44 protein-coding genes and 1 pseudogene (2 of these 45 running past the window's edge) are annotated in these 57,671 nt (G+C 65.5%); 14 read left to right on the top strand and 31 right to left on the bottom strand.

What is annotated here, in order from left to right:
• From ABZ293_RS20495 to ABZ293_RS20525, 7 genes are all read right to left on the bottom strand, one after another.
• Positions 1-14,667, bottom strand: the 5' end (the start) of a protein-coding gene (locus tag ABZ293_RS20495) for an MFS transporter (RefSeq protein ID WP_355182775.1). Its footprint begins 27,849 nt before the window's first position; only the first 14,667 of its 42,516 coding nucleotides appear in the window; the start codon lies at positions 14,665-14,667; its stop codon lies beyond the left edge, outside the window.
• Complete coding sequence (locus tag ABZ293_RS20500) at positions 14,664-16,298, bottom strand: hypothetical protein (RefSeq protein WP_355182777.1); 1,635 nt, start codon at positions 16,296-16,298, stop codon at positions 14,664-14,666. Before ABZ293_RS20500 ends, ABZ293_RS20495 begins: the two co-directional genes overlap by 4 nt.
• Positions 16,299-16,405: 107 nt before the next feature.
• Positions 16,406-16,825 (bottom strand): YbaB/EbfC family nucleoid-associated protein, encoded by a 420-nt coding sequence (locus ABZ293_RS20505; protein ID WP_355182779.1) that lies wholly within the window; start codon positions 16,823-16,825, stop codon positions 16,406-16,408.
• Positions 16,826-16,847: 22 nt separating this feature from the next.
• On the bottom strand, positions 16,848-18,227 hold the full coding sequence (locus ABZ293_RS20510; RefSeq protein WP_355182781.1) for a hypothetical protein: 1,380 nt from the start codon (positions 18,225-18,227) through the stop codon (positions 16,848-16,850).
• A 302-nt stretch (positions 18,228-18,529) separates the two neighbouring features.
• Positions 18,530-18,715, bottom strand: a complete 186-nt coding sequence (locus tag ABZ293_RS20515; RefSeq protein ID WP_355182783.1) for a hypothetical protein — start codon at positions 18,713-18,715, stop codon at positions 18,530-18,532.
• A 462-nt stretch (positions 18,716-19,177) separates the two neighbouring features.
• Positions 19,178-20,623, bottom strand: coding sequence for an NADP-dependent phosphogluconate dehydrogenase (gene gndA, locus ABZ293_RS20520; protein ID WP_355182785.1), 1,446 nt, complete (start codon positions 20,621-20,623; stop codon positions 19,178-19,180).
• 72 nt (positions 20,624-20,695) lie between these two features.
• Complete coding sequence (locus tag ABZ293_RS20525) at positions 20,696-21,193, bottom strand: MarR family transcriptional regulator (protein ID WP_355182787.1); 498 nt, start codon at positions 21,191-21,193, stop codon at positions 20,696-20,698.
• A gap of 68 nt (positions 21,194-21,261) precedes the next feature.
• On the opposite strand from ABZ293_RS20525, the gene ABZ293_RS20530 reads away from it, so the two are divergent.
• The gene (locus ABZ293_RS20530; RefSeq protein WP_355182789.1) at positions 21,262-22,848 is read left to right on the top strand and encodes a DHA2 family efflux MFS transporter permease subunit; all 1,587 of its coding nucleotides are present in this window, start codon (positions 21,262-21,264) and stop codon (positions 22,846-22,848) included.
• Between the two features lie 469 nt (positions 22,849-23,317).
• Here ABZ293_RS20530 and ABZ293_RS20535 read toward each other — a convergent pair whose 3' ends face one another.
• Genes ABZ293_RS20535 through ABZ293_RS20550 form a run of 4 tightly spaced genes read right to left on the bottom strand, consistent with a single transcriptional unit; the run spans position 23,318 to position 26,001 of the window.
• Entirely contained in the window at positions 23,318-24,208 is an 891-nt protein-coding gene (locus ABZ293_RS20535; RefSeq protein ID WP_355182791.1) for a PaaX family transcriptional regulator C-terminal domain-containing protein, read from the bottom strand.
• 23 nt (positions 24,209-24,231) lie between these two features.
• Positions 24,232-25,080 (bottom strand): tryptophan 2,3-dioxygenase family protein, encoded by an 849-nt coding sequence (locus ABZ293_RS20540; RefSeq protein ID WP_355182793.1) that lies wholly within the window; start codon positions 25,078-25,080, stop codon positions 24,232-24,234.
• Positions 25,081-25,136: 56 nt separating this feature from the next.
• The gene (locus ABZ293_RS20545; protein ID WP_355182795.1) at positions 25,137-25,805 is read right to left on the bottom strand and encodes an XRE family transcriptional regulator; all 669 of its coding nucleotides are present in this window, start codon (positions 25,803-25,805) and stop codon (positions 25,137-25,139) included.
• Positions 25,798-26,001 carry a helix-turn-helix transcriptional regulator gene (locus ABZ293_RS20550; RefSeq protein ID WP_355182797.1) on the bottom strand — a complete coding sequence of 68 codons (204 nt, stop codon included), beginning with the start codon at positions 25,999-26,001 and terminating at the stop codon, positions 25,798-25,800. The genes ABZ293_RS20545 and ABZ293_RS20550 overlap by 8 nt, the downstream gene beginning before the upstream one ends.
• Positions 26,002-26,181: 180 nt before the next feature.
• Between ABZ293_RS20550 and ABZ293_RS20555 the strand changes: the two genes are divergently transcribed.
• Positions 26,182-26,814 carry a hypothetical protein gene (locus ABZ293_RS20555; RefSeq protein WP_355182799.1) on the top strand — a complete coding sequence of 211 codons (633 nt, stop codon included), beginning with the start codon at positions 26,182-26,184 and terminating at the stop codon, positions 26,812-26,814.
• Between the two features lie 187 nt (positions 26,815-27,001).
• On the opposite strand, the gene ABZ293_RS20560 is transcribed toward ABZ293_RS20555, so the two are convergent.
• The gene (locus ABZ293_RS20560) at positions 27,002-27,448 is read right to left on the bottom strand and encodes a hypothetical protein (RefSeq protein WP_355182801.1); all 447 of its coding nucleotides are present in this window, start codon (positions 27,446-27,448) and stop codon (positions 27,002-27,004) included.
• Positions 27,449-27,543: 95 nt separating this feature from the next.
• Here ABZ293_RS20560 and ABZ293_RS20565 point away from each other — a divergent pair, with 95 nt between their 5' ends.
• From ABZ293_RS20565 to ABZ293_RS20580, 4 genes are all read left to right on the top strand, one after another.
• On the top strand, positions 27,544-27,702 hold the full coding sequence (locus ABZ293_RS20565; protein ID WP_355182803.1) for a hypothetical protein: 159 nt from the start codon (positions 27,544-27,546) through the stop codon (positions 27,700-27,702).
• Positions 27,703-27,943: 241 nt separating this feature from the next.
• Positions 27,944-28,333: a hypothetical protein gene (locus tag ABZ293_RS20570; protein ID WP_355182805.1), complete on the top strand. Its 390-nt coding sequence runs from the start codon at positions 27,944-27,946 to the stop codon at positions 28,331-28,333.
• Between the two features lie 538 nt (positions 28,334-28,871).
• Positions 28,872-29,087: a hypothetical protein gene (locus ABZ293_RS20575; protein ID WP_355182807.1), complete on the top strand. Its 216-nt coding sequence runs from the start codon at positions 28,872-28,874 to the stop codon at positions 29,085-29,087.
• A 145-nt stretch (positions 29,088-29,232) separates the two neighbouring features.
• Complete coding sequence (locus ABZ293_RS20580; RefSeq protein ID WP_355182809.1) at positions 29,233-29,718, top strand: hypothetical protein; 486 nt, start codon at positions 29,233-29,235, stop codon at positions 29,716-29,718.
• A 351-nt stretch (positions 29,719-30,069) separates the two neighbouring features.
• Here the strand turns inward: ABZ293_RS20580 and ABZ293_RS20585 are convergent, their stop codons facing one another.
• The 4 genes from ABZ293_RS20585 to ABZ293_RS20600 all read right to left on the bottom strand — a co-directional run bounded on the left by ABZ293_RS20585 (position 30,070) and on the right by ABZ293_RS20600 (position 34,968).
• On the bottom strand, positions 30,070-30,555 hold the full coding sequence (locus ABZ293_RS20585; RefSeq protein WP_355182811.1) for a YbhB/YbcL family Raf kinase inhibitor-like protein: 486 nt from the start codon (positions 30,553-30,555) through the stop codon (positions 30,070-30,072).
• Positions 30,556-31,005: 450 nt separating this feature from the next.
• Positions 31,006-32,409 carry an aspartate ammonia-lyase gene (locus ABZ293_RS20590; RefSeq protein ID WP_355182813.1) on the bottom strand — a complete coding sequence of 468 codons (1,404 nt, stop codon included), beginning with the start codon at positions 32,407-32,409 and terminating at the stop codon, positions 31,006-31,008.
• A gap of 13 nt (positions 32,410-32,422) precedes the next feature.
• Entirely contained in the window at positions 32,423-33,490 is a 1,068-nt protein-coding gene (locus ABZ293_RS20595; protein WP_355182815.1) for an asparaginase domain-containing protein, read from the bottom strand.
• On the bottom strand, positions 33,487-34,968 hold the full coding sequence (locus ABZ293_RS20600; RefSeq protein ID WP_355182817.1) for an amino acid permease: 1,482 nt from the start codon (positions 34,966-34,968) through the stop codon (positions 33,487-33,489). Before ABZ293_RS20600 ends, ABZ293_RS20595 begins: the two co-directional genes overlap by 4 nt.
• Positions 34,969-35,174: 206 nt before the next feature.
• Between ABZ293_RS20600 and ABZ293_RS20605 the strand changes: the two genes are divergently transcribed.
• Positions 35,175-35,852, top strand: coding sequence for a FadR/GntR family transcriptional regulator (locus ABZ293_RS20605; protein ID WP_355182819.1), 678 nt, complete (start codon positions 35,175-35,177; stop codon positions 35,850-35,852).
• Positions 35,853-36,025: 173 nt separating this feature from the next.
• Here the strand turns inward: ABZ293_RS20605 and ABZ293_RS20610 are convergent, their stop codons facing one another.
• The 6 genes from ABZ293_RS20610 to ABZ293_RS20635 form a co-directional block, all read right to left on the bottom strand.
• Complete coding sequence (locus tag ABZ293_RS20610; RefSeq protein ID WP_355182821.1) at positions 36,026-36,775, bottom strand: Mut7-C RNAse domain-containing protein; 750 nt, start codon at positions 36,773-36,775, stop codon at positions 36,026-36,028.
• Complete coding sequence (locus ABZ293_RS20615; protein WP_355182823.1) at positions 36,772-37,929, bottom strand: FIST N-terminal domain-containing protein; 1,158 nt, start codon at positions 37,927-37,929, stop codon at positions 36,772-36,774. Before ABZ293_RS20615 ends, ABZ293_RS20610 begins: the two co-directional genes overlap by 4 nt.
• Before the next feature lie 249 nt (positions 37,930-38,178).
• A complete protein-coding gene (locus tag ABZ293_RS20620; protein ID WP_355182824.1) occupies positions 38,179-38,508 on the bottom strand; it encodes a ScnB in 330 nt (109 codons plus the stop codon).
• Positions 38,505-39,215 carry a thiocyanate hydrolase subunit gamma gene (scnC, locus tag ABZ293_RS20625; RefSeq protein ID WP_355182826.1) on the bottom strand — a complete coding sequence of 237 codons (711 nt, stop codon included), beginning with the start codon at positions 39,213-39,215 and terminating at the stop codon, positions 38,505-38,507. Before scnC ends, ABZ293_RS20620 begins: the two co-directional genes overlap by 4 nt.
• Positions 39,212-39,511 carry an SH3-like domain-containing protein gene (locus ABZ293_RS20630; RefSeq protein WP_355182828.1) on the bottom strand — a complete coding sequence of 100 codons (300 nt, stop codon included), beginning with the start codon at positions 39,509-39,511 and terminating at the stop codon, positions 39,212-39,214. The genes scnC and ABZ293_RS20630 overlap by 4 nt, the downstream gene beginning before the upstream one ends.
• Positions 39,508-39,933, bottom strand: a complete 426-nt coding sequence (locus tag ABZ293_RS20635; protein WP_355182830.1) for a hypothetical protein — start codon at positions 39,931-39,933, stop codon at positions 39,508-39,510. The genes ABZ293_RS20630 and ABZ293_RS20635 overlap by 4 nt, the downstream gene beginning before the upstream one ends.
• 216 nt (positions 39,934-40,149) lie before the next feature.
• On the opposite strand from ABZ293_RS20635, the gene ABZ293_RS20640 reads away from it, so the two are divergent.
• Positions 40,150-40,302: a hypothetical protein gene (locus ABZ293_RS20640; protein ID WP_355182832.1), complete on the top strand. Its 153-nt coding sequence runs from the start codon at positions 40,150-40,152 to the stop codon at positions 40,300-40,302.
• Between the two features lie 316 nt (positions 40,303-40,618).
• A pseudogene (locus ABZ293_RS20645) lies at positions 40,619-41,188 on the top strand (phosphoribosyltransferase); the annotation flags it as partial.
• A gap of 66 nt (positions 41,189-41,254) precedes the next feature.
• Here ABZ293_RS20645 and ABZ293_RS20650 read toward each other — a convergent pair.
• Positions 41,255-41,812 carry a DUF2165 domain-containing protein gene (locus ABZ293_RS20650; RefSeq protein ID WP_355182834.1) on the bottom strand — a complete coding sequence of 186 codons (558 nt, stop codon included), beginning with the start codon at positions 41,810-41,812 and terminating at the stop codon, positions 41,255-41,257.
• 310 nt (positions 41,813-42,122) lie between these two features.
• Here ABZ293_RS20650 and ABZ293_RS20655 point away from each other — a divergent pair, with 310 nt between their 5' ends.
• Together ABZ293_RS20655 and ABZ293_RS20660 are read left to right on the top strand one after the other, a co-directional pair.
• Complete coding sequence (locus ABZ293_RS20655; protein WP_355182836.1) at positions 42,123-43,322, top strand: hypothetical protein; 1,200 nt, start codon at positions 42,123-42,125, stop codon at positions 43,320-43,322.
• Between the two features lie 499 nt (positions 43,323-43,821).
• Positions 43,822-45,258 (top strand): TIGR00366 family protein, encoded by a 1,437-nt coding sequence (locus ABZ293_RS20660; protein ID WP_355182838.1) that lies wholly within the window; start codon positions 43,822-43,824, stop codon positions 45,256-45,258.
• A 2-nt stretch (positions 45,259-45,260) separates the two neighbouring features.
• Here ABZ293_RS20660 and ABZ293_RS20665 read toward each other — a convergent pair whose 3' ends face one another.
• A complete protein-coding gene (locus ABZ293_RS20665; protein ID WP_355182840.1) occupies positions 45,261-45,521 on the bottom strand; it encodes a hypothetical protein in 261 nt (86 codons plus the stop codon).
• 18 nt (positions 45,522-45,539) lie between these two features.
• Between ABZ293_RS20665 and ABZ293_RS20670 the strand changes: the two genes are divergently transcribed.
• Complete coding sequence (locus tag ABZ293_RS20670; protein WP_355182842.1) at positions 45,540-46,196, top strand: hypothetical protein; 657 nt, start codon at positions 45,540-45,542, stop codon at positions 46,194-46,196.
• Between the two features lie 198 nt (positions 46,197-46,394).
• On the opposite strand, the gene ABZ293_RS20675 is transcribed toward ABZ293_RS20670, so the two are convergent.
• From ABZ293_RS20675 to ABZ293_RS20695, 5 genes are all read right to left on the bottom strand, one after another.
• Positions 46,395-47,135 (bottom strand): SDR family oxidoreductase, encoded by a 741-nt coding sequence (locus ABZ293_RS20675; protein WP_355182844.1) that lies wholly within the window; start codon positions 47,133-47,135, stop codon positions 46,395-46,397.
• A 428-nt stretch (positions 47,136-47,563) separates the two neighbouring features.
• On the bottom strand, positions 47,564-49,021 hold the full coding sequence (locus ABZ293_RS20680) for an NAD(P)/FAD-dependent oxidoreductase (protein ID WP_355182846.1): 1,458 nt from the start codon (positions 49,019-49,021) through the stop codon (positions 47,564-47,566).
• Between the two features lie 315 nt (positions 49,022-49,336).
• A complete protein-coding gene (locus tag ABZ293_RS20685; protein ID WP_355182848.1) occupies positions 49,337-50,836 on the bottom strand; it encodes a wax ester/triacylglycerol synthase family O-acyltransferase in 1,500 nt (499 codons plus the stop codon).
• An 822-nt stretch (positions 50,837-51,658) separates the two neighbouring features.
• Positions 51,659-52,363, bottom strand: coding sequence for a class I SAM-dependent methyltransferase (locus ABZ293_RS20690; protein WP_355182850.1), 705 nt, complete (start codon positions 52,361-52,363; stop codon positions 51,659-51,661).
• Between the two features lie 360 nt (positions 52,364-52,723).
• The gene (locus tag ABZ293_RS20695) at positions 52,724-53,635 is read right to left on the bottom strand and encodes a cutinase family protein (protein WP_355182851.1); all 912 of its coding nucleotides are present in this window, start codon (positions 53,633-53,635) and stop codon (positions 52,724-52,726) included.
• A gap of 483 nt (positions 53,636-54,118) precedes the next feature.
• On the opposite strand from ABZ293_RS20695, the gene ABZ293_RS20700 reads away from it, so the two are divergent.
• Complete coding sequence (locus tag ABZ293_RS20700; RefSeq protein WP_355182853.1) at positions 54,119-54,919, top strand: crotonase/enoyl-CoA hydratase family protein; 801 nt, start codon at positions 54,119-54,121, stop codon at positions 54,917-54,919.
• Between the two features lie 232 nt (positions 54,920-55,151).
• Here ABZ293_RS20700 and ABZ293_RS20705 read toward each other — a convergent pair whose 3' ends face one another.
• The gene (locus tag ABZ293_RS20705; RefSeq protein ID WP_355182855.1) at positions 55,152-55,970 is read right to left on the bottom strand and encodes a class I SAM-dependent methyltransferase; all 819 of its coding nucleotides are present in this window, start codon (positions 55,968-55,970) and stop codon (positions 55,152-55,154) included.
• Complete coding sequence (locus ABZ293_RS20710) at positions 55,967-56,209, bottom strand: hypothetical protein (protein WP_355182857.1); 243 nt, start codon at positions 56,207-56,209, stop codon at positions 55,967-55,969. Before ABZ293_RS20710 ends, ABZ293_RS20705 begins: the two co-directional genes overlap by 4 nt.
• Before the next feature lie 391 nt (positions 56,210-56,600).
• On the opposite strand from ABZ293_RS20710, the gene ABZ293_RS20715 reads away from it, so the two are divergent.
• Positions 56,601-57,671 carry the 5' portion of a selenium-binding protein SBP56-related protein gene (locus tag ABZ293_RS20715; RefSeq protein ID WP_355182859.1) on the top strand. The gene runs 336 nt beyond the window's last position, so only the first 1,071 of its 1,407 coding nucleotides appear in the window; its start codon is at positions 56,601-56,603; its stop codon lies beyond the right edge, outside the window.

The raw sequence follows: 57,671 nt of genomic DNA on the forward strand, positions 1-57,671 counted from the left end.
GAAGACGCCGCCGCGCTGGAAGGAGACGGGGCCGGGTTCGCTATCGGGTGCGGGTTGGTTGCCGTCAACCGCCTCGAGTTGCGCCATGGCAGTACGGTGTTCGGCCAGGACGTCTTCGGCGATGTCGAGTAGTCGTTGCCTGGCGGCTTCGGGTTCGGTGGGGAGTTGTTCTCGGGCGGCGCGGGCTCGGACTCTGGCGGCCAGGTTTCGTGCGATGAGTGGGTTGCCGAGCCAGGCCGTCAGATGGTCGTAGACCCAGCGGTTTTCAGCACGTGCTGCGGTCTCGTCGGAAGCGTTTGTCGTTTCGCTGGAATCTGCTGCGGTGTGCGCTGATTCGACATTGGCCTGCGGGTACTCGCTCAGCGGTTCGTTCGCGTCGTCGATGACGACGGTGACATCGCGCGGCGGTAGCGTCGAGGTTGGTTGCTGTACTTCGTATTCGGCGGGTGGCGTCGAATCCGGTTCATCCGCATCGGTTCTCGCTGGGGTCGGCGTTTCGGTAGGGAGGAGGCCACGTCGTTCGGCGGGGGGCGGTCCGGGCAATTCCGGAATCGACCCCTGCGACTCGCGGAACTCCTCGAACGTCATGGTTGACGGATCGGGTCTCGACTCCGCAGGTCCGGTGGTGTCGGAATCAGTTGCGGCCGAGATGAGTGCGTCGGTGGTCGCTTGTGGATCGTCCGGTTGCGGGGGCGCATCGGAATCTTCGGCGGCAGAATCGTCAGGGGCAGTGGGTAATTCGACATCAACCACGGCTGGTGCGCCGGGCTCGCTGGCATGCTCGATTACTTTGCCCAATATGGCCAGCGAGCCCGAGAGCCATTCCGGAACTCCGTACTCGGCGAACAGCGGCCACAGCGCCTGGACGTTTCGTGTGTACCTTTCGAGCTGGGACCGGCTCCGACCGTTGGGGACCCAGTCGAAGGGGTCCTTCTCGCGCTCAGGGTGTACGGCGCTGACATACGGACGGGAGAACGGGCTGCTGGCTGGGTCCAGGAGCAGGTCACCGTAGGCGAAGGCATGGTCGTAGCCATACAGATGATCCCCGTCCTGCAGCACGTTCTCCTGCCGGTCGTAATTGTTGACCGTCAAGTCGAGGAGCCCCAATTGCTCGGCGTCCGAGTTGTCCCGCAAATCCTCCATGGCCCGGATCCCTCCGGGGTCATCGTCGGCACCCCATATGGTTTCGCCGGGCAGAAGTGGCATCACCACGGAATCGTCATCGTCGCCCGGTAGCACGGGCGGCACTGGCGCCTCCATCGCATGGCCGACCGCGGACACGAGTATTTCGGCGATGCGGCCCCGTCGCGTCAGACCACTCTTCTCGACCGCTTTGTAGCCGTCGGGGTAGATGAGCAGCTCCGTAATGCTGTTCTGGCTGAACATCCAGTCGGGCATCTCCCGCCGCGGTCGTCCCGAACGTTTGGCTTTGGCGAGGCGCGCGGCGAATTCGTCGGCAGACGGCATCCGAAACTTGCGATCGGATGCCGGTGGCGTCGGTTGGGGCTGTGCGCTCCGTTCGGCCTCGGTTGCCTCCTCCGAGCGGTCGGGCTCGGTCTGCCCATCGGGTGCGCCAGGCCTGTTCAGCTCACCCGTGCCGTGCTCTTCGACTGGTAGCGGCTCGGACTCATACTCACGGGGCGCACCGCTGTCGCGCGGCCCTGCCGTGGGCGAGTGGTTGGGCTTGGAGAACGTCACATCGACGATGACGTGTTCCCCGAAGGGGCCGACCAAATGATTGACGGTCACCTCGGTGAACCCCATCGCAATGGCCATCTTGCCTGTGAACGTCTGGCGTGCCGAATCCTCCGGGGAAAGCAGATCCTGTCTGCTCGCATTGAATGTGTCTAGATTGTCGGGGAATTCGTCTTCCGCCGACCATGGTTCATGGATGGCGCGGACGTCAGGTCCGATCGCGGCCATCAAGTCTCGGAACATCTCCTGGCCTGAGGGTGTGCCCTCCGCTGCGCGGATCTGGAATCGGAGGACACCCTCCTGATTCACCCATCCGTGGACGCCGTCGTTCTCACCGGCGAGGTAAGTTTCCGAGTGCATGGCGATTGCGACATCGGCATGGCGAGCCAGGTATTGGGCGGGTGTGACGGACGCGCGGGGAACGAGTCCTTGGGGGAACCAGAAGTAACGGTCACCCCACACCTCATGTGCCTCGGCGCGGGCCGATTGCGGCGCTCCCCGCGAGCGCGACACCTCGTTGGGATACAGCTTGGCCAAGGTCGACCATTCGTTTTCCTGCAACGGTCCGTCGATGGTCCGGGGCGGATCGAAGTCCAGTGCCATCGCTGCGCGGGTGGGCCGGTCGGGAATACCGTCGGGAAAGTGCTCAGGGAACCGGTCGGAGTCGTGTCGGCCGAGCAGTCTGCCCAAAGCCTGTTCCGCCTCGACCCGATCTGCCGCCTCCACCGGCGAATACACCAGTGCACGCGTCTGCTCGGCAGTACCCGACCCCGGTACGAATTCGTGAATCATGCCGTCGTCGGTATTCGGATCGCGCACCTCGACTACTCTGCGGCCGTCGTAGACGAGCGTTCTGGCGCGGTCCACACCATCGATGTACTCCAGAACCACCGCAGTCTGTCCGGGAAGTCCATCCCGAATCAGCTGCTCGGCGATCTGGTCGGCCGAACCGAGGTCGCGCAACTCGGCGCCCGCTTTGTTGAGTGCCGCGTGTGCTTCCTTGGACAGCGCGCTCAGATCCCGCGGCGGTTCGGCTCCACCGCCGAGTTCGCCGCCGTCGTCGGAATATTCTGCGCCCGCGATAGTTTCGTCGGGCGATGGGGCGGCGACATCGCGACGCGGTGAGGCAGGGGTCGGCTCGTCCTCGACATAAGTGGCTTCTCCGCTGTCCTCGGTCAACGGCTCGCCGCGAACGTCCAAGCTTCCGGCCTTCATCGCGGCCTCGGTTCGATTTTCGACACCCAGCTGCCGGAAGATATTTGTCAGATTATTCTTGACAGTCTTTTCGGATATTTGTAGAGCATTCGCTATCTCGCTGTTGCTTTTTCCTTCGGTCAGCAGTTCCAGTATCGATGCCTCGCGTTCGGAAAGCTGGATGGGTGCCGTCTCGGCCGTTGTCTCCGAGTCGCCCGTCGGAGTGACAAGACCCAAGCTTCGCGCTTTGAGCGCGGCTTCGGTTCGATTGCTCACTTCCAGCTTGTCCAGAATCCTCGATACGCGATTCTTCACGGTTTGTAACGCTTCGCCCAGGTTCAGTGCGATCTGTGTCGCCTGCACCCCCTCGGACAGCAGTTGGAGGGTCTCCAGTTCGCGGGGGGAGAGCTTGTGGCGAATGCCGTATGGATCGAGAGCCAACTCGGCAGCCTGCACGGCCGCCTCGGTCCGATTGGTTACGCCAAGCTTCTTGTAAATCTTGCTGAGGCGGTTCTTGACACCTTTCTCCGATAGGTGGAGTGCCTGCGCTATTTCCTTGTTCGTTTTGCCTGCGACGAGGAGGGCGAGTGTCTCGATATCGTGGCTGGACAGCTCGCTTCCGTCCGGCTCCGGTGCGTCGCCGCCGTTGAGATCGAACAGACTCCTGGCCTTGAGTGCGGCTTCGGTCCGATTGCGGACGTCGAGCTTCCAGAAGATGTGCTCCAGATGCTGGGCGGCAGTCTTCTCTGATATACCGAGTTGCTCTCCGATCTCTCTGTTCGTCATGCCCTCAGCCAGCAAACGGAGCGTGTCGGCCTCGCGCGGGGTCAGGACGTCGCCACTCGGCCCCTCGATGGGGTAATCCGCAAGAAGGGAGTTGATCCCGCCGGTGTCCGTGCCGTTGCCGCCTTCCGACTCCGGTGGGGCCGAGGGTGCGGGGGCGCCAGAGTCCGGGCGGGTATCGGGTTGTCCGGTCAATGGCGCATCCGGTTGTTCAGTGCGCGGATCCGGTGTCGTTGGACGCTCTTGCGGTGCAGGGTTTTCCGGGCCGAACCGGTTGAGTATCCAGGGGGCTTCACCTGGGCGCCATCGCCTGAACCGGCCGTCGATCGCGCCAGCGGGGTCGTGGAACTGCACCAGTGGTCCGGGTGGCGAGTCGCCCATTCCCGCACTGCCCCCACCTCGCCGGGGGTTTGCGGTCGTTGGTTGTTGCGAATCTGGATCCCGCGGCGGTGCCAGCGGTGCCGCGGCACCCCCGGTTTCGACGACGCCTTGGGCCGCGACCATGGTGCGCGCAGCGGCATATAGCTCCTGCGCTTCAGGGAAGCGATCGGTCAAGGTACGCACAGCGTCGAGCAGTCCGGTGGCATCGTCTGGAATAGGGCCGGGTAGGGCTGCCCTGGTCATGAGCCGATGAAGTGCTTCTCGCACATACACGCCCAATTCCCGCGTTGCACCCACCATCTCCTCGACCGGTGGTCGTTCGTCGTCGCCGAACGCTGACACGCGTGCCGTCATCGCGGCGTGTTTCTCGGCGACAAAATACCGAAGCTGTCGGTCGTCGTAACTGGCCGCCCATGCGCGAAGCTCTTCGAGCGGGTCGGCGGCGAAGTCAGGAGCCGAATAGACTGTGTCGTCGACATGCAATAACGCGTCACCCGACCGCACAGCCGCAAGCAGTTGTCCATATTTGACACCGTCGTGCCGCTGCCCCACCGCGAAGGGAGCGGTGTCGCCCCCCATCTGCCGGTAATGTTCCTGCTCTCGTTCGAGGCGGAATAGTGTCACCGGCGCTGTAGTCGGCCCCAGTTGTGCGAGACGCGCCACCCATTCGCTATATCGGGCGCTGCCCGCCCGAACTTTCGATATCCAGTCCGGTAACCGGGTAAGGAAGTCGTCGTCGAACTCTGGGATGGCACTCGGCGGCAGTCCATGATTCTCGAGCACCCAGTTCATCAGAAGCCGCGAGACGCGGCCGTTGTAATGCAGAGGGTGGATAGAAATGAACCGATGCTGCAGAGTGGCGGCTAGCTCATATGGATCGAGATCGGATCCTCGCTTTGCCTCGTTGTACCAGTCGCACAACATCTGTAGTTCGCGACGAACCTCGTCGCGTGAGGCGAACTCCAGGTACTTGATGACGCCATGCACATCGGGTCCAGCGGGTGGTGGCAGATACGAAAGCGCCGGGTTTTCCTCGATCGCCGCTATCTGATCTTCGGTCGGAGTCGAGGTCAAGACACATATCCGCAGACCCGGGCCGGCGAATTCCCCGCCTTTGTCCGACGCAGTCAATGCTGCGAGCCTCATGTGCAGGTCGACGATAAAGTCCACCGTCAAATCCTGATCACCGTACTGCCTGGCAAGCAATCGGGCATCCAAATAGCCTGCCCACTCTTCGATTCCGAAAATTGTTTCCGGCTGAGGTTGATCCGCGATAATCGCGATGCTCAGATACTTCTCCTCGATCAACAAGCTCGCTTCGAGGAGGCGCTCGGCCTCGGTCGCTATGCCGAGAGTCGCCAGGCGATCGGCAATTATGGTGGCGGCTTCGGTCTTGGCAGCTGTGTCCGAAGTCGGTGCACTGTTCGGCTTGTGCGGGTCGGGATTGAGGTGGTCGGGCTGGACCCTGGCAGCCGGCGACCCAACGCCGCCGGGGTTCGCTGCACTGCCGTCGGGTTCGGGATTCCTCGCGCCCGACTGGTGACCACGGCGGCCATGGGGGCCAATCGGGCCATCTGCCGGGCCATGGTGGTACCGCACGAATGGGTCGAACTCGGCAGTTCCTACCCCGCCAGGGAATCGCTGACGTGGTGTACCCGCGTGGTGGTGTCGAGCATCTGGGCCGGATGGGCGCCGACCTGTGGGGCCAGCAGTGCCGCCGGTGGTCCCATCTCTCGTACTTTCGGGGGCCGGAGTCTCACCGGCAGTCGCATCATCTGGTTCGCGCTCGTCCTGGTCATCCGAGTCCGGTGGGTCGAATACCGTGCGCAGCACGCCGCTGGCCTGCGCCAGAATCTCCTGTGCGGCGGCGGTGTCGAGCTGGAACTCGAAGGCCGCCTCTTCGTTCAGCTCGTCGATGGCTTCCTCGAGCGAGACCGACTGGAGGAATACGAGTTCGACCAGACGCGCGGCAATGTCTGCGTTCGGCAGATTCGACAGTGCTTGTCTGATTCGCTCGGCGAACTCTTGGTCGATAGTGGCGAGGGTGGCGTCGGCCGTTTTCGTGCTGGCGGGAGTGGCTTCGTCGTCGGGAGTGGCGTTTTGGTCGGCCACGTCCAGGGTTCGGTCCTGCCCGTACGGCGTGTCGTCGAACGATGGGAATTTGAGCGCGATGGTCTGTCGCGCGAAGGAGACCTCGGCCGGTGTCAGCCCGAGAGCCTGGGAGATTTCACCATTGCTCGGTTTGACATTTCTATTTGTCTCTTTCTGCTTATTGACATAGGTGTAGACCCTGACCACTTGAACTCGTGTCGGTCTGTCCAGACGCGGGAACAATGATTCGAAATAGGTGGTCAGCATCACACCTCGTGCCGAACGCCAAGCATGGGCGGCGAATGGCGGTCCGCCCGGCACGTGGTTCGTAATCGCACTGCGAATCGCGAGGGCGAAGACTTGCATGAGGTCGTCTCGGGAGAGTTCGCTCAACTCGGTCAGCGTGCGCCACTTCCAGGCGGCTGCCTTCGCGATCCACAGGTACTGCAGCAACAGCTTGTTCTGGATTGCCAACTCTTCCGGCGATCCGGGGGCGGTATCGAAGAGATCCCAGAGGGCCGCTTCCTCCGGCCTGTCGTCGGGTGATTCTCCCGGTTGGTATTCGGGGCTCAGGAACTGCTCCGCGATCGAACGCACATAATCGCGGGGGAGATTCAGCGCGTCGCGCATGGTCCGCAGGAAGTTGATTGTGACGGTGCCGCCGTTTTCCACATCGAACACAGTTCTGACATTGCGGTCCATGCGGGCGGCGAGCTCCCGTTGTGGCAGTCCGTAGTGCTGCCGGATCGCCGCGAGCAAGTCTCCGATCGACGACCGGTAGGTGTCGAGGGCGGGCAGCGCTGTGCTGAAGAAATCCTCGAGCTCTGGTTGGAAACGCTGAATTGCGGATCGTACGACTTCGTTTGAAATCCCGAGGGCGGTGGCGAAGTCCCGCAGTGCGTATGGTCTGGTTTGGCGGTGGTTGTTCTCTGCATTCCGCAGCGTCATTATGTCTCGTCCCGCACGCTCGGCCAGTTGCGTACGGGTCCATCCACGGTGCTCGCGAGTGGCTTTCAGCCAGTCGCCGAGAGTCTGATAGCGCGGGTCAGTCGGATCGGGCGGCGTGAAGCGTTCCGCGGCGGCGCGCATTGTGTCCTCGGGTATGCCGAGGGCTGCACCGAAGGCTGCCAGATATTCGGGGGTGACGTCGCCGCCATTCTCTGTCCTGCCCACTGTCTGGCTGGCCCAGCCCATGCTGTTGGCGAGTTCCTGTTGGGTCCAGCCATGGCGCTGACGGTTGGCTTTGAGCCAGTCGCCGATGACTCGGTATCTAGGGTTGGCCGGGTCCGGCATCGCTGCGAGGAAGTGATCCGTCAGTTGGGGCTTGAAGCGTCGTACTGCAGTCAGCATCGCGTCAGCGGAAATGCCGAGGGCTGTGCCGACGTCTTGCAGGTAATCGGGGGTGACCCACGTGCCGTTTTCCGCTAGGTACACCGAGTTGGCGCCACGTCCCATTCGCTCGGCGAGTTCTCTTTGGGTCCAGCTGTGACGCTCGCGGTCGGCTCTGAGCCAGTCGCCGATCGTCTGGAATTCAGGGTCGGTCGGATCGGGCTTCGGCGGGAGGAAATGTTTCGCGAGTCGGGGTACGAACCGCACAACCGCCGACCGGATGGTGTCATCGGGTATGCCGAGGGTCTCGGCGAAATCTCGCAGATAGCTTGCGGTTAGGCGGTGATCGTTTTCCGCCTTGCCCAGTGTCGCCTGGCTGTATCCGAGCCGGTCTGCAAGCTCGAGCTGGGGCAGCCCACGGTGTTCCCGAATTGCGCTGAGCCAGTTGCCCATAGACAGGAGTTCAGGGTCGTTCGGATCGGGTATCGAGAAATACTGCTCGACGAACTGCAGCATTTCGTCTGGGATGCCGAGAGCTTCGCCGAATGCCCGTCGATAGTCCGTACTGATGCCGCCGCCGTTCTCCACTGCCGACACCCTCGAGGGGGGATAATTCATGTGATCGGCGAGTTCTCGCAGCGATAGTCCGTGGCGCTTGCGGTTGGCTTTGTACCAGTCGCCGGTCGACCGGTATCGACGGTTGGACGGGGCGGGATCCTCTTCGAGGAAATGGTCCGCCAGTTGGGGTTCGAAGCGATCTATGGCGGCGAGCAGTGTGTCGTCGGGAATGTCGAAGGCTACTGCGAAGCTTCGCAGATAGTCGGGGGTGATGCTCTTGTCGTTCTCGGCACCCCACACGTTATTGTGCGCCCGATTCACGCGTTCCCCGACTTCCCGGAGGGAGAGTCCGTTGTACTGGCGGTGGGCCCTGAGCCAGTGGCCCATCGACCGGTATCTGGGGTCGGTCGGGTCGGGATCGTTTTCGAGGAAATGGTCCGCGAGTTCGGGTTTGAAGAAGACTGCGGCGGACAGCATTGTCCTTAGCGGGATGCCGAGGGCAGCGGCGAAGTCTCGCAGATATTCAGCGGTGATGCGATGACCCCGCTCCGCCTGTCGTGGGGCTTCTCTGTTGCGGCCCATGAGATCCGCGAGTTCCTGCGGAGTCAGGTCGCGATCCTCCCGGACAGCTTTGAGCCAGTCGCCCATCGACTGCAGTGCGACGTCGTTCAGGTCGGGAACAGGCTCCGACTCGGCCGACGTGGAGCCGGGATCAACTGCCGATTGGGGGGCAGTGGATTGTCCGGGCTCAGGTGCAGTTTGATCTTCGGTTGCCGCGGAATCGGTTTCGACCGGGGTCGAAGTTGGCTCGGGCGATGACGGCGGGGTGGCCGTTTCGGAGCCAGGGTGGTCGTTGTCCGGAGTGGCGGCCGGAATGCCGAGGCCCGATGTGCCATCGTGCGGTGTATGCAGTTCGAACCAGGTGGATTTGCCGTTGTCCTGCACGGTCGCACCGTGGTCATCCGACAGCATGGCGACGAACTCGCCGCCGCGGCCGCGCTCGGCGTCCCAGTCGGGCATGCCGGTGCTTTCCGGGACGACTTCGCTTTCGTCGGTGACCGTGAATCGAGTCTTGCGGACGTCGTCGATATCCGCTGCGGTGGCGATGACCGCGACCTTGCCTTGGGTGTGCCGCAGCGAATTCGCCACCAACTCCGAGACCAGCAGTTCCGTGGTGTCGATCTGGTCCTCGGTGAGCCAGGCGAACTTCTGCCGCAGGGAACGCACCCACGCGCGGGTACGGCTGGCGGCTCGAACGCGCTCACCTTCCTCACCTACGTCGCCGGTCGCTTCGTCGGCTTCGCGTACCACAAATTCTTCGCGGATCGGCTGCGCTGAGGGCTGGTTCTTCTTCCGCTTCTTCGGCTGCGGGGTTGGTACGGGTATCGGTGCAGGCGGTTCCAGTGCCGCCTCCGGTGGTTCGGTCGGAGGCTGTCGCGGCTCGGGTGGTGGCGTGTTTTGGTTGCGTTTCTTGGGCCTGCCTGGTGAGGCCGAGGCCATGGGGACGGGGCGTGCCGATACGACTGGTTCCGGTAGGGGTCCGGCGAGTGTGGTGGCGGGGGTGCCGCCGCGGGTGGGTTGGATGGTGGGGTCGGGGATGTACTGGGTGCTGTCGCGGTTGAGTTGTGGTGCTCCGGTGGGATCCGTTGGGGCGCCGGGGGTTTCGGGGCTGGGTGTGGTGGCGTAGTGGGACGGTGGGTTGAGTTCGGTCGGGCGGTCGGCGGGTGTGGCGGGTAGGTGTGGTGCGGGGGTGTTGTTGTAGCGGGGCAGGGGTGGTTCGGAGTCGTGGACGCGGGGTTTTTGCCCGTCGCGGTCGTTTTCGGCGGGTGCGCCGGGGATGGCGGTGTCGGGGATCGGGACCTGTGGTCGGTCGGTGAGGGGTATGGCGGGTCGACGTTCCGGTACGGCCGGGGTGGACGGGCGCGGGACGATCGGGATTGCGTTGGGGGGTGGGCCGTCGGGTACGTCCGGTTGGCCGGGGATCTTGTAGGTGGTGCCTGAGGGTTTGGTGTATTCGTCGGGTGCGTTGTCTGGGAATTCGTCGACTTGTGGTTGGGTGGGGACGTAGCTGGGCATTGGGGGTGTGACGACGGTGCCGATGCGGTCGGGGAATTCTTCTGGCTCGCTGGGGATCCCGTTGTTGTCGGTGGGCTGCCCGCCGGACATCGCGGGCGGCGGTGTCGGGGAGGAGCCGGAAGCAGTATCGGTATTCGAGGGTCCATGCCCGCTCGGCGGTATCGCGGCAGCGGCCAGTGCTGCCGGTGGGATGGCCTGGGCGGCAAAGTCGTTCCTAGGCACGCCCGGTGTCGCGGCGGGCGGCTGCTGCGGCGAGTTGGCTTGTGCGGCTTGTGGTGTGACCTTCGGTTTGTGTGTGTTGGAGTGTGCAGGTTTTGCGGGGGCGTCGACGACTGGCCCGGCATCGAGGAAGTCGAGGTCGACGATGCTGGCTTCGTAGGGGGCGGTTGGTGTTTCGCTGGGCACGTGCTCGGCTCCGGCAGCACGTGGGACGAGTGCTTCAGCTGGAAGTTGCGGCTTGCTGCCGGCGATGCCGAGGTCGGTGGTTGTGGCGGTGTGGGTGGTATCAGCCTGTGCGGGGGTGCTCGTCGGGAGCGCCGATCCTGGTGCGGTGTCGGGTCGGCCCTCGGCGGCGAGGATTGTTCCGGCGAGGCTCGGCTGCTCAGTGTCGGGTCGGCTGCTGTGGAATTGGGTGGTGCCGGGGCGGTCGGTCGGTGCCGGGGTTGCCGGTGGGGTGATGGGGTCGGTCGGCGCGGGTGTGTAGGTGCCCTGGGTGAGTTCTTCCAGAGCCGCGTCCCAGGCGCTCCAGCCGTGGCTGGGGTCGGGTGCGTTTCCGGGGGCGGTCGGTGGTTGGGTAGAGCCCGAGAGTGGTTGGGCGCCGCTGTCGTCGGCGGGTAGGCCGAGTTCCTGGAAGATGGTCCGGGCGATCTCTTCGATCTCGGCAATGGTGTCTTCATGCGGCCGTGCGTGCCCGTCGCGAGTAGTGCGTTGGTTGGCCGAATCGGTTTCCGCTGGGAGCAGGAGCCCATCGAGCCAGCTGTCGTCGAGTTCGGTGGCGGTTGCCGCGAGGGGGCGGACCTGTGTGCTCGTGGTGCGGGTGGGGCGGGTGGCCGTAGCCAGGCCGCCGCCCGTCAGCAACGTCTCAGCGAGGTTGCGGCCACGCAGTTCGGTGCCGGTGCGTGCGGGCATGGTTATGGCACCGCCGCTCCCGGAGGCACTGGCGAAGGTGATGGCCAGGTCGCGTCCGGTTGTCCGGGCCGACTGTGTGGTGATCTTCGTGCGGGCCGGTGGTGTCGCTGATCGGCTTGGCTGTGGCTTCGGCTGCGGGGTTGGTACCGGTATCGGTGCTGGTTTCGGCTTTGGCTGCGGCTGTGGTGGTTTGGGTGGTGGCTGGGCTTGTTTGCGTTTGCGTTTGTTGGGCGGGTCTGCCGAGGCCGAGGCCATGGGGACTGGGCGTGCGGCTACCACTGGTTGTGGTAGGGGTCCGGCGAGTGTGGTGGCGGGAGTGCCGCCGCGGGTGGGTTGGATGGTGGGGTCGGGGATGTACTGGGTGTTGTCGCGGTTGAGTTGCGGGGCTCCGCTGGGGTCGGTTGGGGCGCCGGGTGTTTCGGGGTTGGGTGTGGTGGCGTAGTGGGAGGGTGGGTTGAGTTCGGTGGGGCGGTCCGCGGGTGTGGCGGGTAGGTGTGGTGCGGGGGTGTTGTTGTGGCGGGGCAGGGGTGGTTCGGAGTCGTGGACGCGGGGTTTTTGCCCGTCGCGGTCGTTTTCGGGGGGTGCGCCGGGGATGGCGGTGTCCGGTGTGGGGACCTGTGGTCGGTCGGTGAGGGGTATGGCGGATCCGGTGTCGGGTACCGCGGGGGTGGTGGGGTGCGGGATGATCGGGATTGCGTTGGGGGGTGGGCCGTCGGGTACATCCGGTTGGCCGGGGATCTTGTAGGTGGTGCCTGAGGGTTTGGTGTATTCGTCGGGTGCGTTGTCTGGGAATTCGTCGACTTGTGGTTGGGTGGGGACGTAGCTGGGCATTGGGGGTGTGACGACGGTGCCGATGCGGTCGGGGAATTCTTCTGGCTCGCTGGGGGTTTGGTCATTGCCGCTGGGTTGTGCACCCGACATCGGGGGCAGGGATGCTGAGTGTTCCGCGACGGCATCGGGATTCGACGGTCCATGCCCGGCCAGTGCCGCCGCGCCGGCCAGCGCCGTGGGTGGGATCGCCTGGGCTGCAAGGGTGTTTGCGGGTGCGCCGGGAGTCGGTGTTGCAGCGTGCGGCTGCTGTGGTGAGTCGGCTTGCGCGCCTTGCGGGTTGGCTTGGTGGGGCGGTGTGTTGGTTTGTGGTTGGGGTGTGTTGGTTTGTGGTGTGGCGTGTGGCTGAGGTGTGTTGGTTTGCGCGCCTTGCGGGTTGGCTTGGTGGGGCGGTGTGTTGGCCTGTGGTTGGGGTGTGTTGGTTTGTGGTGTGGCGTGCGGCTGAGGTGCGTTGGCTTGCCCGGCCTGTTGGTTGGCGTGGGGTGCGTTGGTCACAGGTGTGGGAGCGGGTGCAGCCGCTGCGCCGCCGGAACCAGGCGTTGCCCCCGCCTGTGCGGTCGGGCTCTTCGCCTCCGTCGGCGTGCGCGACGGAGGCGAGCCGGACTCGCTGCCCAGCCTCGGTTCGACCGGTGCGGTGCCTGCGGCGTGCGGCGTTGCCGTGGGGGAGTTGCCGGCCGGTGTGACCGGGTCGTTGGGAGCCAACTCGTAGTCGAAGAAATCGAGGTCGAGCAGGATGGCTTCGTCCGGGCCGGGCGGTAGTTGGCCGGGCCCCTTCCCGGTCGCGGGTGGTTGCGAACCCGGTCCGCCTCCGGTCGGTGAATCCCCGTGCGAGACAGGTGGTCCCGCCGTGACACCCGGCCCATTGCCGCCGAGATCTTTGACGGAAGCGACGTAGGGGGTGTTCTCGGCATGGGTGTTTGCACTCATCGTCAGCACCGATCCCGGTGTGGCGCTGGGCTGGCCCTCGGCGGCGAGAACGGTTCCGGCCAGGCTCATCTGCGGAGAGTCGGGTCGGCCGCTGTGAAATTGGGCGGTGCCGGGAAGGCCGGTCGACGACGAGCTTCCCGGTGCGGCCATGGGATCGGCCGGCGCGTCTCCGAAACTGCCCGCAGTGAGTGCTTGCAGGGCATCATCCCAGGAGCTCCAGCCGTGGCCGGCCTCGGGGGTGGATCCGGGGGACGTCGGCGATGCGGGTGGGGCCGGCGGCGTGCCCGATGGCGGTTGGTCGGTATCCGAAGGCGGCGGGGTGCCGCCCTCATCGAGTTCGCGGAAGGCCCTCTTGTATGACAAGCCGATCTCGTTGATCTCGTCGACGGTCTCTTTGTGTGGCCGAGTTATGGAACCGTCATTGGTTTCTCGGACCGGCAGGCCGTCACGCGAGCCGTCGTCCCGGGATCGGCCGGTCTCGGGGATGGTTTCCTCGCGTGGCCGGGGTGTTTCGGTGCTGCTGTGTGGTCTGGCCGAGTCGGGCGTTGATCGGCCTGGCAGTCCGTCGTGCCCGCTGTTGTCCTGGGATCGGCCGGTCTCGGGGATGGTTTCCTCGCGTGGCCGGGGTGTTTCGGTGCTGCTGTGTGGTCTGGCCGAGTCGGGCGTTGATCCGACCGAGAGTCCGTCGCGCCCGCTTGCGGAGCCGGACCGGCCGATCTCAGGAGGTCGAACAGGGTTTATCGCTCGGGCGGCACGCATCGCCGCGCTCATACCGCCGATGACACCGCTGGCGGCACCCATCATCACCATCTCGGCAAGGTTTCGGCCGGCGAGTTTGGTGTTGGTGAGCGCGGACATGATCACCGCGGCGGCGGCCCCACCCGCGGCTCCGCCGGTAGCGCTGGCGAGCACGACCGCCACGGTGCGTCCGGTTGTGCGTCCCAGCTGTGTAGCGGCGTTGGCCCCGGCGCGGCTGAGCGCGGGCAGGACCGCGCGAGTTGCCAGAGAGCCTGCCAAACCACCCCCGCCGCCGGCGGCCGCCGCCACCCACACCTGGCCCCAATCCATGTTGGTACGGCGTCCGGGTTTGCCGTGGCCCTGGATGATCTGGGCGTATTGCGCACCGGCGACGACGCCACCCATCGAGACCGCGCCCATGATGGTCGCGCGAATGGCGAGCGCCATACCGGGGAATCGCTCCATGAAGGCGGCGGAGCGCTGGAATAGGAAGGCGAGGGTATCGCGACGGGCGGCGGTGGCGGCAACTTCGGCGGCGATGCGGTCGCTGGCGGCCTTCATCGGTGCGGCGGTGTCGATGAGCAGGTTGGCGAGTAGGACCGCCGCGATGCCGATGACGATGTACTGCTCGAGTTCGATCGCGTTGGCCGAGTCGTAGAGCAGGGTGGCCATGCCGTTGGCGAATTCGCGTTGATTACGTGTGTTCGCGATCTGGGTCTTCAGCTCGCGCTGGATCGCGTCGCCCGCCTCGCCCTGGATTGCCGCGGGTACCTCGCGCGCGAGTCGTTCGAGGTCTCGCAGCGTAATGGTGAGACGTTCGGCCGAGCGTGCCCAGGCATCGGCCGCGGCGCGTATGGCGTCGGGATTCCCGACCGGAAAGTGGCCGATTATCCAGCGGGTCAGCCAGTCCGGGAAATGGGGCGGGATCGTAATACTCACCGGGGCGTCGACCGCTCTCTGGCGCCCTCCACCAACAATCGATACAGCACCCGCGCCGGACCACACGCGTCATCGCCACGCAATTCCACCTCGGCGAATGCCGCAACCAACGCCGCGCGCGGCTGGAACCGGCCGTCGACGATGCTGTTGCCGCCCAACTGGTCTCGCCAACGCCGGAAGCCGCCGACGATGCGGGCCAGGGTGTCTCCGGCGCCCCACGGGCCGTTGATGCGCTGATATTCGGTGATCAGGGCACGCTGTGCCTGCCGCCGGATGGGCTGACCAGCCTGCTCCTCCAGGATCCGGCCGAGGTCGCCGACGATCGTCGAATACATCGGTCGCTTATCGGATCCGGCTACATAGTTGCCGGATTGTATTGCTGTGTAGACCTTTTCGCTGAACTGGGCCGGATTCGTGACGAGAGTGCGGTCGAGCAGGATCCACGACCCGGTGCTCGCCGATTCCGATCCGTCATCGCCTCGATCCCGGGTTACCCGGGAGATCCGGTCGCCGAGTTCGGTGATCTCGATCCCGCCGAGGTCGACGAACGGATAATTGCCGAGAATGTCGTCGATGGCCGCGGCCAGCTGGGCGACCATCTCCTGTCCGATACCCGAAGTGTCGAAGCCGACGAGCCGCAGTTCGTGCCGATCGGCGAGTTCCCGGGCCACCGCCAAGGCCGCCGCATCGGTCGGTACCTTGATCTGCTCCGCCGCTGCCGATCCGCGCTTCTTCTTGCGGGACTTGCCGTCTCGCTTCGGCTCGGCGGGCTGCGCCGGGCCCACGCCGGTCGGCGAGGGCGCGAAGACCTGTGGGCGAGCGCCGGTACCCGACCAGGGAGTGCCCGACGGTATCGACGGGAAGGCCGTCCCCGGCGTTCGCGACCATGGTGTGCCCGTGGGCTTTCCGGCGACCGCGGGATCACCGGCCCGGGGTGGCGCTGCGGCGGCAGGCGATGTCGTGCCCGGCGCGGCCGGGATCGAATCATCCGCGACCGGCGGTGACACGGCATTTTCTTTGCCCGCGGCCGAGCTTTCCGCAGCGGGCTGGGGCACGGCGTCCGATTCGATCGACGGCGTGCTCGAATCCGGGTACCAGGGCTGCTGGTAGGCAGGTGTGGGTCCGCCGACCGATCCCGGTTGCGGATAGGTAGGCGGAGTGCTGTTCGGCTGGGTAGGCGAGGTGGCGGCGCCGCTGTCCGGCAGCTTCCGCGGTGTGTTGGCGTTATCGGGATTCGATCCGAAACCGGGTGAACTGGTTCGGGGTGTACCGGCACTGGGCCATACCGGATCCGTCCCGGGGGACACGGGTTGATTCGAGCCGGCGGTGCGGATCCGTTGACCGCCGTCCTGGTCCTGGTTGTGCAGAGCGTCGTTGACCTCGCCGACGGCCTTACTCAGTCCGCGAATATTGTCGACCAGGTTTTGGTACCCCTCCAGCCCCTTCTTCGCCTGTGGCTCATAGCTTTCGCCGATCTTCCGTCCCGGCTCGTCGTCACCCCAGGGTTTTCCCTCGTGGGCGAGGGTGTCCTTCAGCTCTGCCAGATCTCGGTGCGCGGATTCGGCGACGGCGGTGAGCTCGGCGATCAGCGCATGGACGCGATTCGGATCGATATGCAACGACTGGCCCATGCCCGGTAACCCCTTCAGCCCTCATCAGCGAAACCGAGTAGGCGATTGCCTGGCGAAGAATCCTACTGCGACCACACCCCTCTCCCCGTCATTGGGAATAGATGGGGCTATCCGTCGCGACTCTCCACTTCGCGCCGCTCACGCAGGCTCGGTGCGCCGGACACCAGATCGGACAGGTCGGGCATCGCGTCGGCGGCGGCGACGACCGGGGCCAGGATCTGTCGGGTCTGCTCCCGCACGCGACGGGCCGCCTCGCGCCCGGCCTCGGTGACCGACCGGCCCAGCTGTGCGGGGGTACTGCGCTGGGCATCCGCGGTGAACCGCACATCGATGAGCACACCGGCACTGTCGACGGTCACCTGCACCAGTCCGTCCGCCGAGGTCGCGGTACCCCGTGCCGCGTCGATCCGGCGCCGAACGTCGGCTCGGTGCTCGCGTTGCTCGGCGAGTGCCTCGAGAATTTGCTCGACCTGGTTGCGCATCCCGAAGTTGGCCGAGCGCAGCCCTTCTCGTTCCCAGCGGTCCATTGTTACCTTCCCTCGATCCGGCTCAGCGGTAGCGTTCGGCGCATCGCCGTTCGAAGTCGGCGATGTAGACCGGCGGATCGATGGACGACGACGACTGCTCCAGCAGACCGTCGTCGCCGAGATAGAAGATCGCCCGATCGGTCGCGACCATCCCGGCGGGCACCGGCACATGCACCATCCAGCCCACACTGAATCGCTCGGCGACCAACTGCTCTAGCGGATATCCCGTGGTGTCCAGTGCCCGCCCGGTGATGTAGTCCCGCACCCGGGAGATGGCCTCCGCGGCGTGCATCGGCTCCGGCCGCGGCGGCGCCAATCCCGCCAGCGAGTATTGATAGAGCGCACCGTCGATATCGAAGCGGCCGTCATCGCCGAATACATCGACCAGCACCTGGCGCGTGACCCGGCCGACCTCGGCCGCGGCCAGCAGTGCGGCAATCGGCTCCCGCGCATCCGAATTCGGCCCGAGCAGATCGGCCACAATACCCAGCACCGTTTCCCTGGTCCAGACCCCGGGCACCGCCACGGCGCATTCCTCCGCCGACGGCGACGATCCGCGATACCAGCGCCCTGCCTCCCACCAGTAGCAGAACGACAGCAGACCCGATGCGGCGCGCGGGTCGAGCACCGGATCGGCGACCCAATCCGGTGCGCCAGCATAGAGATTCGGCATCGGCTCGCCGCCGTTGTAGACCGCGTCCAGCGTGGGGGCATTCCACACCCCGCCCGAGAGCACCGCCCGCCCGGCCGGGAGCGCATGCAGCGTGGACCCGTCCAATGCCGCGCCCTCGAACACTCCCGTCCACGGATGCATCCGCGGACCGAGCTCTGATCGGGCGGCGACGAACGCCGCGGCGATCGTCGCCCAGCGCGACCACATCTGCGGGAACGGGGGAAATTCATACTCCGCCAGCGTCGCCCACACCTGGCGGGATCGATTGCCGCGCGCCTGGGCGGCGGCCTGTTGCGGACTGCGCCGTTGCCGGTCGCCGTGGCCGATGTAGGCGCCCAGCCATACCGGTATCTTGTCGCGCGGATACGCCTCGAGGTCGGCGCGATACGCCTCAGGACCGAACAGCTGCCCAGGTGGGAACGGCTGCTCGCCATAGTCGTAGTCGATATCGATCGCGCCGGAATCAGCCAGTATCACCAGCATTCGCCACCACGGTCCGCCATTGGTTCGAGCCGCGAGTGCCCGCATTTCCTGGACCAGGGCAAGAACCGACTCCGGTGGCGATATCGGAATCAGCTGCTCGCCGACGGAATACGCAAGCTGTCCGACCTCGCCGGCCACCGTGACCGCGAAGACCGCGTCCGCCCGCTGCCAGCCCTTCGGCCCGAGCGTAGCCAGTGCATCGGCGAGTCGCTGCTCGGCGGTTGGTTCGCTCGGTTCGTCCGCCAAGCGGTCCTCCTCATTCGCGCGCTTGATGCGTCATTCCGGGTCCTCATTTTCGAGCCTTCCCAGAGGTGGGACTATCGTTAGGAGTTCAGAGGTCGATGTGCATCCCGGCGGTGGTCTCGGGTGATCGCCGGGCGCTGGGGCGGGTGACCGTATCCCGCGAGACCGATCGACGTATCAAGCGGTGGCCAGCGGGGGCGGGCGTACCTGTTGGGTCGCCCGACGTCAGGTGGCAATCGCGCGACCAGCAAGGATGGGACCTAGGGGTACCTCGGGCACGCCGCGACGACGATGACGAAGCTCGCCTAGTTAAACGGTATGGCGTGCAGCCATAGCGTGCCGTTTCGATCGAGACCGACCGCACCGCACCGCATCTTGCCGTCGACCATGGCCACTATCAGTGGCGGTTCCGCGGCGGGTGTCGAGTCGGCGAGTGGGACCGTGATCGCACCGCCCGCCAACGCGAGGGCGGCGAGGGTCACCAGCAGCACCGAGCGACGTAGCCGCCGAAAAGTGTTGCCCGCGTAAGTCCGGTACTCGAACCGAAAGGTGTCCGACGAGGGATCGCTGGCGGGTCGTGGTGTGGACGGGCCGCGGATCCGGCCGAGAGCGCCGCCGCGAGCGTGGCAATGATGGCCACGACCACGACGCCCCTGACAAAGTCTCGTGCCGAATCCGCGAGCCGGTCCAACCCGGTGAATCCCGTGGCGAAGGCCGCCGCGCTGAAGATCGCGAATACCGCGATCAGGACGATCGACCAGCCCGTGGCGATTTCCGTGCGGCCGCCAGACGAACATGTCCGGCTTCGGGCATCGTACGAAGCCAGAAATCCTGCTCGTCCTGCGACACGAATACCACGGTAAGTGTTGCCACGATTGGGAATCGTGCGCGTACGAGCGAGTCGACCCGCGCGCCAGCGCGCACGCCGGGCCTGCGCGCTGGCGCGAGCGAACTCAGTCGGCGGAGACCTCGCTGCGGTCGCCGCTCCACAGGGTGTGGTACTTGCCCGGAGCGTCGATCCGCTCGTAGGTGTGGGCGCCGAAGAAATCGCGCTGGCCCTGGGTGAGTGCGGCCGGGAGCCGTTCGGCGCGCAGGGCGTCGTAGTACGACAGTGAGGACGCGAACGCGGGCACCGGGATGCCGAGCATGGTGGCGGTGGCGACCACACTGCGCCAGCTGTCGATGGCCGTCTCGATCGCCTCGCGGAAGTACGGCGCGAGAATCAGGCTCGGCAGGGCCGGGTTCTGGTCGTAGGCCTCCTTGATCCGGTTCAGGAAGCGGGCGCGAATGATGCAGCCGCCGCGCCAGATGGTGGCGAGATCGCCGGGGTGCAGGTCCCAGTTGTATTCCGCGCTGCCCGCGGCGATCTGGTCGAAGCCCTGGGCATAGGCGACGATCTTCGAGGCGTAAAGCGCCTGGCGGATGTCCTCGGTGAATTGCGCTGCGTCGGTGGGCTTTTCGCCGAGCTTGCCAGCGGCGAGACCGACCGCGGCCTTGCGCTGGGCGCGGGAGCCCGACAGTGCTCGCGCGAAGACCGCCTCGGCGATGCCGGTGACCGGGATGCCCAGATCGAGTGCGGACTTCACGGTCCAGCGGCCGGTGCCCTTCTGCTCGGCGGCGTCCACGATGACATCGACCAGTGGCTTGCCGGTCTTGGCGTCGACCTGGTTGAGCACTTCGGCGGTGATCTCGACCAGGTAGCTCTCCAGTTCGCCGGAATTCCACTGGGTGAAGACGTCGGCGATCTGCTTGGCGTCGAAGCCGAGCGCGTCGCGGAACAGGTGGTACGCCTCGCCGATCAGCTGCATATCGGCGTATTCGATGCCGTTGTGCACCATCTTGACGAAGTGGCCGGACCCGTCGGGGCCGATATGCGTGCAGCACGGCGTGCCGTCCACCTGTGCCGCAATGGATTCCAGCAGTGGTCCGAGGGATTCGTAGGACTCCTTCGGGCCGCCGGGCATGATCGACGGACCGTTCAGCGCGCCCTCCTCACCACCGGAGATGCCCGCGCCGACGAAGTTCAGTCCGCGCGCCTTCATCGCGGCCTCGCGGCGAATGGTGTCGGTGTAGAGCGCGTTGCCGCCGTCGATAATGATGTCGCCGGGCTCCATCGCGTCGGCCAGTTCCTCGATGACGGTATCGGTCGGATCGCCCGCCTTGACCATGATCAGCACCCGGCGCGGCTTCTCCAGCGCCGCGACGAACTCCTCGATCGTCTCGGTGCGCACGAAGTTGCCGTCACCGCCGTGTTCGGCCAAAAGTGTGTCGGTCTTGGCGATGCTGCGGTTGTGCAGGGCCACCGTGTAGCCGTGCCTGGCGAAGTTGCGCGCGATATTGCTACCCATGACCGCGAGGCCGGTAACCCCGATCTGTGCGGATGCTGTTGCGGACGCCATGAATCAGCTCTCTCCGTTCGGCGGGCGTTGTTACCTATCGCCCGAAGCTTAGTCACCCCCGGCGACGACGATTCACCCGTGTCGCTCGGCCTTTTGCTGATGTTCGCGCCAGCGGGCGATGAGGCCGTGCATATCCTGCTGGACGAAGTCGAAGAAGTCGACGGCCTCGGTGAGTCGACGCCCGGTCGGGGTGTCCACGCCGAAGGTGTCGACGCCGTACTGCAGGTTGGCCTTCCATGCGTCGAGTGAATCGTTGCGCAGGGTGAGCACGGTTTCCCACACGTTATCGCGAATGCGGTACTGGTCCTTGCGGGTGCGCGGCACCCGCTCCCGAGAGACGAAACCGATCTGCGCGAGGAACCGGACCGCACCCGATATCGACGGCTGACTGACCTGGAGCGCCTCGGCGAGTTCGGCCGAGGTCATGACGCCTTTTTCACTGATCAGCATCTGTGCGAGGACCCGGGCGGCCATGTGTGGCACGCCGCTGGCCGCCATTGCGCCGCCGAGTCGTTCGACGAACGCTCGTGCTCGCTCCGATTCCGCTGCCGTCGGGTCTGTCGCCGTCATGTGCAGAGCCTACCTCGTCAAGTTTCTGAACTATTGCAACTATCAGAGATTAGTAATAATGTGCCAACATGCTTCCCAATGAACGAGCCGACCACACGTCGGACTCGAACCCGGCCCTGCTCGATGCCGTCGCACCGGGCGAACTCTCCGGCAACCGCCGCTTCGGTGTATTGGCCGCGCTCTGTCTCGCGGTGCTGGTCGTCGGCCTCGACACCACCGTGTTGAATGTCGCGCTCCCGACGCTGTCGGTCGACCTCGGCGCGTCGACCGAACAGCTGCAGTGGATCGCCAACTCCTACAACCTCGTCCTGGCCGCACTGCTGCTGCCCGCCGGACTGCTCGGCGATCGGTTCGGCCGCAAAAAGATGCTGGCCGCGGCGCTGGTCCTTTTCGGAGCTGGTTCGATAGTGTGCGCACTGTCCACCTCGGCGGGGCAGCTCATTGCCGCGCGCGCCTTCCTGGGAATCGGTGCGGCGCTACTGGTTCCGGTGGTGATGTCGCTGATCGCCGTGCTGTTCCCGGCGGAGGCCGAACGGAAGAAGGCGATCAACTTCTTCGTCGTCGCCAACAGCATCGGTCTACCGCTCGGTCCGATCGTCGGTGGTCTGCTGCTGGATCACTACTCATGGGCGTCGATCTTCTGGATCAATGTTCCGGTCGCCGTGGTGGCGGTCGGCGCGGTCGTCGCGCTGATTCCGGAATCGCGCAGTTCGGTGCGGCCGACGATCGACTACCTCGGCATCGTGATCTCTTCGGCAGCGCTGGCGGCGCTGGTCTACGGGGTGACGCTGGCCGGTGAAAGGGGCTGGGGCAATGGGTGGGCGATCGCGTTCATGGTCGCGGCGGCGGTACTGCTGACGATCTTCGCGGTGCTCGAGGGCCGTTTCGGCCGGACCGGCACGCCGCTGATCGACGCGCACCTGTTGCGTTCGCGGTCCTTCGTATGCGGCACCCTGCTCATCACCGTCACGGTATTCGCGATGTTCGGCCTGCTGTTCACGATGCCGCAGTTCTTCCAGGCCGTACAGGGCGCGGACGCGCTGGGCACCGGGCTGAAGCTGCTGCCGTTCATCGGCGGCATGGTGATCGGTGCGAAACTGGCGACACCCGTCGATACCGCGGCGGGCACCAGGATCACCGTCGCGATCGGATTCGTCATTCTCGCAGCCGGATTGGCGATGGGCGCGCTGACCGATGTGGACTCCGGCTACGGCTACGTCGCCACCTGGATCGCGATCGCCGGTGCCGGCGCGGGTTTCGGTATGCCCTCGGCAATGAACGCCGCACTGGGGGAACTCGATCCCGACCGCGCCGGTGCCGGATCCTCACTGATCCAGGCAATGCGCCAGATCGGCGGCACCGTCGGCATCGCCCTGCTCGGCACCGTCCTCAATGCCACCTACCGCAGCGCGGTCCATACCGACGGACTGCCCGACCAGGCCGCAGCGGCGGTCGAAAAGAGCGCCGCCAACGGCATCGCCATTGCCCACCAACTGAATTCCCCACAGCTCCTCGACTCGGTAACCACCGCCTTCGTCGACAGCATCGCAACAATGCTGTGGGTATGCACCGCGATCGCCGTGGCAGGCGCCATCGCATCGATCCTGTTCCTACCCCAGCGCGCCAAGGCGATCGACCCAACCGACCTGATGTAGCGAATTGCCTTGGGCGGCCCGCACATTGGGTACAGGCCGCCCGAGCACGTGGATACACCTTGGCCGCGAAGTCGCCGACACCGTCTACTGACTTGCGCCCCGATCCACGCGGCATGGTCCGCATCGGTGAACCTCCGGCCGCCCAGCCCCATCGGCATTGTCCACCGTGCAGTTCCCTGCGTTCAGGGTGATCACATCCAACGCCCGCCCCAGATCTCCCGCCAACTCTCTGCCAAAACTTTCCCAGCGGGCCGATCGCCGCATCCACCCCAAGCCGCCCCAGACCGCTGAACGCCACCGGCACCCAGATCACATTCGATCACGGACCCGAGAATGCGCTGGTGCAGGTGGGCTCTCGGTGTTTACTTGCATGAGCGCATGGTGATCGCTTGTCCAAGGGGGTTGGGTTGCGGTTGCGCGCGAGCGTCGGCTTCGGGGCCGTTGCCGGGTTGTCGTGTGGCTGGGGTGTTCAGGGCTTTTCGACCAGCGTTCGCACCCGGTGGCGGCTTGGTTCCAGGTAGCGCTGGCGGGCCTCGGCGAATAGGTGCACGCTGGCTGGGCCCGGCCAGTCGGCGGGCAGCATTTCGTTGGGGAGGCCTGGGTCGATATAGGGGAGGATTCGCCATTCGTCGAGCATCAGGGTGAAGCGTGCGAAGGTGTTTCGGTCGGTAGTTTCGTTGAGGATGTCGCGGTGCCGCTGGTAGAAGGTTCGGTGCCGGGTTGCGAGATCGTCCAGGTCCCACCATTGCGCGGCGGCCTGTCGCAGGCTGCCGGGGACGACGGGGTCGGTGGCGCGGAACGAGGTTACGTAGGCATCGAGTTCCAAGGCGGTGACGATGGCGGCGACCTCCGCGGCGAGGTGCTCGGGGTAGATCCACAGACCCGCCGAGACCGTGCCGCAGCCGATCGCTGTCAGCCGTCGCCGAAGTTGGTGTCTGGCAGCGCGTTCGGATTCCGGGATGCCGAAGGACAGGAGTCGCCAGGCATCACCAGGGACCATCTGGCGGAATCCGAAGATTCGGGGGTCGCCGCGGGCGAACATCGCCAGTGCGGGCTCGGTCAACGCATAACCCGCACGTCCACTACGGCTTTCGGCGTGTAGCACGCCCTTGGACTTGAGTCGGGTGATCGCCGTGCGGGTGCTCGGTGGCGGAATGCCCAGTAGGGCGAGTAGTTCGGTGAAGTCCGCGATCGCGATCCACCCGCCGAGATCGCGAACGTACGCGCCGAGCACGGTGCGGGCCAGCGATGTCGCGCTACCGGGCCGTGCGTCGATGTCATCGAGTACCGCGCCCGCGAGCTGCGGATCGGGCGTTCGCTCGAGGCGAGTCGAACGGTGGTTGGGGTGCTGAGCCGTCATGTGATTCGATCCGCCATTGCGGGTCAGCGTCCGGTCCAGGTGCGGGCGGCGAAGAGTTCGGGGAAGTAGGTGTGTTCGAGTGCGCGTTGCAGGAATCCGGCGCCGCTGGATCCGCCTGTCCCGCCTTTCCTGCCGATGACGCGCAGCACGGTGCGCAGATGCCGGAACCGCCACAGCTGGAAGTTCTCCTCGAGATCGACCAGCTCCTCGAATGTTTCGTACACCGACCAATGTTGTTCCGGGGCTTGGTAAATGGACTGCACCAAGGCGAGAAGTTCGGGGTCGAGGGTGTGGGCCTCGGTGACATCCCGTTCCAACATCGAGCGGGGTACGTCGAGCCCGGTGCGGGCGAGGTGGTGCCAGAAGGCGTCGTAGACGGTCGGTTCCCGCAGGAGCGCGGCCAGCTGATCGTGTGCCGCCGCATCGGATTCGAAGACCCGGAGTACCGCCGCGTTCTTATTGCCGAGGATGAACTCGATGGCGCGGTACTGATAGGACTGGAAGCCAGATGAGTTTCCCAGGAAGTGGCGGAACTGCGCGTACTCGGTGGGCGTCAGTGTCGCGAGCACCGACCACTGCTCGGTCAGCGTTTTCTGGATGTGCTTCACCCGCGCAATACATTTCAGCGCAACCCCGATATCGTCGGCATCGAAAGCCGTGCGCGCGGCTCGTATTTCATGCAGCACCAGCTTCAACCACAGTTCAGTGGTCTGATGCTGGATGATGAACAGCAATTCATCATGGTGCTCCGGTCGACTGACCGGATGCTGCGCACTGAGCAACGTATCGAGGTCCAGGTAGCCGCTGTAGCTCATGCGGGAACTGAAATCGGTGACGATGTCGTGTTCGAGTGCGTCACGGTGAATGGTCATCAGCGGCCCCGTTCTCCTGGTCCCCGGTTCACCGTATTACACCATCGTGACGCCCGCTAGGGTTGTGTCATATCGCGATCCGGTGACCGATCGAGAGTCCGGGCATCCGTAGCACCGAGGCTGGCCAGCAGGCGCAAATTGTCGTGGGATTCGGTGCCGGATTCGGCGGACAGGACAACGAGTTCGGTGCCGGTTTCCTCAGGGAGAGCGAAGTTTTCCTGGTGTAGGTCCAAGGTGCCGACCAGAGGGTGGGCGAAGGCTTTTCGGCCATGGGTCCGGGAGCGGACATCGGCGCGGGCCCACAGTTTGCGGAAGCGGTCGCTGTGCACGGCCAGTTCACCGATCAGGGCCGACAGTTTCGGATCGTCCGGATACTTGCCCGCGGCCAGGCGCAAGTGGCCGACGGAATCGCGGGTGCAGACATCCCATTCGGCATAGAGCGAGCGGCCCTCGTCGTCCGGGTCGTCCAGGAAGATGTGCCGGGCGATATTCAGACCCTTCATCGGACTGCGCCCGTACAACAGTTCCGCGAGCCGGTTGCCCGCCACCACGTCGAGGCGGTGATCGACGATGAACGCAGGTGCGTCGGGAATGAGATCGAGCACCCGCAGCAACTCGGGGCGGATGCGGACATTCGGTGCCGACTTCGTCGGGCGCTGCGGTCGGCGTGCCAGTCGGTGCAGGTGCTCGCGCTCCACCTCGTCGAGGCCGAGCACCCTACGCATCGAGCACCTGCGCCGACGGCTGCCGGGCCCGCCCCTGCTCCAAACGCACGTAATAATCGACGCTCACTCCGGACAGGTGCGCGACTTCCTCCCGGCGCAATCCGGCCACTCGGCGGCGTGAATCGGCGGCAATGCCGACGGATCCCGGATCCACCCGGGACCGCCGTGTGCGCAGGAAGTCGCAGAGATCGTCCATCTCTTCAGTATTGCCAGGGCTGCGCGGGCGATGGTGGTCCTGCCGATACCAGGAAGTCCCGTCCGATGGAGCAAGCGTCCCTGAACGGCGGCCGCGCCAGCTCCCAAGATCGAAGACATCCGACATGTCGGATTCCCTGTGATGGGAAAGTTCAGCTCGTCGTTGATCTAGCTTCTGAGCATGACGATTCTCAAAGCTCGCCGGGTGGGGGCAGTTTCCCTTGGGATCACTGCGGTGACGCTCATCGCAACCGCCTGCTCGAATAGCACCACTACCTCGGCGTCGACCACCTCCAACGCGTCCGCAGCCCCGTCCAGTGCTGTGGCCGCCGCACCGCAGAACGCATGGTCGGCGGCAGATCTGACCAAGGCGTTGGATGCAATCAATACAAAGATCGGTGCGCCGCCTGCCTACTGCATGAATGTGACGGCCCAACTCGCGACCGCTCACAACCAGGAACGATCGCTCGTCGTCGGGATGCTCACCCCCGACAAGGACAAGAGCATGACCACCTACACCTATGATCCGCAGTCGCAGGTGGTTTCGGTGGCCGAGGTGTTTGTGGCGCTCACGCCCGAGCAAGCGGCGCAGCGGATCTTCAAGTGTGACACGGTCTTGCCGCAGGTGTTGGTGAAGGTGCAAGGCGCTGCGCTCGGCGATGCGGGTGCGCCCGGCGGCTTCGTTATGGGCGTCGGCGCCGTCAAGAATCTGAAGGACACCACACCCGCTATCGAGGCCGTCGTGATGGTCGACAAGGACAAAGGTCTCTCGAAGACCGTGCGTTACGACCTCACAGGAAAACTCGTCAGCTGACCGCGGTCGATCCGGCCCGCTCCGGCACCTGCCGACGGCGCGCCCACCGGTCCGAAAAACTGTGACTGACCCCCGAAGGAGGCGAGTTTGGCTTCCAGGGGCGCGGAGTCGGCGCCCGGGCGGTCCGGGCTCGCGGCAGAAGGGGTTGTCCGATTCGCGGAACGTGCGTGACGTGCCGGTCCGCCGCTCATGGTCGGTGTTTGGGTGCGGCATGCCATGTGTCGCGATATGCCTCTTGCTCGGCGATCGTCGCTAGCTGGTCCAGCGCTGCGTCGGCAAGCGTGTCCACGAGGTCGCTCGATGTTGCCGCACGCCCCATGCGCATCACGTAAATGCGCCTCCCACCCCCCACGTCACGCCCCATCCCACTCGGATAGGTGTCCCGGCGTGACCCCTGCACCGCGACCATCCATCCTTTCGGCTCGAGCTGGCGGCGCAGCCGGACCAGCGCCTCGAACATGTCCATAGCCGTCGCTGTATACAGGTCCTTGCCCAAGAACAGCTCTATCCGGTAGCGCGGCAGCGGCCCGTCATAGCCGTCGAGCCAACCTCGTACCAGAGCACGCTTCTGCTCATCGCCACGGACCACCAGAACATCTCGATCTTCCAGGAGTCTCGGGTACCCGTTGCTCACCACGTGATCCAACCAGTACCGACGAACGCATATCAACCGCCCGCCACTGCTGTCGGCAGCAGTCCAGAACGGCTGGTGTGGCATACGCGTTAGAGGTGGACACGACTCTAGGCGTGCAGCGGCACAGCAACCTGCCCGTTGCCGCCCGCGCGGTCGGAATCGAATATCGAGAGCTGATCCTGATGCTGCTCGCGGACGCGATCGAAAACGGAGTTCGTCCTCCGTGGGCGGTCCGACCGTTCGTTGAGCAGTAACGCGGCCCCTCGCTCCAGCTTGTCGTTTGCCATCGTCGAAGGACCACCGCGCTTCCAGTCACAGGGCCACCAGCAGCAAGGTGATCCACTGAGAGAACGCGTTCTAGATCCGCGAGGCCGACCGATCACGGCGACGGCACCTGAACGCGCCCTGTAATAGCTGATGAGCGGACGCCGGTCCAAGATCAGCGTGGGTAGCATCCTCGGCGATGATGGGAGTGGGATGTCGGAGGTTGTGAACTTGACAGCGGTTGATTCCGCGGGCGTGCTCTGGCCGGTCGTGCTTCGTCTGGGGGAGCCGTCGGTGGTGCGGGTGGAGTTGGTGGGTCATGGCGTGTTCGGGTCGGATGATGATGACTACCTGAGCTGCCTGCTCGCTGTCCGCGAGTATCTCGAGGAGCGGGGCCAGCTGTTGTGCTGTCAGGGCGCTCGTCCGGATGTGTGGCCGTCGGGCATGTTGCGACAGTTCGACAATGGTCGACGGGCATACGTTCTCGACCATGATCGGCGAGGTGCGGAGCTGGAGGTGGTGGACATCTTCGCTCCGGCACCGGCCGAGATGGTCGTGAGCGTGTTGGAGCAGGGCAAGGCTGTGTTCGCGTTCCATGGCTTGCCTTGGCGAGGAGAGTAGCTGCTCCCTCACCGCCGGAGGATCGGCGCAGGCAGCGGGAAGGTCCTGTCTTGCCGAGTATCGGTCATACCGGAGTGCACCGCTCGCAGCCGACACTGCGATAACGTGTTCCACTTCTGTGCTCGAGCTGCTAAGGGGCTCTTTCGCATGCATGTAGGCCCGTTCCAGAACAGACCTCGAGACGGGAGGACTTTCGTCACGGTGATCCCGGCACCCGTGGGGCTCTCGGTCGTGCCGGATTCGCCGCCCCACTCCTGAACCGCCGTACGTACCTGCCGGGGTGCGTCGCTGGATGCGCGGGGAATCCGATCTGTACCGCGAAATCTGTTGTGCTGCAAGCTTGATGGTTCATGTAGACGAGTGAGAAAAGTCGGGAGCCCCGGGAGAGAAAGAAAAATAAAAAGAAACCGGAACCCAAGTAAGAGAACCTGCCGCATCTCCCGTCTCTGCCCGCACCACTCGCCTACGAACGGAAGCAACTTGCCAATCCATTTAGGCTGCAAGGCAAATCATTGTCAAGTCGCGAGGGTGAGACACGATGACGAACCTAGTCTTGGTGCTGGCGGTCCTGGATGTTGCGTTGATGGCGTTATTGATCATCGTCTACCGCATCCCTCCGTTATCGCGCAGGTTGCAGACCATGCCTGTGGTGCAACGCTATTGGCGTCCGAACTGGCCAGAGCTCAGAAGAATGATCCCGCTGCTGCTCCTCGTCCTGACGGGTGTGCTGTGGGGGCTCGTAATCCTGCTGTGATCTCGTCGCCGGTCCAGTCTCATCGGTGCCTCCGCCTCGAAAGGCTGCCGCGCCCCTATGGGGCTTTCCATCCAATCACGCTGGGCACGTCCGGAATGCATGCCAGCGCTTAAAGAGTGCGTAACCGAGATGTCATCCCGGACAGGTGCGCGACCTCCTCCCGGCGCAATCCCGCGACTCGACGGCGCGCATCGGTGGCAATGCCAACCGACTCCGGATCCACCCGGGATCGCCGCGTGCGCAGGAAGTCGGAGAGATCGTCCATCCCTCCAGTATTGCCACGGGTTCGCGGGCCGAGGGTGGTCCTGCTGGCCGTGAACCGCATTACACCGACCGCGGAATCAACGGCCCCATCGACGATCTGCTCTTCCCGATCCAGCACGGCATCCTCTACTACCCCGGTATGGATGTGCTGCCGCCGTTCGTGACATACGGCGCGGACCGGGTATCGCCAGCGGACTTCACCGATGTAGCCAAGGCATGGGAGCAGCGGTTGCTATCGATCGAACAGACCGATCCGATCGCCTTCCGCACGCAGAACGGCGGCGATTACGAACTGCCTGCCCTGCGCCTGCGCGAGGGTCTGGAAGCCAAGGGCCGCACGGGTTTCGGACTGCACGTGCGCGCGTGATCCGCGAATCGCACAGCATGCCCATCGGCGGATCACCGGGCACCCTGCGCCGCCGCCGGTGCGGTCACCGCGGATGGGCCAGCACCGCCGCGGCGACATCGGTACCCAAAGCCGCAGGTGTCGACGGCCGGTGCCGAGCTGCCCCGGCGCCTGCTGTGGCGACTTCGATATCGAACGACGCATCGGCCGCGACGGCGACCGTGATCGTGCACCCTGCCTCCTTGCCGTTCGGGAGCGATTCCCGAATCCGGACGGCTCGCCGTCCCGCTACGGATGTCTCCGTCGCACCCGGTGCGGGTGGTACTGCGCCCGGGCCGATTCACACGCCGACCGGTCGGGCTCGTTGGCGAGTCAGCGGGCGAACAGCCCGACGAGGGTGCCGCTGGCGATGACGTGGTCGGTGATATCCGATCGGACCACATCGGCACTGGTTTCCTCGGTGAACTCGAGCGCTTGGTCGAGTGCATAGAGGCGGAAGAAGTACCGGTGCGGGCTATCGCCCTGCGGCGGTCGCGGACCGCTCCAGCCGATTTCGCCGAAGTCATTGCGACCGGCGACGGCCCGGGGCGGTGCCGCTTCCGCACCGACTCCGGTCGTAGCCGGTGCGATCCCGGTCAGGACCCAGTGTGTGAATACGCCACCCGGCGCGTCCTGGTCCTCGCACAGCAGGACCAACTCCGCGGCATCGTCGGGGATGCCGTGCCACTCCAGCGGCGGGGATACATTTCCGCCGTCGTATGAGTAGCGCTCGGGAATTGTCGTGTGGTCGCTGAATGCGGTACTGCGCAGCTCGGCCCGCACCGGGGTCCGTTGCACGTGGCTACCAGGATTCGGCATCGTCTTCCTCCCGTCGATTGTGCTTGCGTTGCCCGCGAGGGATCGGAGCGCGGCGGTCGCGCTCGCCGAGCAGGGGCATTGTGCGAGTTACCACTGAGCGACCTGCTAAACCGCCGCGCTGGGCGATCGATCATCGGGCAGGTCAGAGCAGCGCCAGCTCATCGGCCGTGTCGCGAATCTGATCCTCGGTGTGCGGTGACGAAGAACCGCAGGCGCGCGAGGTTGTCCGGGACGGCGGGGCACAGGATCGGATTGACGTTGATACCGCGCTGCTGCAGCAGTGCATGGACAGTTCCAGCGCCTTCAGCGAGTCGCCGACTATGCACGGGACGATGGGGGTGTCCTGGCCGTCGCCGAAGTCGCGGGCCAGGCGCAGGAACAGCCGTGCGTTGTGCTCCAGTCGACCCCGAGGGGTTCAGAATTACCCCTGCGGCGGCGCGTCGTCCCAGGTCATGGCCGCGAAAGTCCGGCGAGGCGGTGCGGTGCCAACAGGGCTTTCACGGTGTCGGCCGAAAGCGGGCCGAGTTCGATGGCGATCTCCTCGACGGGGCGGCCGGTATGCAATGCCTGCTTGGCGATTCGGGCGCTGGCGGCATATCCGATGTGTGGGGTGAGGGCGGTGACAATGCCGATCGAGCGCCGGACGCCCTGTTCCAGATGTTCGCGGTGCGGGGTTATGCCCGTGATGCATCTGGTCGCGAGGGTGTCGACGGCTGCGGTCAGATGTGCGGTGGTGCGCAGCATGCTGTAGGCGATGATCGGCTCGAAGGCGTTGAGCTGGAGCTGTCCCGCCTCGGCGGCCATGGTGACCGTCATATCGTTGCCGATGGCCGCGAACGCGACCTGGTTGACGACCTCCGGGATGACCGGATTGACCTTGCCGGGCATAATCGAGGACCCGGCCTGGACCGGGGGAAGGCTTATCTCACCGAGGCCGGTCGTCGGCCCCGAGGACATGAGCCGCAGGTCATTGCAGATCTTGGACAGCTTGACGGCGACGCGTTTGACGATCCCGGAGACCTGCACGAAGGCGCCGCAATCCTGGGTGGCCTCGATGAGGTCGGCGGCCGATATCACCGGAATACCGGTGAGTTCACTGAGATGGGTGCAGGCCAGCGCCGGATAGTCGGGGTGGCCGTTGATCCCGGTGCCGATCGCCGTGCCACCGAGGTTGCATTCGCGCAGCAGCGCGGTGCCCTCGCCGAGGCGGGCGCAGTCCTCGCGCACCATGATGGCGAAGGTGCCGAACTCCTGCCCGAGCGTCATGGGTACCGCGTCCTGCAGCTGGGTGCGGCCCATCTTGATGACATCGGCGAATTCGATTGCCTTGCGGTCGAATTCGGTCGCCAACCGGCCCAATGCGGCGACCAGGTCGTGGATGTGGTGCACGACGGCGAGTTTCACCGCGGTCGGATAGACGTCATTGGTGGACTGGCCGAGATTCACGTGATCGAGCGGGTCGAGTTCGGTGTAGGTGCCACGGTCGTGGCCGAGCAGTTCCAGCGCACGGTTGGCGATGACCTCGTTGGCATTCATATTCGTCGAGGTCCCGGCCCCACCCTGGACGGGATCGATGGGGAATTGGTCGTGCAGTGCGCCGCCGCGGATCTCGTCGCAGGCGCTATCGATCGCGTCGGCCCGGCGCGTATCGAGCAGGCCGAGGTCCCGGTTGGCGCGGCAGGCGGCCTGTTTGACCGCGGCGAGCGCGGTGATCAGGGCCGGATAGTTGCCGATGCGGTCGCCCGTGATGGCGAAATTGTCCAGCGCGCGGGCGGTGTGGACGCCCCAGTAGACTTCGCGCGGTACCGCTCGGGTGCCGAGGGAATCGCGTTCGGTGCGCGTGCTTTCGATCATCGATAGCTCCTGTTCAGTTGTGTGTTGGATTCGGGATCGACTGTGTCGCATGATGATTCGAGAGTTCGCCGAGCAGATTGGCAGTCATCCACCGGCGCAGCCCGCTGCCGGAGATACCGAGGTCGACCAGATACGCCAGCTTCGCGAGCGCGGCCTCCCTGGTCATATCGCCACCACCGATGGCACCGGCGGCGCGCAAGGCCCGGCCGGGCTGATAGCGGTCGAGATCCACTGTGCCGCTGTCACAGTGGGTGATGACGACCACGGGAGTCCCGCGTGTGGTTGCCGCCCGGATGGCCGCCGATGTGGCGTCACCGTGCTGCGGCAGCGTGCCGGAGCCGTAGCATTCGAGGACTAGTCCGCCCCGATAGTGGCGCAGTGCCGCGTCGAGCAGGTCCGGATCCATTCCGGGGAATACGGCGAACAATCCGACCGGTGGGCTGTCCGCGCGCGGCCGCCGCTCGGGCAGCCGGGGCGGGGTCGGCGGCGGTGTGAATTCCCGGACCGTGGTGAATCCGTCGTAGTGGTCGCAGGCGCGTTTGCTGGCCCGCACGGCGGGATGCAGTGATGTGCCGAATGCGATGCAAGTTCCCGGAACTGGTTGGGCGGCAATGTGGTTCAGCGCCAGCGACAGGTTGCTCCCGGCATCGCTACCGGGCCGACCCAGCGGGATCTGGGCGCCGGTGAGCACGACCGGCACATTCAGATCGTGCAGTTCGAATGCCATCCGCGCGCCCACATAGGCCATCGTGTCGGTGCCGTGCACGACGATGACCCCGTCGGGGCGCCGGCGCGCAATACCGGAGCGCACCTGTTCGGCGATTCGGCACGCGGTGCCGGCGCCCGCATCGGCGCTGTCGATGACCTGCTCGAGCTCGGTGTACTCGAATTGCACCGCGATGCCGCTGGTGCGCTCGAATTGTGTGACGACATCAGCGATCTCACTGCCGAGGCCGCGGCGGGGTCGCAGACCAGCACCGTGATCGACCATCCCGAACGTGCCACCGGTGTAGAGGATGTCGACAGTGACCGGCGAAAGAAGTTGCGGCGCAGTCGCAACCGGTAGCTCGCGAGCGCTCACCCGTGCACCGATCCGTCCGCGGCGGTGCCGGGCCGCTCGATGGGGGCGAGGACATCCGGATCGAGCCGTCCGCGAACCCGGAACCAGCCAGCGACCATGGCGGCGACGACGAGCAGGAACGCCGCCAGAGTGATACGGCCGATCTCGTCGTCGAAGAACATCAGCACGATCACTGCGAGCAGGAAGCCGAGCGTGAGAATGTTGAGCACCGGCGCGAACGGCAGCCGGAAGGCGGGCCGGTCGTAGTGTCCCTGCTGGGCTCTGCGCACGAAGATCCAGTGGCAGATCATGATCGAGGCCCAGGTGCCGACAATGCCGAGTCCGGCCAGATTCAGCACGATCTCGAAGGCCTTGTGCGGCATGGCCAGATTGAGCACCACCCCGGCAATGCCGACCACGCTGGTGATCAGGATCCCACCGTACGGTGCGCCGCTGCGATTCATCCGCTGCGCGAAGCGCGGCGCCGCGCCCGCCACCGCCATCGAACGCAGGGTGCGGCCGGTCGCGTAGAGCCCCGCGTTCAGGCTCGACATCGCGGCGGTGAGCACCACCAGATTCATGACATCGCCCGCGTGCGGGATGCCGACCGAGCTCATCACCGTGACGAACGGACTTTCACTGGGGGAGTAGGCAGTCCACGGCAGCAGCAGCGTGAACAGGATGACCGACCCGGCGTAGAACAGGATGATCCGCCACATGATGGAGTTCACCGCGCGCGGCACCACGGCCCGGGGATTATCGGATTCGCCTGCCGCGACACCGATCATCTCGGTACCACCGAATGCGAACACCACCCCGAGGGCGATGGTGAGCATGGGCGCCAGGCCGCGCGGGAACAGCCCGCCGTGGTCGGTGATCGTGGAGATGCCGGCGACGTTGTCGCCCACCGATGTTCCGGTGACGATGAACCCGATGGCCAACGCCATGAATACGACGATGGTCCCGACCTTGACGAGTGCGAACCAGAATTCCAGCTCGCCGAACAGCCGGACCGACACCACATTGAGCCCGACGACGACCATGAGCGCGATCAGCGCGAGCACCCACTGCGGTACGGGTACGAAGAACGACCAGAAGTGCGCGTACAGCGCGACCGCCGTGATATCGGCGACGAGCGTCGTCGACCAGTTCAGGAAGTACAGCCAACCCACCGAATACGCGCCGCGTTCACCGAGGAATTCGCGGGCATAGGAGACGAACGCGCCGGACGACGGCCGGTACATCACCAGTTCGCCGAGCGCGCGGACCACCATGAACGTGAAGATCCCGCACACGATGTAGACGAGGGCGAGGGAGGGACCGGCGAGCGCCATTCGGCCGCTGGCGCCGAGGAACAACCCGGTGCCGATCGAACCGCCGATCGCGATCATCTGCATGTGGCGCTTGCGCAGCCGCTTCTGGTAGCCGAGGTCGCCGATATCGATGCGCGGTTCGGGCGCGGCGGCGGTGGCGGTCGACTGTTGTTCGTGGTCGTGCATCGAAACCTTCCATGGGCCGGATCCAGCCTCCGCGGATGGGCGGGCTCAGCGCTGTTCGGAACGCTCAGGAGTAAGGCTGTCAGGCTGTAAGACAGGTTGACTGTAATGGGGGTCACAGCGACTGTCAACGCCGGGTCCGTCGGTGGCCGTTACCCGCTGGAACGAGCATTTTGACGTCGTATCGCGGAAGTCTCCATACTGGTCGCGTGACGGTCGAAGAGGGGTACGTGCAGCGCATCGGCGCCACCGAGGCGGTCTTTCGTCGGCTCAAGAGTCTCATCCAGAGCGAGGACTACGCGGTGGGCGACCGCCTGCCCGCGGAGCTGGCGTTGGCCAAGCAGTTCGGCGTGAGCCGGCCGGTGGTCCGTGAGGCACTGCATGCGTGCGCGATCCTCGGACTCACCGAAACCCATACCGGCCGAGGCACTTTCATCCTCTCCAAGAACGCCGATACCCAGCCGACCTTCGCGGGTGTCGGCGCCGATGACCTGATCGAGGCGCGGCGGCTCGTCGAGATACCGGCCGCCGGTTTCGCCGCCGAGCGGCGCACGCCGGACCAGCTGCGACTGCTATTCGAGATCCTCGACAAGCTGGCGACGGCCACCGATGCGCACAACTGGGTGCGCTACGACGGCGAATTGCACACCGCCATCGCGGCGGCCAGCGGTAACGCCATGCTGACCGCCATGGTCGCCGACACCCGCCGCGCGCTGGACCTGCAATCGGAATTCCTCAATCTGACCCAGGACCGCCGTACCGATTCCGACCACGAGCACGACGCCATCGTCCGCGCCATCGAGGCCGGTTCGCCGGAGTCCGCACGCGCCGCAATGACCGATCACCTGGAGCGAGTGGCCGCGACGGTGGCCCGCATCGGCGCCTGAGCGCCAACGCTCCGTGCGACCGAACCAGCTCGGTGATATCGCTGCTCACCAAGCCCGCCGCACCGCTTCCGTCGCTACCGGACTTCGGCCATCGCCGCCAGCGCCGCGACGATAGCCGATGACAGTAGATTCCGGCCGCGGTGTCGGTGTCGAAATAGCCCGGCCGCCCGGTGTCAGGATCGAGTCAGCTCGCTGCGAATCTTCTCCACCGTGGCATCGAGCCGACGTTGGTGCGAGCCCTGCCAGTAGACCCGCCCGCAGCCGCGGCACTGCCGGAACGTGTCGTAATGGCGCCGGGTGAGCGGTTCCAGCAGAGCTTCGACCTCGGCTTTGGCGACCGCGACGACGGCGCCACCGCAGCGCAGGCAGCGGGTGAACGGTGCAAGTTGCGCGCCGAGGTCGAGCCGCCGGATCACCTCGACGATCTGATCGACCGGCTGGTCCGAGCGGATGTACACGCCGTGAGTTACGTTGCGCCGCTTCAACAATCCGCGGTCGCGGGTGAGCAGGATCCGGTGCGCGGCCGCCGACAGTTCGGCGAGTGCGGCATCGTCGGCGTCCCATGGACAGCGCACGTCCAGGCCCATCAGCCGCATCAGCTTGGCGAGGCCGCCGAGATTGACATCGGCGACGAAGCGCGGCTCGCGCAGCGGATGTGGGCGCACCCTGGTGACCCGGCCGATATCCAGGCTCTCGAACACCGGATAGGCGGTGATCCGATCGCCGTCGTGCGGACGCCGGTCGAAGGCCACTGGTTGCCCGTTGACCAGTACCAGGTCGACCTCGGTGTGCGGGATGCCAGCCGCCTCGATGACATCCTTCACGGTCTGGTGCGGACGAAACTGTCTGCGCTGCACCGTGTATCGCTCGCCGGGCCGTAGGAAGTCGTTCAGCTCGGCGTAGACCCGCATATCGACGCTCATTCGGTGAAGACCGCCATCGACGCCGTGAATCCGTGCAGCGCATTGCGGCCCGCGATGGGACCGATCTCGCCCGCAGCGAAGAAGCCGGCGAGCGGTATGCCGTCGAGCAGGTCCTCGATGGTCGCGGCATCGTGGTCGGCGACCCCGAACATCCGCCGACCGCGTCCGTTGCAGGTGAACAGCAATGCACCGGCCGGGCGGCCCGGCAGATCCGTACCCATGTGTACCAGGGCCGCCCGCAGATCCTCGTCGGCGCCGACCGCGTCGCGGACCTGGAACTGCACGGTCGTACCGACCTCGATGAGCTCACCGATTTCGATGGCGCCGCTGGACGGGTCGGCACCGAGGAGGCCACGGATCAGGAAATCGCCCTGTCCGGGCGTTGCCAGGTGCTCGTCGACCACGATTCCGATCTGCAGCCCGCGCGTCACCAGTTCCTGCTGGTCGGGCGGCAGCACCTCGACCATTTCGCGCAACCGATCGAACGGTGGGCGGCCACCCAGTTCGGTGATCAGTGCGCCGCGCGCGCCGGTGACGATGTATGGGTACCCGATCGGTCGGCAGCCCTGCGACACGATGGGGACACCGTGCAGGCCGGGCAGTCGCACGCCCACGGCGCCGGAGGTCACCACGTCATGGTCGCAGAACAGCCTGCTGCCGCCGGGCCATTGCGCGCCGCTCACCAGCCCGCCCATCACGATGGTGCCGGGCAGGTCCGCGTTCAAATGCTGCAGCAGTATGTCGGCGGGGAAGGAGAACGGGTCCGGCAGCAGCAGATGGAAATCGCGTGCGGCCTTGTCGAAGCGGTAGCCCGCGAGTAGCCCTCCGGCCGTCGTGCGGACGAAGTCGAGCTGGAAGGTCTCGGCGGCGGCGGGCAATCCGGATGCCAGCCATACCGCCACCGCGGGCTCGTCCTCGATCTCGCGGCGACCCGCCACGATCGCCTGCGCCACACATCCGACGAGTGCGGGCACCCGCACCGCCTCGTGGACTCCGGCGAGTACGGCCGCGGCCTCGTCGGTGTGTGCGCGTGATGCCAGTAGCACAGCAAGCAATGGCGACTCGCCCGCGATCTGGTCGCGTGCGATCGCTGCGGCCTCCACGCCCGCCTGCCGCGCTTGCGGCGCGGTGGAGAGTCCGACTCCGATCCGCACCCCTCCATCCTAGCGACCGCTATAAGAGTGTAGGAACTGTTGCCGCACAACAAATTTCGGTCAACGCGGAGTTCGCCGCTACCGCGTCGGAGTGGTGGTGGGTGTCGAGTGCGTGGTAGTGGAGGTGCCTTTGGTCCTATTGGGAATGCCGAGGTCGAGGTCACCGCCCGGCCGAGCTAGACCGTTTCGGAACCCATTGCGATCCCGGCCGCTCCGAACCGCACGGACACCACGAATCCGCAGGAGGGGTTAGTCCCGGTTGAACCGCGTCCGAACCGCCTCCATCCGCATACGCAGTTCCTCCGGGGTGATCAATCCACGATCCATCAGCGTGTGCGCCGTGACCACGACCGATCGGGTCCGTACCGGAAAGTCGTGGTAGATCGTCTCACCGAGCGCATCCTCGGCATGGCGGCGTTCCAGGTTGTCCAATGTGCCGCGCCAGGACAGGCATTCGCAGGTTGCCTGCATGCTCGACTCCCACGGGTCGGGCTTGCGGTCCAGCTCCGGCAAGGTGCGCTCGCTCCGGGACGCGGGGTCCAGCGTATCCAGCAGGACTTCGTAGGGACTATTGTTCATCGCTGCCCGTCCTTGCCCGTGGCGGCCTGGACCTGGTTCGGCGGCATCTGTGCGGTCCAGTCGACCTGGGGCAGTGCCACGCCGATCATCGTGTCTCTGGTGACGATGGCCGCGAGCTGTTCCTCGGTCCAGCCCTCGGTGCCCGCGGGGCGCATCGGCATCACCATGAAACGGGACTTCTGGTTCGAGTCGTGCACGCGGACCTCGACGTCGGGCGGGAAGTGCAGGCCGAATTCGGCGAGCACCTCCCGGGGCCAACGCACCAGGCGCCGACGGTAGTTGGGGGTGCGATACCAGTCCGGCGACATCCCGAGAACCGGCCGCGGATAGCACGAACACAGCGTGCACACGATCACGTTGTGCACCTTGGGCGTGTTCTCCAGCACGTAGAAATAGGTGTAGTCGCTCGGCGTTCCGGAGCCGGTCGGGTCACGCCAGTCGATGCCGACTTCCTTGCACGTCTCGGTCCCGTCGGCGAGCAGGCGCGCCTTGAAATCCGGATTCGTCCACGCCTTCGCGACCAGTTTCGAACCGCCGTGCGGACCGACCGATTCGGCCCATTCCGAGAACCGTCGGTGGTCTTCCTGTGAGAACAGGCCTTTCTCGATGGCGAGTTCGCGAACCGCGGTCTCCAGGACCTCGAACTCGCTGATCTCGCCGCTCGTCTGGATCGGTGCGTGCGCCCCGTGATCGTGGGTTCGACTCACTTGCCATCCTCCTCCGCTGGTTCGAGCCAGTGCTCGGACACCTCCGTCTCCAGGGTGTCGACGTCGAAGCCGGTGTAGTTGGGCCACAGGTCCATCTGGCGGAACCGCACCACATAGAACGGTTCGAAGCGGCCGTTATCGCGTCCCCATGCCTCGTCCTCGGGAATCACCCACTCGGGCCGGTTCTCGACGACGACACCTGTTCGCCCGCGGGTGTAGGCCTGGGTGCGGGTGTGGAACATTGATGTCGCGTCGCGCACCCGGACGCGATCGCCGATCTGGTATTTCCTTGTCATGTCCGCGCCGCCAGCCGTGCGCGTACCTCGTCCAATTTCGCCGACAGTTCGTCCGGGGTGATCAAACCCTTGTTGATCAGGCACTTCGCGGCGACAGTCGCCCAGCGCGCGTAGTAGGGCAGACCGAAGTACAGCGTCGCGCCGAGGTCGTTCTCGGCGCGGCGGCGTTCCTCGGAATTCCACACACCACGCCAGCCGAGGCACTCACACGTGACGTAGGTGTTCATCTCCCAGGGTTCTTCGACTTTTTCCTGGTATTCGATCGGTACATCCGGCTGTCCGCCGACGTCGTGCAGGACGTGTCGCAGCGCGGCGAACAGTTCATTCGAAATCTCGTACGGCGAGTCCAGCGGCGTGCGGAACACTGGAGCGATATCCGCAACGCGACTTTGCATTTCGTCGAATCGGTTCGGTGAACTCATGAGGTCTCCGTAGTGACGGGTCCGGCTTCCCCGACAGGGTGATTGCATACGGCACACACCCGGCTATCGAGCAACGATGCCCGAGTGCCGAACGAACCCCTGCACTCGCCGAGACGGGTGTGTGAACGAGCGCCATGGAACTCCAATAGGGCGACTGGTTCGACGATCTGGCACAACGAGACTGGCGGCAGGAGCTGTGACCCCTGTCACAATTACATGATCTTCTTTGAGAGCGTACACGCCGAGATCGGGTTGCTGAAGACGCTGCTCCGGGCCGCGACCGCCCAGGTCACCACCGCCGCGCGAGGTGGTGACCCGGGTCGCTCAGGCGGCCGCGATCACGCGGTGAGCGCGGGCCCGACTCCCTGACCGACGATGAGCAATCCGAGGCCATCGAGATCCTGGGCCGCATCGAAACCAGCCTGGCCCGAGCCAGCCGCAAACTCTGAGATAGCCGTCGCAGGCCCCGACCCATCAGCTCGGTCGTCGTCGGAGCCCGAGCAGTCAGCATGCCGGACGCGACCATGCCAACCCCTTGTGCATGACCGAATCGTCGGGTAGTCCGGATACCAGGAGGTGTTCGATGCAGTCGTTTGCATCCGATCCCTTGACACGGACAGACGAGGTCATAGTGCCGTCGGATTCCATTCGGCTGGCGGGGATACTGGCCGTCCCGCAGAACGTCACAGGACTGGTTGCCTTCGCGCACGGCAGTGGTAGTGGTCGGCGCAGTCCGAGAAATCGGTTCGTCGCCGATGTTCTGAATCGTGCGGGACTCGCGACGATGCTGGTCGACCTGCTGACCGCGGACGAAGAGGGAGATCGTGCCTGCGTTTTCGATATCGAGATGCTGGCCCATCGGCTTGTCGAGGTGACCCGTTGGTTGCGCACGCGGTCGGAGCTGAGCGAGCTTCCCGCCGGGTATTTCGGCGCGAGCACCGGAGCTGGTGCGGCGCTGTGGGCAGCCACCGAACCCGGCATCGAGATTGCCGCCGTTGTCTCTCGTGGCGGCCGCCCCGACCTGGCCGGTCCGCGGTTGGCGCTGGTGCGCGTGCCGACGCTGCTCATCGTCGGTGGTAACGACCGGCGAGTGCTCGAGCTCAATCAGGAGGCCCGGCTGCGGATGCCGTGTCCGAGCGAGATCGACGTCGTACCGCACGCGACGCATCTGTTCGAGGAGCCCGGCGCACTCGAGCAGGTCGCGGATCTGGCCCTCGACTGGTTCCGCCGCCATCTCAGCGTTGCGAGTGCCTGAGCACCTGGTCCACCGCGGTGGCTTTCGTCCTCGACTGCGGCTCTCTGTCCTGCGGCTGCACCCGCGTCACGCGGGCGTATCCCGCGGTGTGTTCGAGTCCGGAAGGTGAACGAGGATCAGGCCGACGGCGGCGATCAGGAAGTTCTGCAGCGCCGCCGATGATGCGTTCACCTGCTTGTTGGCCCACATCCGGAACCATTCGCCCGCGATCGTGAGGAACCCGCCCGCGAACAGCAGCATTGCCATGGTCCAGCCCAGGCTCGACAGTTTCACCGCGGTGTCGAGACCCGCCCGAAGTCGGCGCGGCCGTCCGGTCAGTACTCGGCCCCATACCGCTGCGGCCGCCAGCAGTACGAAGGCGATCAGAAATTCCCAGATGACGATCAGGATGTAGGCGATCAGGGCGACGCTGCTATTCGTGATCGCTCGCCAATCGGTTCCGGCATTGTGGATCGTCGATTTCATCGACAGCACAGCGGCGACCGCGTTTCGGTTGGTATCGGTGTCCACGCAGTTGGTGAATGCGACGAACAGGTAGTAGAACCCCGTGATCGTCGCCAACGCCGCCACCGCCATCCGACGGCTGCCCACAACGTCGAGAATCCTTGTGCCGCTGGGTTCCATATGACCTTCCTCGGATCGACTGGACTCCATGTTCGACCATCCGAACCACCCGAACGGGTCGAGGAGACTTCATGGTTGGGAAGGACGCAGGCGGGCCCAGGGCTCGGTGACGGCACCGAATCTGATCTCACTCGGCGTGCCGAAGCGGCGATCTGCGGAAACAGGTGAACGCTGGTGGTCGGGAACGCGGAAGCCGACAGTGCTGGCGATGTACCGGAGGAAATCGGGCAGACGTGCAGTCGGTTGACGCGTCCGTTGCGAATGACAGAGGAGAGTCCGGAGAGTCCTTACCGAGTAAAGGGTGTTCGGCATGGCCACAGTGGGGATATCAGCGGAGCGGACGGTGGTACGCGGGGTCGTGCTGGCGGACGGGGTAGCGGAGATCGTGTCGTCTGCGGCACGGCCACGCCCGCACGAAGATGGGGTCGGCGCCGCGATCACTGGCGTACTCGACGGTTTCGCGGAAGTTCTGGGTGACAGTGCCCGGGTCGAGGACATCGCCATCGTATACCGGTCGGTGGCCGAGCGGCGGTTGATCGTGTCGCAGCTGGCGGGCCGACGATGGGCGTCATCGTCACTGGTCTCGGAGCGGTCGGCGCTGGCCGTGCTGACCCGAGAAGAGCCGGGACTCGACGAATTCGGCACCGTGCTCGTATTGGAGATGGCGGACGGTCACACGTCATTCGTGCTGCTCGGACCGGATCGGGAGGCGGTATCGGCATCCGGCTCGTGGGGTTATGGCACTGTCGACGCCGATACCGCGGGTCAGACGATCGGCCGGATCTTGCCGATGCTGGATTCGGTCGACATGCGACCGGACGCAGTCGCTGTCTGCGGTTCGAGTGCGGCGGATCCCGATATCGCGACCATGCTGGTACTCGGATTCGAGGCGCCGGTGATCCTGGTTGCGGATCCCGCCGATGCCGCGGCGCGCGGTGCGGCACTGATCGCCGCCCAGCGGCTTCGAGATCTACCGGAGGTGGTGTCGGCCGATGGCGGCCGGACCCGGCGACTGCTCCTGGGTGCTGCCGCCGTCGCGACCGTGCTGGGTGCGTCCGGAATTGCGGTGGCACAGATCCGCGACGACCATCCGTCGGAGGTTGTCGATCGGACCACGGAATCGCTGCCGCCGGGCATGTCCGTATCCGTCGCACCAGTCGCGCCGATCACGGTCGAGCCCGCGCCGACCACAGCCCCGTCCGAACCCATCACCATCGAACCGACGTCGGCCGCGAGCTGGTCGACCACCGTGACCCCGACACCGGTACAGCGCCCGCCCAGCACCGCCTCCGCCCCCACATCCGAAACCACGGACCCGCCCGAACCAACCACCGCCACGACCACCGAGTCGTCGACACCGACCTCGACCACCGCCGAGTCGTCGAACGGCGACTGGCTCTTTCCCGGTGAATCCCCGCCGCCACCGTTGAACGCGGATCCTGCGGTCATCCGCGCCTGGTGGGATAACCACTGGCGGTTGCAGCAACGCTGGCTTGGCGGCGGCGGCTAACCTCCCCTGTCCGGTCCGCAGGACCCTCGAAAGTCGTCGTTGAATTCGGGATTCGGGCGAATGGGCGTCGTGAGCAGGGTGATCGAATTTTGAACGCCGGGGGCCGGATCGCTGATCACCAGTGCCGCAACAGAACCCCTCCGGATCTGCCCTCGGTCGATATCACTTCGGTTCGTGCTTCGAAATTTGCTGTGCCGCTGTGCTTCCCGAAGTCGATGCAATGGAAAACGTTACCCGTCACCGAAATTGGCTGAGGTCACGGAGGCGTTGCCGGACGGGCAGCTCACGGATCCGAGGCTCGTCGGATAAGTGCGGCGCAGGACGAGCCGCTAATTTCTTGTCGAGTGCGAGACCACCGACAGTTTCTGCACTTTTGCAGATGGTACCTGCGCATTTCCCTATTGCCCCGCACGCAAATTGGCACCAATACTGACCAACCGAGCGTGTGTGGTGCGTCACATGCGCACGGGCAGTGTGTGGAAAGAAGAGGGATAACTGGATGACGTCCACCATCGAAGAAGCCAGCTCCGAAAAGGGCCTTGCGCGGGTCGCGCAGTCGCTCGCCGGGTGGACGGAGAAGTGGTTCCCGGACGCCTATGTCGTCGCACTCGCAGGCGTATTCATTGTGGCCGCCGCTGCGCTGGCCAACGGCTCGTCGCCACAAACGGTGGTAAACGCGTTCGGTGATGGCTTCTGGGATCTGACGGCTTTCACTCTTCAGATGGCCATGGTGGTGCTCACCGGATATGTCGTCGCCACCTCCCCGCCTGTCGCCCGGCTGATCGACCGGCTGGCCACCGTGCCGCAAACCGCTAGCAGCGCAGTCGGTCTCGTTGCGTTCCTTGCCATGTCGGTATCGTTTCTGAACTGGGGACTCAGTTTGGTTTTCGGCGGTCTGCTGGCCCGGGCGATCGCCCGTCGGACCGATCTACGCGTGGACTATCGCGCGCTCGGCGCGGCGGCGTTCATGGGGTTGGGCGCGGTGTGGGCGTTGGGAATATCCTCCTCGGCCGCGCAGCTACAGGCCACCGCCGGCTCGCTGCCTCCGGCACTGCTGAAGATCACCGGTGTCCTCGACTTCGGCAGCACCATCTTCACGTGGCAGTCCCTGCTCATGTGCGCCATCATCATGGCGCTGACCGTGGTGGTCGCGCACTTCTCGGCGCCGAAGGGCGCAGCCATCAAGACCGCCGAGGACCTGGATGTCGATCTGGACGACCAGCCCGCGCAAGTGGCGCCACGCTCGCGGCCAGGGGAATGGCTCGAGTACAGCCGTACCCTGTCGGTCCTGGCTGGCCTGATGACGGCAGGCTGGTTGATCTCCCAGCTCGTCACCAAACCGGTACTCACCGTTGTCAGCAGCCTGAATGGCTATCTGCTCGTCTTCCTCATGCTCGGCCTGGTGCTCCACGGAACGCCGCGCAAGTTCTTGCAAGGCGTGTCGCTGGCCGTACCCGCCACGGCTGGCATCCTCGTCCAGTTCCCGCTGTACGCCGCCATGGCCGCGATACTCACCAAAGCGAAGGGCAGGGGCGGACTTACCGTCTCCGCGCACCTCGCGGAGTTCTTCACGAATATCGGCGGCGGTGGCGGCTTCGCCATCGTCATCGCCATCTACACGGTGGTGCTTGGCGTCTTCGTCCCGTCCGGCGGCGGAAAGTGGCTGGTCGAAGCCCCCTACGTCATGCAGGCAGCGACCGATGTCCACATGAACTTGGGCTGGACGGTCCAGATCTACAACGTGGCCGAGGCATTGCCCAACCTCGTCAATCCGTTCTTCATGCTGCCCCTGCTGGCAGTGCTCAAACTGCGGGCGCGAGACCTCGTCGGTTTCACATTCCTGCAGTTCATGTTCCACTTGCCAGTGGTACTGCTTCTCGTGTGGTTGCTCGGAAGGACGTTCGAATACGTTCCGCCGGTCTTGCCCACCCCGTGACCTCAACCAGGTCGGCGCTCCGACTGTGGTCGGCGTCGAAACAAACGTCGGATGCGCACGCGGATACCGGGAGCGTCCTGCGGTGCCGGCGCGGGGCTTTCAGCTGCCCCGGCCGAGGTCGCTTGGGCGAATCGCATGTGTAGTTGTTCGCGGACCTGGTCCGGGGTGTAGGCACGGCGGCGGCGCTCGGCGCGCACGATCACCACGCCGGTCGCGACTACACCGGCCGCACCGGCCAATCCCACTGCCTTCCACCACCTCATACCGCATAGGCTACGGCCATGACGGGTACGGGCATCGATCTCGACCGAGCACTCGAGCTCACCAGAACCGGCGACATCTGGCTGTTCCGTGGTCATTCGGCCGCCGACCGGGCGATCCGGATGACGACGAACAGTCCGGTGAACCATGTCGGCATGTCGGTTGTGATCGACGATCTGCCCGCGCTGATCTGGCATGCGGAACTCGGCCGATCGCTGCCCGATATGTGGTCGGGAGTCGTGCACCGCGGCGTCCAGCTGCACAATCTGCGCGATGCCGTGCTGGTGTGGGCACACCGGTACGGTCAGCAGACCTGGCTGCGCCAGTTGAACCGTCCGGCCACCCGGGAGATGGAGGACAGCCTGCTGCGCACCATCGCCCGACTCGACGGCACCCCGTTCCCATCCACGGCCGCTCTCGCCGGACGCTGGCTACGCGGCCGGGCGCGCCTGCCGCGCAACAAGTCTCGTCAGGCTGCCGCACAAAAATTCGAGAACGCGTACTGCGCGGAAGTCGTGGCCGCGACATACCAGGAGATGGGACTGCTGTCGCGGCACCACAGCGCCAACTGGTACGACCCTGGACGCTTTTGGAGCGGGGACAGACTGCAGCTGAACGGCGGCTACGAGCTGGGCGGCGAAATACCCGTGCAGACACCGGCCGAGACCAACTCCTGACCAACGAGTTCCGCAACGTCAAATGCCGAATCCGCTGTCGCACTGAACTACTGGCAGAAGACTTGGTGCCGGTCTCTGATGTGCAGCCGCCGTGGACAGGCCGCCCTCCTAGACGACCGCGACGAAGGCGCGCAACTCGCGTATCTCCACTGCGCCTATCCCGGCACGACCCACTCGCCCTGCATGGACCGGAGCCGGTCAGACGGCAGTGCGCCCGCCATCGACCGGCAGGATCGCACCGTAGACGAAGTTCGCCCGGCTGTCGGCCAGGAAGGCGATGGCTTCGGCGATTTCCTCCGGCGTTCCCGGTCGTCCCGCCGGTGTGGTCGCCGCCAGCTCGTCGAAGCCCTCGTATGCCGCGGTGCCCTCGGTACGGGTGGGTCCGGGGCTGACTGCGTTGACCCGCACCCCGCGGGACCCGTACTCGGCGGTCCATGCCTTGGTCAGCAACACCACGGCCGCCTTGCTGGACCCGTACAGGCTGGTCCCCGCAATACCGAATTCGGCGGCCATGGTGGTGACGTTGATGATCGCACCGTGGCCGCGTGCGGCCATCTGGGGGGCGAGTTCGGCCACCAGGAAATACGGCGCCTTGACATTGATGGCGTACACCGCGTCGAAATCGGCTTCGGTCATCTGTTCCGTCGGACCGGACGGATAGCTGCCCGCATTGTTGACCAGCACATCGACCTGGCCGAGCCGGGCGACCGCGTCCCGGGCCAGCGCCCGCGCGGATACCTCGCCCCGCAGGTCTGCCGGGATGAACACGGCGGTTCCCCCGATTGCCTCGATCTCGGCGACCACCTCCTTACCGCGCCGCTCATTGCGCCCGGACAGCGCCACCCGGGCACCGCGCCGAGCCAATGTCAACGCAGTGGCTCGACCGATTCCGCTGGTGCCGCCGGTAACCAAGGCCGAGAGTCCAGACAGTTCCGACATCACATCTCCTCATTTCGTATTCGTCGAATCGATCCATTCGTCCGGCGTCGGGTATGTCGCCGACACCGCAGTCCGTTCCAACCGAATTCCGCTGCGGGACATCCCGGTTCGCCATCGGTTCTGCCGCTGGCGGCGATAAGCAGAACCTGCAGCGGGTCGGGAAGCCGCCGCCGAATCCGGCGTTGACAGCAGATGCGGGTTCGCACTTCGCTATCGACCCGCATCCCGTCCGTCTACCGGAATGGAGCAGACAGACAATGACTCGTCATATTCGTATCGGCGCCCACATCTGGCCCGGCGGAGCACCGAACTACCGGGCCTGGCGCGACGCGATGTCTTCCGCTACGACCTCAGCCCCTTGAAGGAACTACGCGCTTGGCGAGACGGCCGTTGACACGCACCGACACCGATTTCAGGCAGCCGGGGAGCTAGCCTCGGTAGGCCTCGAGCAGGCGCAGCCACACCTCGCTGATGGTGGGAAAACACGGAACGGCATGCCAGAGCCGGTCGATCGGCACCTGACCCGCCACGGCGACGGTAGCCGAATGCAACAATTCGGCCACTCCCGGACCGACGAAGCTGACACCGAGCAGATGGCTGTGGTCCAGATCGACCACCATGCGAGCCCGGCCACGATAACCATCGGCATACAGGTATGCCCCGGCGACCACATCGCCGATCTCGACATCCACGACCCGCACGCGGTGTCCGGCTCGCTCGGCTTGCTCGGCGGTGAGCCCGACCGCGGCGGCCTCCGGATCGCTGAAAACCACCTGCGGCACCGCACCGGCATCGGCCGTCGCGGTGTAAGCGCCCCACTCGCTCGCGACCACCGGCTTTCCGGCCGCACGGGCGGCGATCACGTTCCCGATGATCCGTGCCTGGTATTTGCCTTGATGGGTGAGCAGCGCGCGGTGGTTGACGTCGCCTGCCGCGAAAAGCCAGCCGTCGTCGACACCGCGCACCTGACAGCTGTCGTTCACATCCAGCCAGTCACCCGGCGGCAGTCCGACGGTATCCAGACCGATGTCGTCGGTGTTGGGCAGGCGGCCGGTGGCAAATAGCACCTCATCGGTCTCGATCTCGGTGCCGTCGTCCAGCATCAGCGTGACCGGGCCCTGTGGCTCCGGGCGTCGCACCGCGCTGACCGACACACCGAAGCGAATCTCGACACCATCGGCGGCGAACCGATCGGCCACCAGTTCCCCGACGAACGGTTCCATCCGTGGCAGCAGTCGCGGCGTGCGTGCCAGCACGGTGATCTCGGCGCCGAAGCCGTGCCAGGCGGTGGCCATCTCCACGCCGACCGGGCCGCCGCCCACCACAACAAGCCGGGCGGGGACCTGGCTGCTGTCGGTGCCGTTGCGATTTGTCCACGGACGCGCCTCGGCGATACCGGGCAGATCCGGTACCGCCGCCCGGCTGCCGGTGCACACCGCGACCGCCTGCCGTGCAGTGAGGACCACCGGGTCGCCGGCTTCGGTGCCGACAGCCACTCGCCGGGTGCCATCGAGGCGACCGTGACCGCGGAGCAGCACGGCGCCGATGTTCTTCACCCAGTCCGCCTGCCCGGTATCGTCCCAATCGGTCACGTAGCGGTCGCGGCGACCGAATACCGCGGGCACGTCCAGCGCACCGGAGACCGCTTGCCGTGCCCCATCGACCCGGTGCGCGTCGGCCACCGCGATGACCGGACGAAGCAGGGCCTTACTCGGGATACAACCCCAATACGAACATTCACCGCCGACCAATTCCCGCTCCACCACGGCGACGCTCAACCCTGCGGCGCGGGCGCGTTGGGCGGCGGTCTGGCCCACCGGACCAGCACCGAGGACGACAACGTCGTAGGTGTCTTCACCTTTGTGTCCACTGTTTGCCGGAGTCATGCTCAGCCTCCTCTCCGTCGAATGCACCACATACAGACGACGCACCGGATACCAGCGCCCGGTCATATTGTCTGCCTATCGTCGACAGGCCATGGACGGAATGGGGCACAGCGCGAATCGGATGAAGCGCCGGAATCGGTCCGGGCATCGAGCGCCGGGCGGGCGCGGGCGTTGACGAAGGTGAGGCTGGCGTCGGAGCGGGTGCCCGCAATTTGCTGGAGCGGGGCCGCGGCCTCGAACGCGGCGAGGCACTTGGGGACGGCTCGATGGCCAGGGCCTACCTCAACGACTCCACCACCGGGCAACCCCGACGAGCTAATGGGCGCAATCGACTAGTTCGGCGAGTGCGTCTTGTAAGTAGGTGGCGAAGTTCCAGACGTCCGGGATGGCGTCGGTGCAGGCGAGAATGCCGAAGTCGAGGTGGCCGTTGTAGGACATGACGGTGATGTTGAGCGGGCCGGACAGATCGGTGAGTATGGAGATGGGGTAGCTCCCTGCCACCTGAATTCCCCCGGCGTACAACGGTATCTGCGGTCCGGGCACGTTGGAGACGACCATGTTGGCCAAGGGGAGTGCGGGGGCGGCGACGCGCAGGAGTAGGCGGGTGGCCAGACCGTGCAGGATCTGCGGTAGGGCCGCGGTGGCGTAGTGCAGCAGGGCCGGTGGGGTGGTTTGGAAGCGGTCCTTGGCGGCGAGCATGGCGGCGTGGGTGAGTTTCATGCGGTGCTGTGGGTCGTGTTCGCCGATCGGTAGTTCGCACAGCATGATGGAGAACTGGTTGCCCGCGGTGCCGAGTTGGTCCTGGGTGCGCACCGATACCGGGATCGCGGCCACGGCCGGGTCGTCGGCCGGTGCGTCGTTGTCCAGGAGCCAGCGGCGAAATGCGCTGGTGCACAATGTCATTACCACATCGTTGACGGTGCCGCCGAAGCTGTTCTTGATCTGTTTGACAGTGTCGAGCGGTAGCGAGACGAAGGCGAAGGACCGGTCGGTGCCGTTGGGGCCGTTGCCCGGCAGTGCGGGATTTACTTTGGGCATGTCGGTGAGTGCGTTCGGCAGCATCGGTCCCAGGCGCAGCGGCAGGCGTACTCGATCGGCTTGGCGGGTCATCGTGTGTGCGATGCCGCGGCCGAGAACTTCGGCGGGATTGGGCGTTCGGGCCAAGCGGAGCCCGTCGGGCGGTGGCGGCACGGGCTGGGACTCGGGCACGATATCGAAGACTGCGGCCATGACCTCCGCTCCGGACACGCCATCGATCAGGGCATGGTGCACCTTGGTGTAGATGGCCTGTCGGCCGTCGGCCAACCCCGAGATCAGGTGGCATTCCCATAGTGGTCGAGTTCGGTCGAGCGGTTGCGCGTGCAGGCGGGCGGCGAGATCGGCCAGCGCCACGTCGGTCGAACCCTCGGGCAGGCGCGTATCGCGCACGTGATATCCGAGGTCGATGGTGTCGCTGTCTTCCCAATAGGGGAGGTCCAGACCCAACGGAACAGTGCGCAATCGCCATCTCAGCGGTGCGATCAGATGTAGTCGGCCCGCGATCAACCGGCGCAGTACCGTGACATCCAGCGCGTCACCTGTGGTGGGTGGTTCCAGCAGCGTGACCGACCCGACGTGGAGCAACATGGTGGGTGATTCGGCATTGAGCAGCAGGACATCGAGCGAGCTGAGTTGCCGGGATGGCCCGTTGTCGGGCGATAGCGGAATCTTTTGCGACGGTGTCGCTCGGTCAGCGGATGTGCCACTGGTGAGTTGGCCCGGTGTCATGATGCGGGCTTCCAGGTGTCGGGCGGTTTTCAAGTCGGCGTGGAACATAGGGACTCCGCGTTGTCGCTTGGTTCGGGACAGACTGCCGATTCAGTTCAACGGGCGGTGTGATGGTGCCGCGACGCATTTGTGGTCGGTCGGTATCTGCGGGCGCTGCGAACCGTTCGAGCCGCTCCGCTCTTCCGGTGGTGCCGATGTGTGTGTCGAGGACGCGTCATCGAGCTTAGTGGCCCGCGGGGTTCTGTCGGCTGCGGTCGTGTGCCTTCCGCGTTAATTCTGTGCAAACGCGCGGACCCTGCTAATTGCTCGCGGGTGTACCGGTACAGCGTCAGCTTTCGCGAACCATCCCAGTGACCGCCGAAGTCCGACAAGATGTAATCGGTGGTCTCGGATTTCCGCGAAAGATATGCGACTGTTACAGAATTCGGGAATCGGACATTGATGTCCAGCTGTCGCCGCTCGAGCGTCACGCCGATCGCGAAGTCGTCGGATCACCCTCCTGAAGGACTGCTGATGCACTCACAGCGGGCCGGACGTTCCATCAAGCCATGAACTCTGCAGGTCGGGTGGATGTTCGTGGTACATCGGAATTGTGCGGGGTCGGCCGCGCGGAACTCCACATTTGCTAGTGCTTTTCAGTCAAACTTATCCGAATCCCCTGCAGCGCAGCATTATTCGATGCCGCGAGCTATTCGCGCTGGCGGAAAAGGTGAGTGAAGATGATCTCAGGGAGTCGAATCCTGTTGGGACAGAACCGGAAGGTCCAGATATCTACCAGTCGTGGAGTGCCGATTCGCCACCACAGCCGCAACCCTTGACGATGCCGCCCTCCTGGGGGTTCAGCGCACCCGTGACCTCGCTGTCGCGGGATCAGCCGAGGTGGGCGCTCAACAGCCAGGCCGGAACCGACTTGCGGCCGGTGGGTTCGTCGCGAATGCCCTCGAACCGGAACACCGGGCCGCCCGCGGACAGCTCGATGTCGCCTTCGGGCAGGTCGCCATGGATCCGCGCCGGTCTGATCTCATCGACCACCCAGTACTTCTCCACCGCCTCCCGAAGCTCGTCGGCGGTGACCGGCGCGGGCCCCGGCACGGGTGCATCGGGCAGGGCGGCCCGGTCGAAAACCAGCGCGTAATAGGACGCGCCAGGCGCGGCGGCGCGCACGATCGACTGCTGGTAGCCCGCCCGCGACTCGACCGGGATCGAATGGAACAGCGTGCTGTCGACGATCGTGCCGAAGCGGCCGTCGTAGCCGGTAAAGGAAGTGATATCGGCGACCTCGAAGGAGGCGTTGGCCAGGCCGCGCCGGGCGGCTTCGGCGCGGGCCAGCTCGATCGCGGTCGGCGACAGATCCAGTCCCACGGTGGTGTAGCCCTGCCCGGCCAGATACAGCGAGATCGCCGCCTCTCCGCATCCGACATCGAGGACTTCGCCATGGAATTTGCCCTGCTGGATCAGCGCGGCGAGTTCGGGCTGGGGTTCCCCGATACTCCACGGCGGTTTGACGCCCGGCCCGAACGGGCCGCCTGTGCCTTGGTAGACGGCTTCGAAATCGAAATCATCTGGATAGGTCATAGCCTACGACTATCAGTGCTGCTGATGTCTGTCAACGTCCTTGATGCAGGTGGTAACAGGTCCGAGCGAACGGCCTCGTCGGCATCTGCTGTCAGCATGCTCCAACGGCGGAGCTGCCGACCGGTCGTTGACCGCCTTTTGGCGGCGCTCCATCCCGATGGGATCCGGTGCGACCAACCGTTTCTCAGTGGTCGACTTGTTCGTTGGAGCGGATTTCGTGGTATCGGCCGGTTGATGGCGCGACGTACCGCATGTCTGGCGAATATTTGCCGATGAGCGTGCAGGTCGGGTCTGCTGAAAGACGGGATGCGACGGCGGTATCGGCGACCGGCCAGTCGGTCACCGATACCGCACAAGCGGCTAGTTGTGTGCCGCGTCGATCAGCTGTTGGTGCAGCCAGGTCAGCGGGGTGGCGCCGCCGGGGCCGATCGCGTAGTGCGGGTAGCTCTGGTGGATCCCGGACTTCACGAAATCGTCGATCTGCTGTTTGCGCTGTTCGTAGGCCGAGTTATTGAGCTGGTCGTTGAGCAGCCCGAGACCACCCGCGGCGAGGGCGTCGGCGATGAGGTTGCCCGCCTCCAGCTGATAGGTACCGAACTGGGCGGGGTCGGGGTTGGAGATCTGGGCGAAGAATCCGGCGATGCGAGCAGCGAAGTCGCCGTCGGGGGTTGCGCAGTACAGATCTCCTACGGCGCAGAAGGTGTACGTCTTCGGGGTGAGCCAGCCGAAACCGCCCAGGCGTGGGCCACCGGCGCCCGCGCCCAGGACGGGCGGGCCGATGAGGTTGTCGGTGGGGGAGCGGCGGGGGTCGGAGATCAGTCCGACCAATTCCACGCGGTTCGGCGATACGACACCGACCCCGGTGCCGATCTCGGCGGCGAGATCACCGGCGGCGTCCGCGCCCTGGCTGTAGCCCACCAGCGCGAATCGTGTTGCGCCACAGCGCTGGGCCATCGCGCTGACCAGGCCACGGGCATTGTCGAGGGCTTCTCGTTTGGAGCGGCCGTACACGTCGCCTTCCCAAGGGAACGCGGTCGCCGCGTAGGCGACGTAGTCGGTCTGGACGTTGCCGGGCAAGCCGTTGGCAACGGCGGCGAGCATCCCTTGGCCCGGTTCGGACTTCGACGTTTCCCAGGTGCCGGGAACCGCTACGACATACATGTCGGGGCACTGCTGTGGGGCTGCTTGTGCGGTCGAGGCCGCGCCGACCGGCAGGGCGGCGCTCACCAGTGCAGCCGCGCATGCGGCGGTGTTCTTCCATCGAGAAAACATCGTCTACTCCCAGGTGTCACGGCTGAGGGCATGGTTCGTTCGGCGTAGGTTACTTCGCGAGTGTAAAGGGCGTGTCGGAATAGCGCTGGGGTAGTAGGACAGTCATCCCTGCGCTCGGCCGACGCCAGACCGCCGGAGCGTCCCGTCCGAGCTTGCCGCGGTATCGAATTTCCGCGGAGTGCGACGACATCGGCGCCGACCGGCCGAGCCCACGCCGCGTACCGTGTCGGTCGAATAGCGATGAATCGACATGGCCACGAAGCAGTCTCCCGCACGCACCCGGCGCAGGTCGTCGGTCAGCGCGCCAGCCGTGCCGTCACCAGCGCGATGTCCTCACGAGGAACTGGACATCACCGCTTCGCTGATCTGGTGGCTGCTTCCCATCCCGAGATCGCGGAACTGGACCTCGATCCCGTCGTCGCCTCGTGTACCGGCACAATTCCGGTGGATGTCCGGATCGTTATTGCACCCGAGGAGTAGATCGTGAGTGAGCCCGTCATCATCGAGCGCACCGGCGACGTCGTCGTCTGGACCCTCAACAACCCCGAGGCCCGCAACCCGATATCCGATGCCGAGACGGTGGACGCGCTCGAGCGGGCGGTGTCGGCCGCCAACGCCGATCCCTCGGTGCGGGTGGCGATCCTGACCGGTGCCGGTACCGCCTTCTCGTCGGGCGGCAATATCAAGCACATGCGCGACCAGGCCGGCATGTTCGGCGGCGCACCCGCCGAGTTGCGGCAGGGATATCGGCACGGGATCCAGCGCATCCCGAAGGCCCTGTATCACTGCGAAATTCCGACCATCGCCGCGGTCAACGGCCCCGCCATCGGCGCGGGCTGCGATCTGGCCCTCATGTGCGATATGCGTATCGCCGCCGACACCGCGACATTCGCCGAGAGCTTTGCCAAGGTCGGCATCATCCCCGGTGACGGCGGTGCCTGGCTACTTCCACGCGCCATCGGCATGGCTCGCGCCAGCGAGATGGCATTCACCGGCGAGCCGATCGACGCCGCCACGGCGCTGGACTGGGGGCTGGTCTCGGCGGTCGTCGAGCCCGACGCACTGCTCGACGCGGCCCACACGCTGGCCGCCCGGGTCGCCGCCAATCCACCCCATGTGCTGCGGATGACCAAAAAGCTACTCCGCGAAGGCCAATGGCAGAGCCTGGAAAGTCTGCTCGAACTATCCGCTGCCCTACAGGCCATCGCCCACCAGACCGACGACCACCACGAAGCGGTATCCGCCATGCTCGAACGCCGGGAACCCAGGTTCACGGGTCGGTAGGCGCTGGGTTGCGTGGGTATATTCCTTCCATCATCAGGCCAACGCTCGGTGTTCGCGACGGCATACTCACCGACGTCTTCCGCCCTGACACTTGCATTGCAACGGCTTTCGTGTCGATTCGCGTCCGGAGGGGAATGTCGAGGCGGCCAGCCCCGGTGACAACCGCGCCCGAACCGAATTCGCTCATCGCAGACCACTTTCGAGCGCGCGATCCCGGCGCCTGCCGCCCAGTTCAGGCCGATCGGCGTGCGGTGACCAAGAGGTACTCCCACTCCATTCGCCCGTTGCCCAGGTCGTGGTGGGAAGCGAGATCGGCGAGTTCCCGGTCCAACCGTGCAATCCGGTCTGGTTCCGCGGCAATGGCCTTGTACACGGCGATGGTCGGTCCGTAGTAGGCCTTGAAGAAGTCACGGAACCCGGCGCCGTCGGCGAAGCGATCGATGACTGCGTTTTCGCGTCGCAGCTCGAGGGCGGTGACGCGATCGCCCAAGAGCGACCGGACATGTATCTCGTCGCCCCACATCGGGGGTGGCTGCGCACCGGGCGGGGGCGGCGGAGCGAACGGTTTCATGGTGGCGAACATCTGCCCGATGAAACCGGTGGGTGTCCAGTTGATCAGCCCGATCGTGCCGCCGGGCTTGGTGACCCGCACCAGTTCGTCCGCGGCCGCTTGGTGGGACGGCGCGAACATGATGCCTACGCACGAGATCACGGCGTCGAACTCGGCATCGGCGTAGGGCAATGCCTCGGCATCGGCTTCCTGCCACTGCAACTCGACGCCCCGGGCGGCGGCGAGACGCCGGCCGACATCGAACAGTTCGGGCGTGAGGTCGCTCGCAACCACGTCCGCACCGGTCTCCGCGGCCGGGATCGCCGCATTCCCGGATCCGGCCGCAATGTCCAGCACGCGCTGACCCGGGCCGATACGGCAGACCTCGACGAGACGCCGACCCAGCCCGGGGATGACTTCGGTGGCGACGGCCGGGTAGTCACCCAGTGCCCACATTGCACGATGTCGCGCCTTGAGATCTTCGGGGCCGGATTCGGTCATTTGTTGCTCGCACTCGGTCCGGTCGAACCCAACCATTCTGTTGGCCGGCCGGTGAAAACGCGCCGGTACGGTCGCAGCTTGTGGTCGCGATCGAATGTCTCCATCTCGATACCGGTTATCTCCATGGCGATATGTTGCTCTACGGAGCCCTCGAACAGCGGTAGGTTGATCTGCACCGTGTTGCGGCCCGGCTCAAGGCGAGCGACATCGCTGATGAACTGAGCCATGGTCTGCGGCATGCATCCGCCTATCGCGCTTCATGACGCCCGTAGATGTCGGAACTGGAATGCCGGCCACCAGAATGAGGCAACTTTCCTCGCTGAAGCCTTGCTGGTCCCCGGCGACGGCAGCATAGGAAATTGCCAAGCGGTGCAACGGTCTCGAGGAAGCCGCCTGGAACTTCGGCAACAGCGTCGAAAGGATTCGGTGGCGGATCAACATCACAGGAGCACGTCGTCTCCTGGCCAGCTGACCGCTGCGCCGGCCGTAGCTGGTGGATCTGGGTCGAAAGGCCGAGACTGGTAGCTGCCTGCCCGCGCCTTTACTGCATGCGACCACACGAGTCGCTCGGCACCGCCAGATCGGGCGAGGTGCGTGGGTCTCCGCCTATCGACATGAAGGAGGCTGAAAATGAATCACTCGGACTTGGACCCGACCTTCTATCGAAGCGCAGCGGAGGCGGCGGCCGCGCCACCGGAGCAGCTCGCATACGTTGTTGCGTTCGACGGCGCGGCACAGAAGCCGGATGCGCTGTCAGTAGTCGATGTGGATCCGGGCTCGGCCACCTACGGCCGGGTGGTGGGCTGGACCGAGGTACCGCACCTGGGCAACGAGCTGCACCATTTCGGCTGGAACGCCTGCAGCAGCGCGCTGAAGCATGAGGGTCACCACAGTGCGGGGCTGGCTCGGCGGTACCTGATCGTGCCGGGTCTGCGCTCGTCACGACTGCACGTATTCGATACCCAGCCCGACCCACGCCAGCCCACCCTGTCCAAGATCGTGGACAGCTCCGAGCTCGCGGCCAAGGCCGGCTACTCCCGTCCACACACGCTGCACTGCGGGCCGGACGGTGTGTTCATGACCTGCCTCGGCGCGGCAAACGGATCGGACGGGCCGGGCGGGATCGCGCTGCTCGATCACGCCACGTTCGATGTGCTGCGGCAATGGGAGACCGACCGTGGGCCGCAGTACTTCGCGTACGACGCCTGGTGGCATCTCAACCAGAACACGCTGATCAGCAGCGAGTGGGGCGCCCCGTTCATGATCGAGGACGGGCTGAAGCCGGAGCTGCTGCTGGCCAACAAGTACGGTCACGCGATCCACTTCTGGGACCTCGCCGCCGGTCGGCACCAGCAGCGGATCGATCTCGGCGAGCAGTACCAGATGCCACTCGAGCTGCGCCCTTCGCACGATCCGGACGCCACTTGGGGGTTCGTCGGTGTGGTGATCTCGACCGAGGATCTGTCGGCCTCCGTGTGGCGTTGGCACCGCGATGGTGGCGAGTGGGCGGTCGACAAGGTGATCACCATTCCGGCCGAACCGGCCGATCCCGACCTGCTGCCGCCGGCACTGAAACCGTTCGGCGCGGTGCCGCCGCTGGTCACCGACATCGACCTGTCGGTCGACGACGCATACCTCTACGTCTCGTGCTGGGGTACCGGGGAACTCCGGCAGTTCGACGTGCGCAATCCGGCTGACCCG

Origin of the sequence: Nocardia sp. NPDC005998, assembly GCF_040614395.1 — a bacterium.
GTDB lineage: Bacteria > Actinomycetota > Actinomycetes > Mycobacteriales > Mycobacteriaceae > Nocardia.

Coding starts and splice junctions, on each gene's coding strand:
- ABZ293_RS20500 (WP_355182777.1), bottom strand. CDS start 16,298: ATGGGCCAGTCGTTGCATATCGATCCGAATCGCGTCCATGCGCTGATC.
- ABZ293_RS20505 (WP_355182779.1), bottom strand. CDS start 16,825: ATGGACCGCTGGGAACGAGAAGGGCTGCGCTCGGCCAACTTCGGGATG.
- gndA (WP_355182785.1), bottom strand. CDS start 20,623: ATGGCGTCCGCAACAGCATCCGCACAGATCGGGGTTACCGGCCTCGCG.
- ABZ293_RS20525 (WP_355182787.1), bottom strand. CDS start 21,193: ATGACGGCGACAGACCCGACGGCAGCGGAATCGGAGCGAGCACGAGCG.
- ABZ293_RS20530 (WP_355182789.1), top strand. CDS start 21,262: ATGCTTCCCAATGAACGAGCCGACCACACGTCGGACTCGAACCCGGCC.
- ABZ293_RS20535 (WP_355182791.1), bottom strand. CDS start 24,208: ATGACGGCTCAGCACCCCAACCACCGTTCGACTCGCCTCGAGCGAACG.
- ABZ293_RS20540 (WP_355182793.1), bottom strand. CDS start 25,080: ATGACCATTCACCGTGACGCACTCGAACACGACATCGTCACCGATTTC.
- ABZ293_RS20545 (WP_355182795.1), bottom strand. CDS start 25,805: ATGCGTAGGGTGCTCGGCCTCGACGAGGTGGAGCGCGAGCACCTGCAC.
- ABZ293_RS20550 (WP_355182797.1), bottom strand. CDS start 26,001: ATGGACGATCTCTGCGACTTCCTGCGCACACGGCGGTCCCGGGTGGAT.
- ABZ293_RS20555 (WP_355182799.1), top strand. CDS start 26,182: ATGACGATTCTCAAAGCTCGCCGGGTGGGGGCAGTTTCCCTTGGGATC.
- ABZ293_RS20575 (WP_355182807.1), top strand. CDS start 28,872: ATGACGAACCTAGTCTTGGTGCTGGCGGTCCTGGATGTTGCGTTGATG.
- ABZ293_RS20585 (WP_355182811.1), bottom strand. CDS start 30,555: ATGCCGAATCCTGGTAGCCACGTGCAACGGACCCCGGTGCGGGCCGAG.
- ABZ293_RS20590 (WP_355182813.1), bottom strand. CDS start 32,409: ATGATCGAAAGCACGCGCACCGAACGCGATTCCCTCGGCACCCGAGCG.
- ABZ293_RS20600 (WP_355182817.1), bottom strand. CDS start 34,968: ATGCACGACCACGAACAACAGTCGACCGCCACCGCCGCCGCGCCCGAA.
- ABZ293_RS20610 (WP_355182821.1), bottom strand. CDS start 36,775: ATGAGCGTCGATATGCGGGTCTACGCCGAGCTGAACGACTTCCTACGG.
- ABZ293_RS20620 (WP_355182824.1), bottom strand. CDS start 38,508: ATGAACAATAGTCCCTACGAAGTCCTGCTGGATACGCTGGACCCCGCG.
- ABZ293_RS20630 (WP_355182828.1), bottom strand. CDS start 39,511: ATGACAAGGAAATACCAGATCGGCGATCGCGTCCGGGTGCGCGACGCG.
- ABZ293_RS20635 (WP_355182830.1), bottom strand. CDS start 39,933: ATGAGTTCACCGAACCGATTCGACGAAATGCAAAGTCGCGTTGCGGAT.
- ABZ293_RS20640 (WP_355182832.1), top strand. CDS start 40,150: ATGATCTTCTTTGAGAGCGTACACGCCGAGATCGGGTTGCTGAAGACG.
- ABZ293_RS20650 (WP_355182834.1), bottom strand. CDS start 41,812: ATGGAACCCAGCGGCACAAGGATTCTCGACGTTGTGGGCAGCCGTCGG.
- ABZ293_RS20655 (WP_355182836.1), top strand. CDS start 42,123: ATGGCCACAGTGGGGATATCAGCGGAGCGGACGGTGGTACGCGGGGTC.
- ABZ293_RS20660 (WP_355182838.1), top strand. CDS start 43,822: ATGACGTCCACCATCGAAGAAGCCAGCTCCGAAAAGGGCCTTGCGCGG.
- ABZ293_RS20665 (WP_355182840.1), bottom strand. CDS start 45,521: ATGAGGTGGTGGAAGGCAGTGGGATTGGCCGGTGCGGCCGGTGTAGTC.
- ABZ293_RS20670 (WP_355182842.1), top strand. CDS start 45,540: ATGACGGGTACGGGCATCGATCTCGACCGAGCACTCGAGCTCACCAGA.
- ABZ293_RS20675 (WP_355182844.1), bottom strand. CDS start 47,135: ATGTCGGAACTGTCTGGACTCTCGGCCTTGGTTACCGGCGGCACCAGC.
- ABZ293_RS20680 (WP_355182846.1), bottom strand. CDS start 49,021: ATGACTCCGGCAAACAGTGGACACAAAGGTGAAGACACCTACGACGTT.
- ABZ293_RS20685 (WP_355182848.1), bottom strand. CDS start 50,836: ATGTTCCACGCCGACTTGAAAACCGCCCGACACCTGGAAGCCCGCATC.
- ABZ293_RS20690 (WP_355182850.1), bottom strand. CDS start 52,363: ATGACCTATCCAGATGATTTCGATTTCGAAGCCGTCTACCAAGGCACA.
- ABZ293_RS20695 (WP_355182851.1), bottom strand. CDS start 53,635: ATGTTTTCTCGATGGAAGAACACCGCCGCATGCGCGGCTGCACTGGTG.
- ABZ293_RS20705 (WP_355182855.1), bottom strand. CDS start 55,970: ATGACCGAATCCGGCCCCGAAGATCTCAAGGCGCGACATCGTGCAATG.
- ABZ293_RS20710 (WP_355182857.1), bottom strand. CDS start 56,209: ATGCCGCAGACCATGGCTCAGTTCATCAGCGATGTCGCTCGCCTTGAG.